The sequence below is a fragment of the Mogibacterium kristiansenii genome, assembly GCF_009695905.1.
Classification (GTDB): Bacteria; Bacillota; Clostridia; order Peptostreptococcales; family Anaerovoracaceae; genus Mogibacterium_A; species Mogibacterium_A kristiansenii.
This window is the reverse complement of record NZ_VUNA01000016.1, coordinates 1-45,199: the sequence shown is the minus strand read 5'-3', so window position 1 is coordinate 45,199 and position 45,199 is coordinate 1. Positions and strand designations below refer to the sequence as shown.

Annotated in this window: 36 protein-coding genes and 2 pseudogenes; 16 read left to right on the top strand and 22 right to left on the bottom strand. The window is 45.4% G+C overall.

Features of this window, described 5'->3' with window-relative positions:
- Positions 1 to 1,452 precede the first annotated feature (1,452 nt).
- Together FYJ65_RS07945 and FYJ65_RS07940 are read right to left on the bottom strand one after the other, a co-directional pair.
- A complete protein-coding gene (locus FYJ65_RS07945) occupies positions 1,453 to 4,008 on the bottom strand; it encodes a DUF3320 domain-containing protein (protein WP_465223472.1) in 2,556 nt (851 codons plus the stop codon).
- Between the two features lie 265 nt (positions 4,009 to 4,273).
- Positions 4,274 to 4,513: a hypothetical protein gene (locus FYJ65_RS07940; RefSeq protein ID WP_331469458.1), complete on the bottom strand. Its 240-nt coding sequence runs from the start codon at positions 4,511 to 4,513 to the stop codon at positions 4,274 to 4,276.
- A 171-nt stretch (positions 4,514 to 4,684) separates the two neighbouring features.
- Between FYJ65_RS07940 and FYJ65_RS07935 the strand changes: the two genes are divergently transcribed.
- Together FYJ65_RS07935 and FYJ65_RS07930 are read left to right on the top strand one after the other, a co-directional pair.
- A complete protein-coding gene (locus FYJ65_RS07935) occupies positions 4,685 to 6,418 on the top strand; it encodes an N-6 DNA methylase (protein WP_154554785.1) in 1,734 nt (577 codons plus the stop codon).
- 175 nt (positions 6,419 to 6,593) lie between these two features.
- Positions 6,594 to 7,847, top strand: coding sequence for an ATP-binding protein (locus FYJ65_RS07930; protein WP_154554784.1), 1,254 nt, complete (start codon positions 6,594 to 6,596; stop codon positions 7,845 to 7,847).
- A gap of 242 nt (positions 7,848 to 8,089) precedes the next feature.
- Here the strand turns inward: FYJ65_RS07930 and FYJ65_RS07925 are convergent, their stop codons facing one another.
- The 9 genes from FYJ65_RS07925 to FYJ65_RS07885 all read right to left on the bottom strand — a co-directional run bounded on the left by FYJ65_RS07925 (position 8,090) and on the right by FYJ65_RS07885 (position 26,371).
- Positions 8,090 to 9,400, bottom strand: a complete 1,311-nt coding sequence (locus FYJ65_RS07925; RefSeq protein ID WP_154554783.1) for a fibronectin type III domain-containing protein — start codon at positions 9,398 to 9,400, stop codon at positions 8,090 to 8,092.
- Positions 9,401 to 9,611: 211 nt separating this feature from the next.
- Positions 9,612 to 13,016 (bottom strand): DEAD/DEAH box helicase family protein, encoded by a 3,405-nt coding sequence (locus FYJ65_RS07920; RefSeq protein WP_154554782.1) that lies wholly within the window; start codon positions 13,014 to 13,016, stop codon positions 9,612 to 9,614.
- Positions 13,016 to 14,998, bottom strand: coding sequence for an Eco57I restriction-modification methylase domain-containing protein (locus tag FYJ65_RS09820; RefSeq protein WP_328603047.1), 1,983 nt, complete (start codon positions 14,996 to 14,998; stop codon positions 13,016 to 13,018). The genes FYJ65_RS07920 and FYJ65_RS09820 overlap by 1 nt, the downstream gene beginning before the upstream one ends.
- Before the next feature lie 48 nt (positions 14,999 to 15,046).
- A complete protein-coding gene (locus FYJ65_RS07910; RefSeq protein ID WP_154554781.1) occupies positions 15,047 to 20,299 on the bottom strand; it encodes a DEAD/DEAH box helicase in 5,253 nt (1,750 codons plus the stop codon).
- Positions 20,299 to 21,297 carry a hypothetical protein gene (locus FYJ65_RS07905; protein WP_154554780.1) on the bottom strand — a complete coding sequence of 333 codons (999 nt, stop codon included), beginning with the start codon at positions 21,295 to 21,297 and terminating at the stop codon, positions 20,299 to 20,301. Before FYJ65_RS07905 ends, FYJ65_RS07910 begins: the two co-directional genes overlap by 1 nt.
- On the bottom strand, positions 21,298 to 23,331 hold the full coding sequence (locus FYJ65_RS07900) for a hypothetical protein (RefSeq protein WP_154554779.1): 2,034 nt from the start codon (positions 23,329 to 23,331) through the stop codon (positions 21,298 to 21,300).
- On the bottom strand, positions 23,331 to 24,854 hold the full coding sequence (locus FYJ65_RS07895; protein WP_154554778.1) for a hypothetical protein: 1,524 nt from the start codon (positions 24,852 to 24,854) through the stop codon (positions 23,331 to 23,333). Before FYJ65_RS07895 ends, FYJ65_RS07900 begins: the two co-directional genes overlap by 1 nt.
- 243 nt (positions 24,855 to 25,097) lie before the next feature.
- Positions 25,098 to 25,826, bottom strand: coding sequence for an amino acid ABC transporter ATP-binding protein (locus FYJ65_RS07890; protein ID WP_331469457.1), 729 nt, complete (start codon positions 25,824 to 25,826; stop codon positions 25,098 to 25,100).
- Entirely contained in the window at positions 25,817 to 26,371 is a 555-nt protein-coding gene (locus FYJ65_RS07885; protein WP_235898240.1) for an amino acid ABC transporter permease, read from the bottom strand. Before FYJ65_RS07885 ends, FYJ65_RS07890 begins: the two co-directional genes overlap by 10 nt.
- A 25-nt stretch (positions 26,372 to 26,396) precedes the next feature.
- Here FYJ65_RS07885 and FYJ65_RS07880 point away from each other — a divergent pair, with 25 nt between their 5' ends.
- Entirely contained in the window at positions 26,397 to 26,675 is a 279-nt protein-coding gene (locus FYJ65_RS07880; RefSeq protein WP_154554776.1) for a hypothetical protein, read from the top strand.
- A gap of 374 nt (positions 26,676 to 27,049) precedes the next feature.
- On the opposite strand, the gene FYJ65_RS07875 is transcribed toward FYJ65_RS07880, so the two are convergent.
- From FYJ65_RS07875 to FYJ65_RS07840, 8 genes are all read right to left on the bottom strand, one after another.
- Positions 27,050 to 27,718 (bottom strand): CpXC domain-containing protein, encoded by a 669-nt coding sequence (locus FYJ65_RS07875; RefSeq protein WP_206157369.1) that lies wholly within the window; start codon positions 27,716 to 27,718, stop codon positions 27,050 to 27,052.
- A gap of 256 nt (positions 27,719 to 27,974) precedes the next feature.
- Positions 27,975 to 28,646, bottom strand: a complete 672-nt coding sequence (locus FYJ65_RS07870) for a hypothetical protein (protein WP_154554774.1) — start codon at positions 28,644 to 28,646, stop codon at positions 27,975 to 27,977.
- A 178-nt stretch (positions 28,647 to 28,824) separates the two neighbouring features.
- The gene (locus tag FYJ65_RS07865) at positions 28,825 to 29,382 is read right to left on the bottom strand and encodes a TetR/AcrR family transcriptional regulator (RefSeq protein WP_154554773.1); all 558 of its coding nucleotides are present in this window, start codon (positions 29,380 to 29,382) and stop codon (positions 28,825 to 28,827) included.
- Positions 29,383 to 29,981: 599 nt separating this feature from the next.
- A complete protein-coding gene (locus tag FYJ65_RS07860) occupies positions 29,982 to 30,521 on the bottom strand; it encodes a flavodoxin family protein (protein WP_154554772.1) in 540 nt (179 codons plus the stop codon).
- Positions 30,522 to 30,620: 99 nt separating this feature from the next.
- Positions 30,621 to 30,917 carry an MFS transporter gene (locus FYJ65_RS07855; protein WP_154554771.1) on the bottom strand — a complete coding sequence of 99 codons (297 nt, stop codon included), beginning with the start codon at positions 30,915 to 30,917 and terminating at the stop codon, positions 30,621 to 30,623.
- Complete coding sequence (locus tag FYJ65_RS07850; RefSeq protein WP_154554770.1) at positions 30,887 to 31,597, bottom strand: MFS transporter; 711 nt, start codon at positions 31,595 to 31,597, stop codon at positions 30,887 to 30,889. The genes FYJ65_RS07855 and FYJ65_RS07850 overlap by 31 nt, the downstream gene beginning before the upstream one ends.
- A 1,172-nt stretch (positions 31,598 to 32,769) precedes the next feature.
- Positions 32,770 to 33,618 carry a Rossmann-like and DUF2520 domain-containing protein gene (locus FYJ65_RS07845; RefSeq protein WP_154554769.1) on the bottom strand — a complete coding sequence of 283 codons (849 nt, stop codon included), beginning with the start codon at positions 33,616 to 33,618 and terminating at the stop codon, positions 32,770 to 32,772.
- 15 nt (positions 33,619 to 33,633) lie between these two features.
- Positions 33,634 to 34,158, bottom strand: coding sequence for a GNAT family N-acetyltransferase (locus FYJ65_RS07840; protein WP_154554768.1), 525 nt, complete (start codon positions 34,156 to 34,158; stop codon positions 33,634 to 33,636).
- Between the two features lie 210 nt (positions 34,159 to 34,368).
- Here FYJ65_RS07840 and FYJ65_RS07835 point away from each other — a divergent pair, with 210 nt between their 5' ends.
- The gene (locus tag FYJ65_RS07835; RefSeq protein WP_154554767.1) at positions 34,369 to 34,824 is read left to right on the top strand and encodes a hypothetical protein; all 456 of its coding nucleotides are present in this window, start codon (positions 34,369 to 34,371) and stop codon (positions 34,822 to 34,824) included.
- A 375-nt stretch (positions 34,825 to 35,199) separates the two neighbouring features.
- Here the strand turns inward: FYJ65_RS07835 and FYJ65_RS07830 are convergent, their stop codons facing one another.
- Both FYJ65_RS07830 and FYJ65_RS07825 read right to left on the bottom strand, forming a co-directional pair.
- The gene (locus FYJ65_RS07830) at positions 35,200 to 35,577 is read right to left on the bottom strand and encodes a DUF2500 domain-containing protein (protein ID WP_331469456.1); all 378 of its coding nucleotides are present in this window, start codon (positions 35,575 to 35,577) and stop codon (positions 35,200 to 35,202) included.
- Positions 35,578 to 36,170: 593 nt separating this feature from the next.
- Entirely contained in the window at positions 36,171 to 36,536 is a 366-nt protein-coding gene (locus FYJ65_RS07825) for a Fic family protein (RefSeq protein ID WP_465223471.1), read from the bottom strand.
- A 191-nt stretch (positions 36,537 to 36,727) separates the two neighbouring features.
- Between FYJ65_RS07825 and FYJ65_RS07820 the strand changes: the two are divergent.
- From FYJ65_RS07820 to FYJ65_RS07800, 5 genes and pseudogenes are all read left to right on the top strand, one after another.
- A pseudogene (locus tag FYJ65_RS07820) lies at positions 36,728 to 37,171 on the top strand (SDR family NAD(P)-dependent oxidoreductase); the annotation flags it as partial.
- A complete protein-coding gene (locus FYJ65_RS07815; protein WP_154554766.1) occupies positions 37,168 to 37,557 on the top strand; it encodes a rhodanese-like domain-containing protein in 390 nt (129 codons plus the stop codon). The pseudogene FYJ65_RS07820 and the gene FYJ65_RS07815, both read left to right, overlap by 4 nt.
- Positions 37,558 to 37,628: 71 nt before the next feature.
- A complete protein-coding gene (trxA, locus tag FYJ65_RS07810) occupies positions 37,629 to 37,934 on the top strand; it encodes a thioredoxin (protein WP_118718022.1) in 306 nt (101 codons plus the stop codon).
- Positions 37,935 to 37,946: 12 nt separating this feature from the next.
- Positions 37,947 to 38,267: a rhodanese-like domain-containing protein gene (locus FYJ65_RS07805; RefSeq protein WP_154554765.1), complete on the top strand. Its 321-nt coding sequence runs from the start codon at positions 37,947 to 37,949 to the stop codon at positions 38,265 to 38,267.
- A gap of 1 nt (position 38,268) precedes the next feature.
- A complete protein-coding gene (locus tag FYJ65_RS07800) occupies positions 38,269 to 39,963 on the top strand; it encodes an FAD-dependent oxidoreductase (RefSeq protein ID WP_154554764.1) in 1,695 nt (564 codons plus the stop codon).
- A gap of 48 nt (positions 39,964 to 40,011) precedes the next feature.
- Here FYJ65_RS07800 and FYJ65_RS07795 read toward each other — a convergent pair whose 3' ends face one another.
- Complete coding sequence (locus tag FYJ65_RS07795; RefSeq protein ID WP_235898238.1) at positions 40,012 to 40,689, bottom strand: Crp/Fnr family transcriptional regulator; 678 nt, start codon at positions 40,687 to 40,689, stop codon at positions 40,012 to 40,014.
- Between the two features lie 135 nt (positions 40,690 to 40,824).
- On the opposite strand from FYJ65_RS07795, the gene FYJ65_RS07790 reads away from it, so the two are divergent.
- The 7 genes and pseudogenes from FYJ65_RS07790 to FYJ65_RS07765 all read left to right on the top strand — a co-directional run bounded on the left by FYJ65_RS07790 (position 40,825) and on the right by FYJ65_RS07765 (position 44,587).
- Complete coding sequence (locus FYJ65_RS07790) at positions 40,825 to 41,595, top strand: NifB/NifX family molybdenum-iron cluster-binding protein (protein ID WP_154554762.1); 771 nt, start codon at positions 40,825 to 40,827, stop codon at positions 41,593 to 41,595.
- Positions 41,596 to 41,685: 90 nt separating this feature from the next.
- Positions 41,686 to 42,315: a rubredoxin-like domain-containing protein gene (locus FYJ65_RS10015; protein ID WP_154554761.1), complete on the top strand. Its 630-nt coding sequence runs from the start codon at positions 41,686 to 41,688 to the stop codon at positions 42,313 to 42,315.
- 2 nt (positions 42,316 to 42,317) lie between these two features.
- Positions 42,318 to 42,887 (top strand): annotated as a pseudogene (locus FYJ65_RS09960) (ATP-binding protein); the annotation flags it as partial.
- Between the two features lie 18 nt (positions 42,888 to 42,905).
- Positions 42,906 to 43,466, top strand: a complete 561-nt coding sequence (rbr, locus tag FYJ65_RS09955) for a rubrerythrin (RefSeq protein ID WP_334296005.1) — start codon at positions 42,906 to 42,908, stop codon at positions 43,464 to 43,466.
- Between the two features lie 14 nt (positions 43,467 to 43,480).
- Positions 43,481 to 43,621: a rubredoxin gene (locus FYJ65_RS07775; protein WP_154554759.1), complete on the top strand. Its 141-nt coding sequence runs from the start codon at positions 43,481 to 43,483 to the stop codon at positions 43,619 to 43,621.
- Positions 43,622 to 43,682: 61 nt separating this feature from the next.
- Entirely contained in the window at positions 43,683 to 44,060 is a 378-nt protein-coding gene (locus tag FYJ65_RS07770; RefSeq protein ID WP_328603046.1) for a desulfoferrodoxin family protein, read from the top strand.
- A gap of 17 nt (positions 44,061 to 44,077) precedes the next feature.
- Positions 44,078 to 44,587, top strand: a complete 510-nt coding sequence (locus FYJ65_RS07765) for a ferritin (protein ID WP_154554758.1) — start codon at positions 44,078 to 44,080, stop codon at positions 44,585 to 44,587.
- Positions 44,588 to 45,199 lie beyond the last annotated feature (612 nt).

The following is a 45,199-nucleotide window of genomic DNA, read 5'->3' as shown; positions in this document are numbered from 1 at the left end:
CAAGCACGGGCTCCATTGCACATAAAGTGTAGCTGGTGCTATGGACATCCATTCCGATTTTTAGTATTCTATTCATAAATGACCTCCTTTTGTATGTGGTAAACCACTGTCTATTGATTTAGTCGTCAATTACAGTATAGTGGCGAATCCACGATATTACAAATGTGAGGTCATTTCATATTATCTTGTACCTCCGTTCCCGGTGCACCAAGTTCCGGAGAGTTTTCGATCGACCGACGGTCCGGACTTGGTGCACGATTACCCGCAAAACCTTGTACCTCCGTTCCCGTTGCACCAAGTCCGGAAGGGTTTTCGGCCCGCCGGCGGTCCGGACTTGGTGCACGATTACCCGCAAAACCTTGTACCTCCGTTCCTTTTGCACCAAATCCCGAAGGATTTTCGACCGGCCGGCGGTCCGGACTTGGTGCACAAAATCCCGCAAAACCTTGTGACTCCGTTCCCGGTGCACCAAGTCCCGAAGGGTTTTCGGCCCGCCAGGGGCACGGGCTTGGTGCACAAAATCCCGCAAAACCTTGTGACTCCGTTCCCGGTGCACCAAGTCCCGGTGAGTTTTCGATCGACCGGCGGCCCGGACTTGGTGCACGATTACCCGCAAAACCTTGTGACTCCGTTCCCAGTGCACCAAGTCCCGGTGAGTTTTCGGCCGGCGGCCCAAATTAGTCCCGGGCCGCCGTCTGATGAAAGAAGAAAAGCGATGCGGAAGGCCCACCGGCCTTCCCGCATCGCTTTTCTTCATCTTAATTCCAAAGCGAAAAGAGCTGAGCAGAGGCCCGGCCTCCGCTCAGCTCTTCACATCATCATTCCAAAAGGAGAAGTAATGCGCGGAGGCCCCCGCGCATTACTTCTCATCATATCAAAAGAAAAGAATTGACGACGAACGCCCCCATCGTTCCCCGTTCGGCATCAATTCTTATCATCTCCTCCCGGGCCGGCCCCTTCTTGCCCGGTACCTTTCCGCCTTGTCGACCGGGCCAAACCCGCACGCTATGCGGCGGGAAAAAGTTGCGAACTGTTTTCTTACGACATTTACTACGACATGAGCATGTCGGCACCATGCAATTAAAACCTGCCTCCGAAAAGCAATCTACACCTAGCGGACCTCCCACCATCCGTTCTTACTAGCTCCATGGCGAACAATTTTTCCCGCTTTTTTTAGCTTCGCCAAAATTCTTTGTGCTTGTCTGGATGTAATTCCAAGTGTGCTTGCCAATACATTTGCGTATTCTGAGTTTCAATTTCTCGCAAAGCATCCCGAATTATTTCAAGCATAAATTCTACAAAAACAGTTGACTCCCCCATATTATTTGCCGTCTGCAACGCATTGTAATATACTTCCTGATACTCATGAACCAAAGTCCTTCACCAGCGGATGGTACTTTGATTTCTTCCGTCATTTGGAAAGGTGGGGTATATTCCTTCATCTCTTACTCCTCAACGCACTACAAACTGCTTCCGCTCATTCTGCTCGATGGCCTTCAGCTCCCGGGCCGCCTTGATGGCGTCCGCCGCGCATTCCTCGATGCGGTGGCTGGAGCGACTGTATCCCAGCAGGCTCACCATGGCTTTGGTGATTTCCTCCTTGGTCATAGGGCCGTTCTCCTGAAGCAGGCAGCACACGGCGTTCTTCAGTTCGTATTTGCAGATGTCCTCCGTGTTCCGCTGTTCCTGGAAACGGAAGGTGTGATAGTCTGCCGGATTCGAACCGTGATTCCACAGGAAGCGAACCCCGGATTGACGAGTGATTTTTACGTCTGCCGTGGCCACCAGCTTATCCAGGTGTTCCGAGATGTTTTTGCCGGCTCTGCCCAGACCGGTGGAATTTATCAGGGTGCGAATCAGGGCAGGTTGGCTGATTGGGCCCTCCACCTGCACGATTTCCGAAATGGCCTCCTTGATCAGCTTTTTGGTCTGACGATCGTAGAAATTATCGATGGTGATCTGCGAGAGGTCTTTCTCGAACACGCGGTACTCTTCCCGAATATAGCGGAGGGGTTCCGCGGAGGCTGCGGCCGCTGCCGTTGTGACGGTGGCAGCTTCAATGGCTTCGGCAACTTCGGCGATTTCCGGAGCTGCCGGCACTTCTTTCGTAGCTGCCGGCTTTTCTTTCGCCGGGCTTTTGCGAGGTGCCTTCGCAGCGGTCTCAGCAGGCGCCTTGCCAGCACCTTCGACGGTTTCCGCCGGCGCCTCGCCAGAGGCTATGGCCGGCGCTTCCACCGAAGGTTCCGCGATGACACCTGCCGGATTTCGGCGCATAGGAATCGGCCGGATACCGATGTTCCGCACCAGCTGCACGTCGATGCAATCGTTATCCGGGATTTTATTTTCGTCCAGTGCCTTCAGGATTTCTTCCGCTTCCTTCTTCGCCTCTTTATAGGAAAGGTTTTTCCCCAGGGTCATGGCGGTGCATTCCAAAGCCACCAGTTCCTTCTCTTTGATGAGCTTCCGCAGCTGCGCCGTATCGGAAAGAACCGGTTCGCTGCATCTGCCTTTGGAAGTCAGCCATACGCCGGCAAAAATATGAGCCGGTGCCGTAATCAGGACCGGGTGGAGCCCGAAGGATTCCAGGCAGGAAGCGAAGAGCACGGTAATGTCCATGCAGGTAGCAAATTTCTGCTGCATCACCGTCTCCCCCAGACGCACCCGCTGCGGTCCGAAGAAGCTGGCCGGCGGATTCGAGTAGATGATGCCGGCTTCTTTTATGGCGTTGTACACGCCCATGGTCATCTCTTCCACCCTTTTGGCATCGCCCTGATAGCCTTCCAGAGATGGGTTCATGCCCTCCTTCTGCATCCAACGCGCCGCTTGCTGCAGGAGCCCGATGATGTCCGGATGGTTCGGCGTCATGTAGGCCGGCAGCAGAACCAGTGCGCCGTTCCACTGGTCGTACGGACAGATCGTCACACGGCCGCAAGCCTCCGAGACTTTTTTGCCGTTCACGGTGAGGGTGTAGGTAGCGGTGCAGGTCTCGATTTCCGTAATCTGCTCTAATTTACGGAGGTTGATGGCCGGGTCGTCCACCTCAAAGACGATGTTCTCCCCCGCCGGCACATCCCCCAGAAAAACATCCACCGGTTCCAGAATATCCGACGTAAAATCCGCCCGGAACTGGATGTTCTTGAGCTTTTTGCCGGTTTCGTTGGCCACGTACACGTCCCCGATCAGCTGCTCCTGACCGTTGGCGTACATGGCGTACAGCAGGTCCGGCCGCCGCATCAGATCCTCGTCGAAGGTTCCGTCCGCCCGGGCATATAAAAACACGTTCACCGGACCGGAGGCGTTCTTTTCCGTCTCGTACATCACCGATTTCATGTATTTCTGCATTTCCTCTTCCGGCGCCGGCTTCACCCGCATGCTGCACTCCGCGGTGCCCACCTCCTGCTCCCCCATGAACAGGGTGAAACGGATTTTGCCGTTCCGGGTGCGTTTGATCTTCGCGTATTCCTCCAGGTTCACCGGCGGGTCGTCGATTTCGAATTTGCCTTCTACGCCCGCAGTAAAAGTACCCTCTTCGTAGTACAGGAGTCCCGGGTCCACAATGGCCGGCTGAAACTCGCAGGCGATTCGAACGTCCGGTAAGGTTTCTTTGCTCCGATTATAGATAAAACCATCTCCGATGATCATCTCATTGCCCTGAATCAAATCTTCCAGGTTGATGACCGGCTGTCCCGCGCATTGGAAATTCACCTTCCGGTCCTTACCCACTTCCAGAATGATGTCCACCGGTTTGGCATCGGTCGTCTCCACCTTCCGCGCCGGTGTTGTTTTTACCGCCGGGGTCTTCTCTGCCGGAACCTCTGCCTGCGGTACCGCTGCCGCCAAATCTGTCCTTCCCGTCAGCTCCGCCGCCCGCTTGAGCACCTCGATCTCAATCATGTCCCGGAGCTGGTTCACGGTGCGCGTGTTCGAGGTCATCATGGAATTAATGCTCAAATCCAGGCCCGCGGCAAACCAGCAGGAATCGCAAACGATTCCATCTGATACCGCCACTTTCCCCGACAGGAAACCCAATTTCTTTCCGCATATAGAACATTCCTTCGCCATGTGTACCTCCTTTGTGTTGTGCTGTTTGTGCTGATTATTATTCTTCTGTATATTTCTCTCAAACGTTGTATCCGGCACTCCGCCTAAACTATCCGGCATTTTTTCATAGTATCCGGCACTTTAACGGCGGTTTCCTATCAACTCAATATGATTTTCTGCCGGTGCTGTCCGTCGAAAGCTTTTCAAATTGGGTAAACACTGTTTCCCCAATTTACTCTCGCTCTTCATATTCCAGTCTTAATTCTTCTGCAAGATACAGATCGCTCATGCAATGCATATCGGAAACGCCCTCACGCATTAATTGGTAAACTTCGGAACGATAAAATAAATCCAATGCTTCGTCCAATGAAATGCCCTGCTGTTTGGCAAAGCACGCAATAACGCGAGCATATTTTTTCTGGAGTAAAATCGGATTTGCCATCATACTTCCACGCACCTTTTCTATACTCATCCGAACACTGAGATTGCTTTAATTATAGTATTTATTGAAAAATCCGTAAAGGCAAAAAACGTCGCTTTGTAGGATTTAGGTTATCAAATACCAAAAAAGTTCTTGACGACCGCACCCGCGTGTGTTATTTTTAGGTTATCAAATACCAAACTTATTTTTAGGAGGTCAATCATGTTGAAAAATATCAAATCGGACATTCAGAACCAAATTACATTCGGCGTGCTCGCGTTGAATCGAATTTTAGAACGGAAAGCGCTGGATGACGCATTGGCACAGGATACGCTTTCGGAAGCGCATGAAACATTAAATACCGCAGTGCGTCCGGAGCATCGGGACATTCTCACATTCATCTTCCGCAATCTGTTTGCCGCTGAAAAAGACACTCAGAGAATTCGAGAAACACTGGACACCATTGATGACATCGATGTGCCTGATTTTGTAAACGCTTACCGGAATCGGGATAATGAAATCTACGGGTCGTACACAAGCGGGGATATCGAGAAACTCGCCACAGCGGTTTTTGCCCCTTCCGAATCCAAGACCGTAATGGATATCGGCTGCGGCCAAGGTGTATTTCTGACCAAAACCGCAATCCACGAAAAAGCCGGCGAGCTTCACGGCATAGAGATCAAACAAGAGGACGCAATCGTGGCCCGGATGAAAATGCTCATTCTGAATCGGGATACGAACCACATTCGCTGTGAAGATGTATTCGATATGGATTTCCGCAATCCGGAACTTCCTCAGTACGATGCCGTTTTCTGCCACATGCCGATAAAGCAGCGGCTCGAATCCAAGCAGCTTCTGTCATGCGGATTGTTTGATGAAAAAACAGCAAAGCGCGTTTCCGTTCACTCTTCCGAATGGGCATACATCCGGGCAATGCGAAAGATGCTGAAGAAAGGCGGCAAAGGAATTGCTTTCATCCGCGCAAGCCTGCTGTATCTGGAATCCGAAAAAGAATTCCGGAAAGAGCTGCTGGAATCGGGAACACTGGAAGGCGTCGTTTTATTGCCGGAAGGCCTGCTCATGAATACCGGCATCCAAATCGCCATGCTGGTGTTGAGCGAGAACAACGATCGCGTCAAGATGGTGAACGCCGCTTCTTATTATGAAAAAATAAAATTCCGGAATGTGCTTACGGATACCGAAAGGGAAAAGATTTTAGACCTGTATTTTAACGGCGGTGCAAATCTTGAGGACGAAAACCGTCCTTCCGACGACTATATTGAAGTTGCACCTCGGACGATTGCGGATAACACCTACTCCTTCGACCCGATGCGGTACGTTCTGGATGAAAAAGTTTGTTTTACCAACGCTCGGAAGCTTTCCGAAGGAACCCGAGACATTTTCAGAGGGGCTCAGATTACGTCCGATAAGCAGAAAGAAATGTCGAATCTCTGCGGCAAGGCACCAAACGGCTATCTCCTGAATCTGGCCAACATCAGCAACGGCTACATGGATGAAGAACTTGTGGAAGTGCATATTGACAGAATTGAAAAGTACAAGAAATACATGCTTCAAGACGGCGATGTAATTATCTCCGCTCGGGGGACCAAAATCAGCACGGCAGTTGCGGAAAATATCGAGAATCGAAATATTATCGCGACGGGGAATCTCATTGTCGTAAGATGCAACGACACTTTAGAGCCTTATTACCTAAAAGCATTCTTCGACAGTGATGACGGCAACTTGTGCCTCCGCGTTGCACAGACCGGCAGTACGATTTTTGCCATTAACCCGAAGCAGCTCTGTGAATTGCAATACGATGCCATCGACCCGGAAAAGCAGAAACGAATTGCCGAAAAAGAAAAAGCGCTCATCGCTGAGTTGCGCGAAAGCATCCACCGGATTGAAACGCTCCGCCAGAACATCTCCGGCATGTACGATGACTTTAGAAAGTAAATTTTGACCGGTTGGCACCTGTCTCCGGATTTTGATAAGTTAGGCTATTTAAGATTTTTGCGGGAAACCGCAAAAATCTTAAATACGGTAGTTGTAAATCGGTTCCGGACGGGATATAATCCTATTGAAGATTTTTGCGGTAAACCGCAAAAATCTTCAATAGGAGGTGCTATACATGGAAATTAAAAGAAATCGTTATCTGAATACGCTCATCAGCAAGAAACATAACGGTCTTATAAAAGTCATAACCGGTATGCGCAGGTGCGGCAAGTCTTATCTTCTCTTTACGTTATTTAAGGAGCATCTGCTGTCAGATGGAATAGATGAAGATCACATCATTGAGATTGCTTTTGATGCTTTCGAAAACAAGAAATATCGCGATCCGGATGTGCTGTATCCATATCTCAAAGAGCAGATTAAAGATGATGCTATGTATTATGTATTGCTTGATGAGGTACAGCTGCTGGGAGAGTTTGAATCGATTCTCAACAGTCTGATTCGTATGAAAAATGTAGACGTATATGTAACCGGAAGTAATGCTCGTTTTCTTTCAAAGGATGTCATTACTGAGTTCCGAGGCCGCGGCGATGAGGTGCATATGTATCCCTTAAGCTTTGCTGAATTCATGTCCGTCTATTCGGGTACAAAGCAGGACGGATGGAATGAGTATATGCTCTATGGCGGTATTCCACTGGTACTTGAGTTTACCACGCCGGATCAGAAAATTGCGTTTTTGAAATCTCTCTTTGAGGAAACCTATATTTCGGATATCGTTGGCAGGCATAATATTCGCAACAAAGCAGAATTAGAAGAGCTTTTAAATATCCTGTCCTCCGCGATCGGTTATCTGACTAATCCGCAGAAACTGTCCGCGACATTTCAAACGGTTAAGAAAAAGAAAATCAGCAATTCCACAATCAAGCGGTACATTGATTATCTTTGTGATTCCTTCCTGATTGACAGCGCAATTCGATATGATGTGAAGGGAAGGAAATACATTGACACACCGGTAAAGTATTATTTTACGGATATGGGACTTCGCAATGCCCGGTTGAATTTCCGTCAGATTGAAGAAACTCACAGCATGGAGAATATTATTTTTAACGAGCTGAAAATGAGGGGCTTCAATGTGGATGTGGGTGTCATCATGCAGTATGAAACCAATGAGAAAGGCACCAACATCCGCAAACAGCTGGAAATTGATTTTGTCTGCAACCAGGGTTCCAAGCGCTATTATATCCAGTCTGCTTATGCGATTCCCGATCAGGCCAAAATGGAGCAGGAACAGAGATCTTTGATGTTGACGGGAGATTTCTTCAAGCGAATGATCATTACCAAAGATACACCTGCACCTTATTACAATGAGTCGGGTGTGTTGATCATGAATGTCTACGACTTCCTGCTGAATGAGAATAGTCTGGCTTTTTAAGAGAAATGGGCACGAACAACAATGTCTCTGTTTCTTATTAGGTGGCTCTTTAACGCCATGAATAACGCCATTTTTACCGGTGGCGTTATTCATGGCGTTGTTTGCATCCCCCGGTTTCATTGCTACGGAATATTCATTAGCGATTACCTCTTTTGGAAATTGCTGTTCAGTGAAACTTAGCGAAACTTAAATTATGCCCGAAGTGGGTGTCAACCGGAGCCGGGCTCCGAATGACTTGTTTGCTATTTTATTTTCACCTTTTTAGCGGATGACCATGTTGAATAGCATTTCTTTCCATTAACCGTTTTGTACGTCCGAATTTGTACATAATACTTCTTTCTTGTTTTTAGTTTCTTCACCTTCAAAGAAGTCTTACTTGCCGAAACATTTTTATATGTAGCGGACTTCATCGAGGATTTCAAACTATATCGAATCTGATACCCTGAATATGCTTTTTTCGTCCACGACACGGTAAATGTTTTTTTACCCGCCTTTAATTTCTTTAAAGTCGTCTTCTGCGGCGTCAGTGCTTTAATCGTTTTTTCATTCTTTTGTGAACCGCACGTTGTGCACTTATCATATTCTCTTCCAGCTTTTCCAATTTGTGCCTTCTGAATTACATGAGTATATTTATGTCCTGTCGCATCAATTTCTACCCGATCCTTTGTGGCCGAACAATTAGCACAGTGAATTGATTTACTGCCTTTTTCCATACAAGTTGGTTCTTTATCGATGCGATACTCTGTCTCCCATTCATGGTCTAGCTTATCTATAACGGTTCCTTCTGATTCCACATCATTACATCGGCTACATATGGAATCTCCAGAGTATCCAGACTCCGTGCACGTTGCAGCTTTTTGATTCATAAGCTGATAATCGTGATGCAATGCCGCAGTTGTATGTCCATACTCTGTAACAGCACCACATACTGAGCAAACTTTTTCTCCAGTGTATCCATTCTCTGTACAAGTCGCGTCTTTGGCATTTTTGATATTCTCCGTATGAGTCTGGCACATAGCGACGAATGTATTGCCGTTCTTTTTCGCATAAGTTTCTGCGGTTGAACCGGAGTAGCCGAAAATTGTAGTTCCAGAATATATAGCATTGTTTCCGAATGTAACGTTTTCGGAATAAATGTATATATTCTTTACAGAATTCCGGTTAAATGCAGATTCTCCAATCGATGTTATCGACGAACAGATAGTTACCGATTCAATATTGGATGTGGTTTTTCCTCCCAGTCCATTTGTAGTCAGCGCATATGTACCAACGCTCGTAACGCCATCTTCAAATGTTACTGTTTTCACGTGTGGTCCGATGTAAAAATCATTTGCAAAGCCACAATAACTAGGGCAGTCCCCGCTACAATAATCTTTCATTGGCCCTGTTCCATGAATGGTCATATTTCCGTCGTCATCCATTTTCCACTTTACGCTATCTCCACATGTTCCGGCGTTACGTCCATAAATATCATTAGATCCTGCAAACGCAAAGGTACTCCAGGACAAAATAGCGAAAACCAGCGTGATTAACACAGTAAGAATTCTTTTCATAATCAATCTCCATTATTCATGCATCTACAGTCGTAGTGGTCAAGCATTTTTGTAACACCACTATCTAATTTCCAAAAGCATATTTCTCATAAGGTGTCCTGTAGCCATTGTAGGAATGAGGACGCACCTGATTGTACCAACAGTATGGAAACTCAGTAATTCCAACAGATTAAGCCGAATATTTTAACTCAATTGAGTGCGTGAGTACTCACTAATTAAAATCGAATAAATTTTCTAGTTCTGATTCCAGGTTTCCCTCTTTTGCAAACTGAAGAGTATCGCACAATTTGATATTATTCTTCTCGATACAGAATTCTTCGTTAAATCCAAGTATGTACCGCAAGCAGATTCGGTATATAATTTCTGTCGGAGCACACCCATAAACCTGTTTCGAAAATATATGATTCAATCTTTCTTCATCATTAGGGAAAAGCTTTTTCATGCGCTCACTCTGGTAAAGTCTGGTGACAATCTCTGTCAAGTACATTCCAGACTTCATATATAAATCCGCAAATGTGGCATTCGGATCATCAAAACAGTTCGGATTCTCTTTTTCCAAAGAATCAACCATATCCTTTACCACTGGCTTTGGCGTGAATATCTGGTTTGTCCGTTGCGGAGGAATGTAATTAAAAATATCATCATCATGCTCTCCGGTAAAATAATCTGCTAACTCCAGACGTTTCTTCATAAACTCCTGGACTGCATCGTTGAACACAACCTCATCAAAAAGATGTCCATCAAAATGTTTCTTTATCGTGTTGCCGTTTTCATCGGTTGTTTCGTAATCACCACCATCGCGAAGCATCCGGAACTGATCAAGAGAAACGCCCTCCCCATTCTGCGGATTAACGGTTACTTCCCAGAATACATCTGTCGGTACAAGGGAATCAAAGTTCTCCAGCGTAGTATTCTCATCCCCGTATGCCATCAGGAACGCCGGAATCGTACGAGAAAAACCTCGCAGATGATCTCGGATACTACCCTCAATGGAATCCTTCTCATTATTGAGCCTTTCGGTTTCTACAGTTTCAACAATGGTCTCGGCTGCCTTTTTGACGGTATCTTCACTGTTCAACTTCTTGTGAATGTTATCCACCATCTCCTTGTAACTCTGGAGCCTCCGCTGTGTATACTCATCGTCCAACTGTGTAATTTCTGCCATTGATGCACCAGATTTCTGTGCTTCCGCAATTTTATCATCTTGTTCTTTTTTAAGCTGATGATCACGAATCGTGTAGTCTCCATACTCACGATTTACCACAGTATCCGTAGTTTCCTTAATCTGTCGCTCCAATTGATTCTGAGTAGATTTTTTTAACTCTTTTCCATACTGCTGTCGAGCGGTTTCCATAAGGGTGTCTGCGATTGGCTTTGAAAACTTCTCTCTCAGCGTTCCCAGTTCATCTTTCTTTGTGTCATGAATTGCCGCATGTTCTTCTGTAATGTCAGAAACGGTCTGTGCCAATTGTTCAATTACGTCGCCATACACTTTTTCTCCAAACAAATCGCTTGCTACTCCTACGACTTGTTCTCTTGGAATTTCGATCTCTCCATCATCGTTTAGATTAAGTTCTTTCGAAGTGTTTTCATTCACGCCAACCGGATCCAATTTTTTCGGTTCTTCTATCGCCTGCATGTTATTGATTATGTCAATAATTTCCTTTGGCGCACCAAAAATACCAGAAATATTGGCAAACAAGAAGTTTGACATGAATCCACGTTCCACAACTGCTTTCGCATGAATATGACGCGGAATAGTTAAGACGGATTCTGCATCCAACTCAACCATCGCTCCTTGATCGTCTTCTCCATAGACCGGGAAGAAATTCAACAATTCCCGAACATGCTGCTTACGCTGATCAAAGTTTCCTTTATCATCCGGTGTTGCAGGAATTAAATCATTGGCAAACTGCTCGAAGATTGTTAATGTCCGTGCCGGATCGAAGTCAAATACATATGAATTCTTCTTCCGATAAGAATTTCCTTGCGCATCGTGGAATAAACATGGGTTCTGTGCACGGAAAGCGGCCTGCATATACAGTGCCGGACTTGCCATATTAGAGAGCATCAAAACGGCAGTCCACTCCGGAATCGTCACGCCGGTTGTCAACTGTCCAACCGAAAGCGTAATGGTCTTATCATAGTTCTTTATTGCTCTTGTGACCTTATCAAAGGATTTCTCGGCTTCGTCGTCATCATCTAGTTTTCCATCACCTGCTGCCAAAATGATTTCATAATCCTTGAAAACTGGATGAAGCTCCAATTTCTTTGCAAGTGCTTTCGCACTTGCTACACGATTCAAGAGCCAAAAAGTATGTTTTAGTTCATCTCGTAATTCTTCTGTGGAAAAAGGAAACTTCTCCTGTGTAGTTAAAGCATCTAAGAATTTATCCACATCCTTATCATGAACGAACTTGCCGGATTCATTTGTCAGGAAGAATTCGTTTAAGTCAAATGCATACTCTTCAACATCGTCATCTGAAAGTACAATTCCTTTACTCACCTTATCGCTGGCAATATCTGACATCTGATAGGTGAATAATGATAGGCGCGGAAGCTTTGCATATGGATTCTCCAGTTCGCTGGAAGCATCCCAATCACGCTTCTTCTTCTGTTCGTCAGCATACGTCCAGTTATAAATCGCCTGATTACTAAACTTGTCATTTGCGAGCGCCTTAAAAGGCGTACCGGAAAGATGCAGCGTATACTTACGAGAAATACGACTGAATGCGGTATCCGTCTTATATGTATCGACTCCTTCGTGGGCTTCATCAATAATAAGGATATCCCATTCCACACCTTTTTCTCTACTTAGCTCAGATAGCTTATCATATTTTCCGCCGAAATATATTGATCCCTTCAAATCCTGCAAGCTGACAAATTCAATGCATCCCTTCACGGTTTCAAGATCAGTTTCCTGCAACTTTTCAAGATACTCCTGTCGGCTCAGAACATATTTTCTATCCTTAATACCTTCTACACTGCTGACAAAGAAATATCCGGACTCTGGTCCAAAAAAGGTCTCATAATCCTGATACCACGAATTCGCAATTGCCGGACGGTTCGTGACAATTAGTACATTCGTCACATCTAGCCGTGCACACAGATCATATGCGGAAAGCGTCTTTCCGAAACGCGGTTTGCAATTCCAAAGGAATTCGCCTTTTTCATGTGCCTTAAAATAATCATATGCACTCTGAACGGCATCGTTCTGCTCACCCCGAAGTTCGTATGGAATTACAGTTGCTTCATCACTACTCGAAACGATTCCGTGATTCTGTGTGAAATCAATAAAATCAAATCGAGCAGCTTCGGGTTCAATTTGGAACCATTCCGTTCCCTGTTCACGTGAGACTCCAAGTTTCTTTAAATAGGCATGAAAGTCCTTGTCTGTAAATGTACCAAATGGCTCCGTCATGTAAGCCGCTCGGAGATGCCAACATATTTTGTGCTCTATTCCCACCGTATGCGTCTGCTCTTTAATACGAGTTTCAACATCTCTCTCGGTAAAACCAATCTTCGTCCATCCATCATGTTTCGGTACATCTGGAGTCGTATACGCATAGCACTGAGGTACCACCTTCGTAGTAGTATTTATCTTAATTCCTGCCATTATTCCATCTCCTTTACATGCGTTTCGATAAAGTCGATTTCATCCTCGGAAAGGCCATATTTCTGATACAGCTGTAAATCAATCTCATGCACGGTCTTCGACCAGTCAATGTCGGAATTGGACGTAAAATCCTGGAGGGGTACATATTTCCACACCGCTGGAGTTAAATGCTGTGTTATCTTTAAAGCACTAAGAAGTGCTCTTGCAAATTTTCCACTAACATACTTTAGGATAGCATTCACTTCACATTCAGTATCAAATGCACCGATACTAATAAATGTTTCTGTCGCTGCAACCTCTGGTTCGCTTATCACAGGCGATGCAAGTTTCTCTCCAAATTGTCCGTTGCCATTCCCACTTGGTAGGTACAATTTGTATTTATGTAAATTTACTGTTTCATTCACATAATTCTTGCGAATATACTTATAGGCTCTCTGATTGTTTTCTCTTCCTAGTACACGTATATACTCTTCTCCATCAGATGGTTTTTTATCAAAAAAAATTTGTGGAAGCTTATCAAAAATATTAGTAGACATATCATATGCATGTCCCTTACTCAGCTGAGAAATGGCTTCCGGATAGTCTTCATGCATCTTGCCTGTCAATCTGAAGGCTGTTCTCGTAACAACAATAGAATTCATTCCTTCAAAGCTTGAATTCTTTGTAACCTTATCAAGTACACTGTTCAATTCATTGTATTTTGTAAATACTTTAATCGCCCCAAATTCTTTTTTGGCATCACGATACGTAATTGCCACGCCTCCCTTGATGTCGGTATTGGGAAATACTTTTGTAGCATCTTCCTCATATCTCAATACCTTAAAATGCGTATCGGCTAGCATTTTTTTATTCCAAGCCTTTGGCGTAGAACCCGCATTGAAAAGAAATCTCGCCGGATGAATCAATTCAACACGTTCTGCCACATCACCTGCTGCATCCATGAAAATATTGTAAACCGGTGAAGCATAGGTTTTATTTCCATCCGATGAGAATTCCTCCTGATACGGTGGATTTCCAATTACAAAATTGAATAGTTTATTGCTCATAATTAAATCTCCTTTAATTTCTTGGAACTCGAGAGAAAACTTGCTTCGCCAATTAAAAACTCTGCAAGGTACATCTTTCTTTTTTCCCTCACACTCTGTATCGAGAGTTGTATCAAGCATCGTTAGCTGGTGATACTTTTCATACGGTTTTCCAAGGGGAACCGTATCTTGTCGACCATCCATCTGCCAAATATTCCACGCAATTTTATTCACTATTAAATGAATTAGCTTAATGTCTGGTTCGTATCCCCATCGATCCGTATAGTATTCAATAAATGTCAGCAATAGGTTTACACGAGCGATTAATAAATTGTCACCCTGATACTCATATCCATATGAGGCCTCAAAAGCCCGGATTACCCATTTAACCCATTCGTTATAGTCAAGAGCATTTTCATTCACAATTCTTAATTTGCGATCTAGTTGTCCGATTCGTTTCTTCAACGGATAAATCAGCTCTCCTGTTGATACATCATAACGGGATACAAGATATGGCGCTTCACCACAGGTAATCTCAAGTCTTCTGGAATCCACATATTGTTTCCATGTTTTTCTTTTCGGGAATTCAATCGGCTCTTCGATAACTGTCCATGTACAATTATCGTTTTCTATATTAAAAACATTTTTTCTTCCGAACCATTCTTCATCACAATAATTATTCATCGTGTTGCAGAGCCACGCTGGAGTAAACACCTCTGCCTTTTTTCGAGTTCGCTTCGCCTGTGTTTCTTGGGTTTTCTGAATTCGTGGTTTAATAAGCTCCGCATGTTGCAGCAAAAGTGTCTGGTCCATTTGTTCTTTATCCGTAAATCCATGACCCAACGATTCATATGTATCCGTTGCCCAAATGATATTCTTTTTCGTCGCCTTATCAGCAAGCAACAAGTCCAGGAACGATGAAACCGGTCCTCTTCCAATATCTATTAACTTTTCCACTAAAGAGTGTTACTCCTTTCTTGCTCTTTCATTTAGATTATCATCATACTAACTTCTTCTGAAGTATGAAAGGATTTCACTTAGTGCCATTGGCTTCTCGTATTTAAGCATATAGTCACTAAGATATATTGTGTCCTTTGTGATCGGCTTCTTTAACATCGCAGGATATACAACAAGGTTTCTACTTTCCGATTCTTTAAGCAAAGTCACTTTTTCTCCTTGTTTTCTAGTAATGATGCCTTCTTCGTTTAAAATATCAACCAATGGCATCAATAAATCCCATTGTATTTTGGTTGTAAAATGATCCGGTGTTTTTCCATTCATTCCCCATTCCAGAAGGTCCTTTGCTGCAAATCGATCTAAATCCGAATGAATGTGCTGATTGCGATAATGCTTTAAGCAATCGTAGCAAGCAGAACTGCAATTGCAATTCTCCAGGAGATTTCTGCTTGCCTTTAATAACTCTGGTGTAATTTCAGAGATGCGTTTCGAATATCCGGCACCGCTGGACAAACTATCATACATGTATATGTCCATAAATAGTCCATTTCTATTTGTCCGGATTCGGTATCCTGTTTGCAACTCCGTAAATTCAATATCCAATTCTCTTCCAGCGGCTAATCGAATGCTTTCCGCAAGTGTTTTTCCCGCTCGATGCAGCCAAATATTGCTAACGTCTGTATCAATTTGTTCTGCATCCAACCAAAATTCCAGTACAAGCATATCGGTCTTAAAATCATAACCAAGATTTACCGGTTCTGCATTTGCGTGGCTGCACGACGTCGTATTGTATGGTGTCCAAACCTTCTTTAAAGAAGATTCTTCCTTTCCCGGTACAATTGCTCCACAATCAGGGCATAACGTAAATCCTTCATTTTCTGGTCCTCGATTAATCAGAATAATATTCTGATCTCTTCGCATTGCTTGACGAATATTCTTACAATGATAAACCGGCCTAATATCTTGGTCATTTGGCAATGTAGAATACAGCGGTGTTTGGACTTTCGAATACGCTTCATCTACCTGTGTATCCGAGCACGCCTTTCCATTCTTCGGTGCGAATCCCCATGGCCTTACCATCGGTAAATCATTTCTTATATCCTTATTTCCACAAAATGGGCACGCCTCAATATTCGCTTCTTTGATTCCAAACCAACCGCATCCTTCACATGAAAGAATCAATTTCTTATAATTCGGATCTTTCATAAATTTTTGTATTGGCTTTGCGGAATCCTTTTTTTCCAATCCAGGATAATAGAGACCTCCTATTTGGTATGTTTTCTTATCTACTACAACAGCTCTTCCTGGAGCGTACTCTCCAATTGCAACGTCCAAACCTCTTTCAACCTGATATTCAACTTTAGGCACTGTTCCCTTATAATTGCTAATATAGAGACTTACCACATTCTTCGGAAATGAATACGTCGGAATAATACCTTCTTCGTATAGAGCATCTAGCAGTGATTTCCAATCACTTTTGTTTTCCCCTTCGTACAACTCTCGATGCCTTGCTACTTTCTCTTCCAGATCATACATTGCATCAATCAAATTATTATAGATTTTCGAAATATCTATATTTTTTTCATACAGTAACGCTTCGTCATTGATGTCGTACGCCAGAACATAATTCCTTAATTTGGAGATTCCGTTTCCTTCCATGAACTTCAAGGTCGGCATTTCATCCAGTCCCAGTTTATATTCATCCCGCAAACAGTCTTGCAAAATAATCATATTCAGATGTCGCTGAAGCAATTTAGGACTTTCAACATCAATCCACGGGCGACGAGGATCCCCGCGAAACATATCGGTTGGATCTTTAAAATACAAAGCGTCATACGCGCCATTTTCACAAAAAGTTACGATTGTTGAGAGTGACGATCCACGTCGTCCTGCACGACCTGCACGTTGTTGGTAATTCTCACGCATCGGAGGAATATTTCTAAGTCCCACCGCAACAAGGGATCCTATATCAATTCCCACTTCCATTGTGGTCGTACTGCTTAAAATATCTACCGGAGTTTCTCCCGGCTTCACCATATCTTGAAATCTCAATTCGTATTCTTCCGTTTTGGACCAAACATCGTCTTGTTGATCTTTATGCGAAAGCTGCGCGGTGTGTTCTTCTGTTGCTATAGTTCTTATGGTTTCTCCATCTAATGCGTCAAAGACTGGCTTTCTCCAGAAGTCCAAAGCCTCATATCCATTTTGATTCATCACTTCTATTTTTTCGGAACCGCAGCAAGGACACTTTTTCTGCAACAATCTTGGAGTAACGGCAGAACAAACTGGACATCGAAACCATTCATGCTTCTTTTCAAATACTGGTTTTACTTTATCTAATCCAATAAAATAATGGTAATCTCCATCTTTCATTTGTTCCAGTAAATTCTCTTGAAAAGCATCCTTGAAGGCGTCATGTTCCTTTCCATTTTCATTCCAGCCACACGCTTCAATTATTGTTTTTGAAAAGTCCCAATCTGCAGATAAACCAAATCTTTCTTTATAGTTTCGACGAACTCTATTTCGAACCGTATTCGGTATAATCTGACCGATTGCTTGATGTGCATCACAAATATCCATAAACCATGCATTGAAGACATCGTCTATCTTATCATCTAACGCAGCCTCTAGTTCATCCTCCTCTGGTAAATCTATTCTTTCTGCAATATAATCAAAGATATCGTTTTTTATATTCGACATCGGCTCTACCCAGCTGAGCGCATCATCAATCAATGTATTATAGTTTCCACAATAAAGTCGCAGAATAGTCTCCATCATATTCCTATCCGATTTTTTTGATATTGTGAATTCGCTTTTTTTATCGCTCGCCCCTGATTCTTTATTGCGTCTTCTTCTCCTTGTATTACCGCTCTTTAATTTAAATTTTTCGCACTCCGCACGGAAGACATCGTCAAAGATTTGTGTCTTGTGATGTATCGCTTCTTCTAGAAAGTATCCGTAGATATCATCCAACGATTTTTCGCCAGAATCGCTCATTTTACTCACAGCACACATGAATAAACGACGTGCTGCATTCATATCGGATTCATTGGACATGTCTCGCGCCAAAACAGCTGCCCGTTGTCTGCTATCTGAAAAAAGCAATACCTTTCTTCCTTCGTTCGGGTATTTCTGAATATCTTTTTTACTCTCTATCGGAGGTTCCGCATCAAACTGAGCCTTTATCAAGTTATTAAATGATTGATTTCCTCTCGTGGAGAAACTGATTAAACGAGAATTTGAAAGCATCCTAGCACAATGCGGGCACTTGGCGAAAGATCGTATTTCCGGTATTTTGTCTGACGCATAGGCGCAATAATATAGTTTTCGATACGAAGGATCGTTTTTATGGGAATCATCTGCAAAATCAATAAACCCATTCTGCATATTCATATAGCACGGTTTAATTCTATTTGGGGAACTCGTATGTGGCGCGGTAAAACCTTCTTCAGGAATATAGAGATGAATTTCTCTTATTTTCGTATCCGGCTTTTGCCCTGGATAATGCCACAAATAGGTTCTATTCGTTTTTGTTTTAAGTTCCGTTTCATCTATATATCCCTTGTAGAAAAGAGCTCCACATCTTCTATCTTCATATAATTCATAAACCATGCTTCCACAGCTTGGACAAGTCTGTTTTTGATTATTTATAAATACATCACCTACTGTAATCCCATGATCTGTATGATGATTTTTGCACTTTGAATTCACGCAAGCAAATACGCCCTTCAAACCTCTAAATAGAAGGTGCATTTTTGCAGGAAAAAGCACTTCTCCTTTCTTTGAGGTTGCCAGTTGAGCAATCGAAATCAATAGACTAACCGCCTTTGCAGCATTTTCTCCATCAAGATCTGGATATATTTCTTCCCCTAAGGATGATAATGCTATTGCATCTCCTCTGCACTTCTTAATTAATTTCGCAAATGGTTCATAATCCAATAAATGATGGTACATCCAAATCTTTGCATCTTCTATTGAATTAAAAACAATATTCTCATCACAAGCTTTCTGCCAAAAGTAATTCAATTTCTCAAGTTCAGAGTTCTCTATACCTGTGATTAAGTCTTGTGTCGGTTCTATGTATTTTAATCTTTTCGGTTGTTCAACCTCTATCGTCTTCCTTTCACCTGTGATATATTCAAAGTTTTCTTTCCCAGTTAAGTTAAAGGAAAAATTACGTACCGCTTCCCAGTCTTCGTCAGTTGAACTTGGCATACTTGCGGTTGTAAGTATGAACTGCACTTTTTCTTTTCCGATTTGCAATTTATGAAGTAACCGTTTTATCAATAGGGCAACTTCCCCTCCGGAAGAACCTCTATACATGTGTGCTTCATCAATAATAAACAGGAGTCTGTTTTCTTTTCTTTCTGCCAGCCATCGACGAGTCTCATCCCATATGCGTTGTTCTGTATTTCGAAGCAGCATATATTCTAGCATAGAATAATTTGTAATCAGTATATCTGGACAACATTTCTGCATCTCAAAGCGAGTAAGCATCTCCGCATCCTCCGGATCCGTAATATGCTTTCCTTCTTTTAAAGCAGCTACATACTCGTTTAAGTTCTTTTTTGCCGGTATTCTACCTTGTTTTTGAAGTGTTAAGAAATACTGTAATTCTTCTCCATCACTTTCCGGTTTTATCATTCGTTCGTAGGTGGCAGCAAGATTTTTGTCTTTCGACGAATCAGTTTTTGCCCCCGAATATGGCGTTCTTCCCGTATACATTCCAAATTGTGGACGTCTTACTTTACTACCTGCACACTCTCGAAAGATTTCTGCAAATTTTCCTTCCGGATCTCCAATCAGTCGCCGAAGCCGACTCAACTGATCGGAAACCAATGCGTTCATCGGGTACATAATCATTACCCGTACACCACGTTGATTCCAAGTACTTGAATTCTTTGCTTCTTTCATCAATTTTGAAATCATCGGCCACATAAAACATTCTGTTTTTCCGGAACCGGTACCCGTCGAAACAAATATATCTCTTCCATCAACTGCATTCTTAAATGCTTTAACCTGATGCGCATACGGCGTTGGATAAACTCCCATTTCATTTTCTGCTAGAGTCTGAAAAAACTGCTTGTCAAATTCATCCTGCGTCAAATCTTCAATACTTCCAACTTGCGTATATGCAGGCAACGATTCAATATATGGTTCTCTGTACAGAACCCCTTCTTTAGATAGCTCGTCCTTCAACGCATCAAAGAGCAACGGCGACTTTCCAAAGTATTGTGTTTTAATATAGTTTTCTAATTCTTGTCGAATTTTCTTATGAACTGAATATGCACCTTGATTCATTAGAAGTCCTCTCTCACATTGTACCCTGTATCAACAAGGATTTTCTTAAACGTTCCAGACAATGATTTCGGTATTATCCTAGAAAACGGTCTATTTTCTCCATCATACCGTTCCGGCCAACTATATGCCAGCATCAAATTCTCTACATCCGGATGCAACCTATACTCAATTTCAATTTTTGCAATTTCTTCTCCATGCTTGATTATAACGGGAGGCATTTGCTTATAATATTGAAGCAAACCCGTAGATAATAAGGTATAATTTCTGTCTTCTGATACCCATGTAGGTAATTCCGCAACTTCCATTCCCTCAGATGTTTTTCTTACCAAATAATAGGTTTGAAGAAATGTTTCACATTTTTTTGTCCGCGCTAATGAATACTGAAATTGAAAATTGGGTTGGCCCGTCCAGTATCCTTTTTCAAATGGTTCCTCCATTTTCAGATACTCAACCTTTTCTTTTTCAAAATCGCATTCTCTCCAAGAAACGGATTCTATTAACTTCTGCAAAACAAACTGCGGTTTCTCAAAGCTATTTGAAAAGCTCTCATCATTCTCATCCGCATTAGTCGCTTTTGTATATGCTCCAAGACCGCTCATGTAACAAGACTCCGTTGCATATATACCTCGGCAGAGTTTTACTTTTCCCATTTTAATATGTTTCGTTTTCGCAATTCTGTAGTATTCTGCTCTATGATAAAAGAATCCCGCGTTTTCCATGGTAGATAATATGGAATCACAAAGCCTGTCTGTATGTTCTCCGTAATTCGACGTACTGTTTATTCCAGGAACCATTGATTCATAGGCTTTAAGCAATTCGTACGTCGTGCTTTTTAAACGTCTAACAGAAATCTCCCCTTTATCATTTTCATTCCACAACGTTGCTAAAGCCATGCGACCCACAGCACTATACACAACACGTCGGTACCATTCCACGTCTTTTTCAGACTTATCTTTTTTTATGTTTAATTCTTTTGCAATAATATCAAGATTTATCATTTATTCCACACCCATAAAATACACCAGATTGTTTTTATCTTCGTCTGACAATAGGTTTTCTGTAGAAGCTATTTCTTTTAACTTTTCAGACGTCCCAGTCAAAACTGCATATGGAATTAACAAGGTCATGTACCGCATCAATGTATTTTTTCTTCGATCCGCCATAATAACTTTCGCCGAAGCATATATTCTCTGATACTTTTTCTGTAACGTCCGAGCCATCCCTAAATCATTTAGCTCTAAGATTTTTCTTTCACTTTCGGCATAACGGATTTCTTCTTGTCCACTATTATATAATCCTGCTATATAATCTTCCGTTGGCAGCTCTTCTACAAATTCACTTGTGGAAATCGGGAATACATAACTCACTAATCCTTTTGGTGCCAAGAATAATTCTTCAAAATACGGTGTGAGGAAGAACAATGTTTTTTCTCGGCATGAACAAATATCCGGTACACTGTGCAACCAATTGAAATTTGTAAAACCATCAATGCATATGACCGGATCGGGTGCGTCAAAAATGCATTTTTTCACATCCTTACTATATTCCTCATTACATTCGAGGCATCCACAAGAAGAGCTAAACAACGTATGTGAAAAAGCTTCTGCTATTGCCTCCCCATTCGGCCCAGCCAAAACCATCGGAATATGATTTTCAAAAGTGGACAACAACATTGAACTTAATATTGGCGCATAGTCTTCATTTACTCCTGCAAACTCATGGAGGTTATGAGTCAGCAAATCATGTGCATCTTCAATCCTACTGAAAGTTTCCTCCGTTTCTTTAAATTCGCCTCTACAATAGTTAATTTCATTATTTTTATTTTCGTCTCTTCCAGAAGTTCCAAGCAATTCATTCACATAAACAGTATCTGCCAATAAGCCCCCAACACTATGTTTCGCATTTTGAATTTTCTTTTGAATTTCTTCATCAAACTCTTCTTCAAGCCGACGGTGATCCTCTTTCCATTTTTCTAAGTCAACGTTAGCTTGTCTCAATTCAATCTGTTTTTGTTCTAATTCACTCTTGATTTTCTCCAGAGTCTTTTCAAGAGTACTTATATTCTCTTCTGCGCTTTTAACTATCTTTGCATTTTCTTCTTTCCAGCACGCCTCTGCCACTTTTTCACATTCCATCCGAAGATTTTCGTCCCTTGTTAGAAGAAGTTGTAACGCCTCGGTTTCAAGATCTTTTGAACTAAAGTATTTTTCGATTTCGTTCATGAACTTATTAATGTAACTCGAAGCGTCATCTTCTGATATTCCACATTCTCGTGCAATTTGAACTTCAATGCTTTCATTTATGCTTTCAATAAAAGCTTTCAATTCATTGTGTTCAGCATGTGTTCCTCCTACCATTCGGCTATATGTTTTCCAGGTCGCATTCTTTAAGAAGTACTGTTTAATAACTTCGAATGGACTTTTTATTAGTAAAGTGCCGCCTAGATTAACACTTAGGAATCTATAAATTTTTTCATTTTCAAAAGGTAATACATCTGCTCGGTCAATCACCACAGTCCGTAAATAAGCTGTATCTGGATTTAATATATAATCTCCTGTTTCAATCTCAATCATTTTTTCTGGAGGAATGTACACCCCCTGATAACATCTCGAATTACTTTTGTATATAAGTATTATTCCATTTCCGTTTCTCTCGTTTGCTGAAATTCGATATTCATTTTTCAATGCGGAAATTAGCTGTTCATTATTTTGCACTGTAATAGAATCTACGAAAATTGGTCTTATTTCCTGAATGAAAGTAGATCGAACGTAATCCGACTCTGGTTTATTCTTGTTCGTCTTGGCAGACCATCTCCAACACCCAATGTATCCGATGCTATTGGGGCCATCATTCTTATAAAGCCACGTCCTATTTCCGAATTTTTTAGGAGCATCTTCATTAATAATCGGAACGGAAAGACGATCATCTTCGATATCAAAGAGACGTTCCAAATATATATCGCCTTCCATCCCGATGCTGCTTCCAGTAACTCTGCATATTGAACACTTCTCTACTCTTATATTATTGTCCATCACTTTCTCCTAAATTTCATTGTCTCTTTACGCAATAATGATACTGCTTCCGACGGAAGGGTGCCTCTAGAAGCGGCATTCCTTATAAAGGCTCTCACTCGTTCATCTGCAATACTCGAACAATAAGTTGCGAATTCCGTACTATCCACTTTGACATCTCGTCCTTTGGCCTCTCGGATTCTATGTAGAAAATCTGACCAATTCACTTCATTATTTCTGTTCTGTTTCTTCGGTTCAAAATAAATCTGTCGAACAACGTCGCATCCTACAGTGACAGTAATAGAAGTATCAAAGTCAATATCTTCAATAGATTCCATACGATCCGCATAAATTTTCTTTTTAAAATAACGCTCTTTTCCCTGAATAATAGCAATTCCGTCATACTCCGCTTTTATAAATATCTTTTTCTCCGGAGGTAATTTTTGTTGCTTATATCCCTCTAAAGGATTCTTATTAATATCCGTTATCTCCACTTTCGCATCTTCAACTTCGTATTTTTTCTCATCACGTTGAAGCCTGCAATAATCCAATACCCCAGTTCGACCAATCAGTACAAATTGCCGATTATACCGAATAGGTATTCTATATAATGACCAATTATCTTTCTCTTCTCCTATCGGTGAAACCAATCTATCATCTACCGTTACTCTTGCATTTCCCGATAGATACATCCAGACCGCATGACTTGTATGTCTAACAACTCCGTCCTGGTTAGCACTTGGCGGCCATATATTTAAAGTCTTGAGAGGTGTATTCGTAAGTCGTGCTCGTATACTTAAAAAGAATTTTGCATTTTCTTCATCCAAATTCGTAGCGCTCACCATATACAAATTTCCATTATCAAGTTTCGAAACCCTTTTTAAAGAAGGCGAAACTCGAGGCAGCAAAAATTCTTTTGTGAAATAGTAATACAACTTTCCAACTTCTACATCCGTATCAAAAGGCAACATTTTTCCCGTTTTTACATCAAAGAGTCTTCCTTCCCTACCATTTGTAATCGTTGTTTTAGGCCAAAATTCCCAGATATCTTCTGTATCTTGTCCTAATTTAAGTTCATAACGACTGGCCAACCGTTTGCCTACATCTACATACGTTGTTCCCCGAAAAGCCAATCGTTCAAATGAATATATTCGTTTTTCTTCATATTCATTTGCTATTATCACTTCATTTGTCTGTTGTTTCTCCAAAATGTTTTCCGGAATTTCCGGCAGCCCTATTTGAAAAGAATAATCATCCTGATACTGGATTATTCTAATTGGCAATTCTAAGTCTTTCTTCTGAATCGGCTCTGGATTATAGTACCCAATTGAACGGTCCTCGCATTCCTTATTCGTTTCTCCTCGGCTATGTTTAAAATAACGCTTTCGTGTGTCTCCCTTTGTAAACGATACGAATTGCCCGCATAATTCACACATAAATAAACCGGAGTCAGAAGAAATCCTGTAAGGAAACATTTTATCAGCTTCTTCTTCAGTTATGCGTTTCCATTTTCCATCTTTCCAAACACAAACATGATTAAGCATTTTTTACCTCATAGCTTCATACGGACGTTACATTGTTTTTTGATTATATCATACAACGCATCTTTATTTTGCCTGTACTATCGAATAATTCTTTCTTCCATTCTACCCTATCCCGGTCCCACCGGAAACCTTTATCGGTCGCGGACCGTTGCAACGCGAAATATTTTTACCGTTAATACAAAACAAGCAGGAATTGCTTCCGCAGTCCCTGCTTGTTTTGCATAAATTCCGTAATTATTCCGACTATAGGTCATCGAATTCGACCATCTGCAAGAAGTCTTTGAGATTCTCATTTGTTGGGTTTTCGAATACTTCCCCGCAGGTGCCATCTACTTCGATTATGCCGTCGTTCAAGAATACGACTCTTGTGGCAAAGTTTTTGATGGCGTTGATCTGATGGGTTACAATCAGCATCGTTTGGCCCTCTGCCGCCAGCTCTTTGATGGTCTGGAAGACTTCGTGGGCAAGGGATGGGTCCAGGGACGATGTGGGTTCGTCAAACACGATGATTTCCGGTTCCATGGCAAGGGATCTTGCGATCGCAAGCCGCTGCTTCTGTCCTCCGGAAAGGGTTGCCGGATATTGGTTTGCCGCATTTTCCAGTTTGACTTTTCGAAGCAGCTTCTCAGCAATTTCATCTGCCGCAGATGCCTCCATCTTCTTGACAATTGTCAGTGGCTTCGTGATGTTCTCCCGGGCCGTGTAGTGCGGGAACAGGTTGAAATTCTGGAAGACCATTCCGATTTTTCCAACGCCCTTCCCGTCATCCAAGTATTCCTCCCCGTTCAGCAAAATCTGTCCGGTGTCCGGTTTCTCCAGGCCGGCGATGCATCGCACCAGGGTACTTTTACCGGATCCGCTGGAACCGATGATGGCCACGATGTCGCCTCTGTTCACCGATAGATTCACGCCGTTGAGCACGTGGTTGCTTCCAAAACTTTTCTTCAGATCTTTAATATCTATCATTGCCATTTTGTCGCCTTCCTTTCTAACTTTCTAGCAACAAAAGTCATGGAGTAGGTCATCACAAAATACAGCACACCCAGTGAAATATATATTTCAAATGGATGATAGGTCTTTGCATAGATTTGATTTCCAAGCTTTGTAAGCTCTATTACCGGAAGCACGGAGGCCATGGAGGTCTCCTTGATCATCGTCGAGAATCCGTTCATAAAAGCCGGAATCGCCACGCGAATCGCCTGCGGCAGTACAATGTACCGGTTCACCTGAAATGAGTTAAAGCCCAGGAGTTTTGCCGCTTCATATTGTCCTTTGTCGACGGACAGAATGGAGCCTCGTACGTTCTCGGACATGTATGCGCCGCTGTTCAACCCCATCGTAACGATACTTGCGAATACCGGATCTATTTTTACCCCGATGGTCGGCATCCCGTAGTACACGAAGAAAAGCTGAACGATTAACGGTGTGCACCGAAAGAATTCCACGTAGAACCCCAGGATAAAAGAAATTATCTTTGGGAGCTTATGGCTTCGCAGTGCACCCACCACTAAGGACAGACCGACCGCAATGACAAAACCGAGGATGCCGATTTTCAGTGTAATCCCAAGTGCCGCCGGAAATCGGCCCTTTCATTTGCTCGGCGGCAAACAATTGATGCAGGAACATTATTTTTCAGCGTTCCTGCATCAGTTTCCCGATTTTTACCGCCGGCCCGGATTAAAACCGGGCCGGATTCAGATGAAAAGAGATGCACGGAAGGCCCCCGCCGGCCTCCGTGCATCTCTTTACAATATTGTATTTTCCAAAAGAAAAGAATTGACGACGAATGCGCGCTATCTCCCCTTTCGTCGTCAATTCTAATCATCTCCTCGTGCCTCTTGCTCTAATCTGCATTCTTCATCGCAAAAATTGACGACAGACCCTCGCTTTCCGGATGTCTGTCGTCAATCTAGTATTTTCTTTGCGATATTTTCTCTAATTTAAATTTGGTTCAGGTCAAAAAATCACTCTTTCTCCTCCGGATTTCCTGTTTCCAAGACCTCATTCCGCCTTTTTAGTCGGCATTGGGCTCTAATCTACCCGACGGCCGCGGGGGAATTGACGACGAAACCTCGGGGCAGAGCGTTTCGGCGTCAATTTCTTCTGCTTTTCCGGAAAGGGCGCAAATTAGAGGCCTTTCCGGAATACTTGTGAGAGGAGTCTGTGAGAGAGGTCTGTGAGATGAGTCATAGTAACTATTCCATTCCCAGTGCCTTTGAAGCCCAGGCACGATCGATCCGGAACTCGCTGCGGCTCCGAAGGTCCGGCAGCTTGTCCCGCACCCCCTCTGCCATATCCTCGTACATTCCTTTCGGAATCGGGACAGTGCCCAGGGCGCCTTTGGAATTCACAACGACAAACAGGAATTCTCCGTCTTCTTCCAAGTAGTAGAGGTTGGCATCCCTTAGGTCCGGGTTCTTGTCTGCAACCGCATCGCTGATGATGTGCTTCACCAGTTCGACAATTCGGTCGTCCTTGCCGGCATCGAAGATTCTTATTTTTTCCATCAATTCTCGCTGAGAACCCACGATGCGGTACAGGTACGAATCCATATCCTTCTTCAGTACCTTCGTGAGCTCGCTTTCCGCACTCCCAAAATCGCCTCGAAACTGTTCTTCCACCATTTGGATATCTTCTTCCTGCACCACGTAATAGATCATGATTTGATCCTCCATCTGATGGTAAAGCATCGGATAATCGATGTTGTATGACTTTCCGCAGTGGGGACAGATGTATTGAAACAGCGATCCGCTTAGGAGCTGTTCTTTCTTCTCCGGATTCAACACGGTATTCACACTCTTCCACATTTCAAACTCACCGGTAGTTCCGCAGACCGGACATTGGATTTCTTCTTTTTCGCACATGGACATAGGGCACCATCCTTTCTGTATCTGTATATCCCGGCATCGATGATTTGCTTAATGATATTGTACCGTACTGCAGCAGTGTTCGAAATCGGAAAATCAAAAACAGCACCGCAACGAGAAGACTATTTCCCATTGCGGTGCTTTCTTTGAAATGAATAGACTTGATTTGCTCTTTTGCCAACACGCCACGCTTGTACCGTGCGGAAACCTCTTTGGGATTGCAAATTGTTTTTATGAAATTGTTTTTGTGAGATTAATTCGGCATCTCGCTTTTCATTGCGCGGAAGCCGATGACCACGGCCCACAAGTAAGCGCAGGTTTTTGGAATCATCAGGGCGCCTATTACCGGGATTGTTTCGGCGAAGAGAACTACCGGGAGGTAGCAGCCGAAGCTCAGCACGATGGTGAACCACATCCAGCGGAAGGCGCGGTCGTTCTGCGTTTTGGCGCTGCGGAAGTAGAGCACGATGATTGGCAAGCCCAGCAGGGCAAACGGGATGTTCCGATAAATTCCCCAGGACAGCGGCGGATTGGCGACGGTCCACCGGTTCTGCGGCATCATGCACAGGGCGATTCGAATGCCGGCCAACAGGTATACCGAGACAGTCAGATTTTTGTGGCCGGTGATGTTGTAGCGTTCGCGCCATACGTAGTAGATCAGCACGTAGAAAATCGTCATGGTGACGGATGTCACCCATTTGCCGATGCCCAGTGGAACTACGTAGTCCCCGAAACCGGTGGTGCACAGGGCGATGATGCGTGGCACCAGATGGAAGGAATCGCCGGCACCCAGGATTACAGCCATCCATCCGAAAAGTGTATACTGGCGGGACTTGCCCCCGCTTCTGCGGATCATTTTAATTCCAATGGTGATAACGGATACGAGATAGGCCACGTCAAAGATTGGCTCCATAATTGTTTGCATTACATGCACCCTCCTTTTTTTATTATTTTGCTGCACGTACGGCAGCCCCATCTAGTTGAACAATGTTCATTTTATCTTCTAAAGGAATCTCCCACGCACGTGGGAGATTGAATGGTCGGTACGGGCAGCGTTTGGGTCGCGGCCGGTGCGAACGCCGCGCTCTATGAGCCTTCGGCCGCTAATATATCGTGCGCCGCAACACTTCCAGCACCGGTGCCGGATCGTAATCCTCACGGAGCAGTGCCGCCAGCATCAGGGAGAACAGAACGTCGCCGAAAACCTCCGGCGTGAACGCCTCATTGAACGCATCCTTCCGGACCCGCGAATCGTGCTTCAGAACTCGGACCAGACCGGCTTGAATGTGCTTCTGCGTTTCATTCATGCGCCGGATATTCTCTTTTTTCCCCTGCTCCGCAAGTCCCAGAGAATGCAGCGCCACAAAACCGGGATATTCCCGGCTCCCGGCTTCCATCCGCCGGTACATCCAAGTGACACAGGATTCCGCATCCTCGTACACTGCCGGATTATCCGAATTATGGAAGATTTCATTCCAAATGCTTTCCACCGTGGCCGCCAGCAGCTTGGTCTTGGACCCAAAATAATTATAAATGGATCCCACGGACACGCCGCAAGCCCCGGCCACGGACCGGATGCTGATGGCCTGACTGCCTTCTTTTTTTACCAGCTCCCGGCTCACACTCAGAATTTCTTCTCGGGATGTTACTTTCTGATTCATGCACTCACCTCAAATTGAACATTGTTCATTATAGTCGCGGATGGGTCGCCTGTCAAGTTTTTCCGGGGGGCGTGCATCACTTTTCGGCCTTCGTGTTTCGGGCTGGAATCCGGAATCTGATGTTTTTGCTTCGATTTTCAGCCTCCATGCATCAACCGGAAATTCGTGGTTGATGCATGCGGTGCGTTTGTAGTGGCTCATGCATCACTTTTTAAAAATTGACGATAAAAGCAGAATATTTCGTCCGCCAACGTCAATCTGTCACAGGGTCACGAGGACAATTAGAGTTTCCGGCGGATCTTTTCAGATGGAATTGACGATAATGCTGCGAAAACATAGGCATTATCGTCAATTCCTTCTAAAGCCACGGTGGCTTCCACCTTAATGTCGAGCGGGAAATCCGGGTCATTGACGATGGAACTGCAAAACAGAGCCCTCCATCGTCAACTTTTCGAAAAAAGTATTACTTTATTAGACTTTTACGGGCAGATGGGCGTTAGAACTGAACTGCAAAAGTGGAGAACCAAAAAGAGCTGTTCGGCGGACGGGGTCCCCTCTCGGTGCCCCCGCCGCCGAAGCAGCTCTTCACAACTTCTTTCCTATACCTGCGCGCCCAGCGCCCGGGCCTCCGCCAGCTTGGCATTCCCGGAAATCTCGCCGCCCCCGGTCACCCCTCCGCAGTACACGGACCCCTTCAGGGTTGTTTTAGGGAAACAATCCAGCCAGCCGGTCAGTCCGGTCTCCGCCTTTTCGAAAACATCCTCCCCTTCGTCCGCCGCCGTGGCCAGGAAATACACGTCCCGGAACCGGTAATCCATTGGATACATTGGATTCATGCGGTCGATGAGGGTTTTCATCTGTCCGGACATCTCGAAATAGTAGATTGGCGTAGCCCAGACCACCACGTCTGCGTGAAGCACGGCGTCCATGATCGGAGCCACATCGTCTTGGATGATACATTTTCCGGTCTGATGGCAGGACAGGCAGCCTCTGCAAAAGCGGATGTCCTTATCCTTCAAGGTGATGAACGCCACTTCGTTGCCGGCGGCCTCCGCCCCTTCGGCGAAGGATTTTGCCAAAAGCTCCGAATTGCTGTTCGGCCGGATACTGGTGGAAATTACGGTTACTTTTTTTGCCATACGTCGCTCCTTTCATTTGCCCGTCTTTTGCTTGCCAAGCGTTTGCTATCGAGTTTCTTATGAGACAGTATACCCCCGCGAAAAGGAAATGTATATATCCTATTTTGCCGGTTTTCGGTCCACCACCAACACACACCACAGGGTGAACAGCAAAGAAAGCAAAATGGCCACGTGGTAGGATGTGACGCTCGCAATCACGCTGCCCAGGATTTTTTCGCAAACGGTCACAATGGCCGGTGTGGTGAACTGGGCGATGTACAGTGCCACGGAAAGGGCCGGAATGACGGTGGTCGCCGCATTTCTTCCGGCTTTTGCCGATGCCGTCGAGATAAAATACGGCACGCCGATTCCGTTGGCGGCTCCAATCAGGAAGGACCCCAGCAGCGTTCCCGGCATCGCATCCAGAACCGGAGCAGCAGATATCCCACCAAAAACATCAGCGGCGCCACAACTTTGGTGTTTCTGCCCAATCCTGTTTTCAGCTTCGGATAGGCCAGTCCGCCCAAGAAGCCGAATACATCGCCTAAAGCCATGATTACGGGAATTGCCGCTTTCGACACGGTTCCCAGGCGGGAAGATTCCATGGCAAAGTTGGCCGGATAATTAAAGAAAATCACCATCAGGAAAAACATCCCCACAATGAAAGGATAATAATTGCGAAAGACCCCTGTGGATTTTTTCTGTTGTCCGGCTTCAATGATTCTTTCGTTCGGCATCCACAGCGCTACCGGTACAATGCTGATTACGCCCACCAGCGCTCTGCACACCAGTACCAAATAGATATTGCTGAACAGGCCGGCACCGCAGCCGAATACGATGTACATTCCCAGACCGATTAGCGTCAGGGTTTTCGCTTTACAAATCCGGCACAACTTCTCGAAAAACAAATTCGTCACGGCAATGAACACCGCCGGCATGCTGATAATCAGCTGCACCATCATTTTCGATTCGCCGCTGAAATACTCCTGTATCACGCCCAGCGCCGGTGCCACAGCGGCACCGGCCATTACCGTCAGCAGCGACAGCGTCAGTATCGCCACCATTAACTTCCATCTTCTATGTTCCTGCAGAAACATTTTGACCTCCTTACAAAAACAGACTTCACTTTTCCGAATTTCCCGGCCGGCGTACGCGAACCGCGCCGGCGTCCGGGCCGCCGGTTTCCAAATTTCAGGCCCGGGGTTCGCGCAAGGAAACCGATTTCATTGGCTTTCACGCCACCCGAGCGCGAACCGCGCCGGCGACCGGGCCGCCGGTTTCCAAATTTCAGGCCCGGGGTTCGCGCAAGGAAACCGAGTTCATTGGCTTTCCCGCCACCCGAGCGCGAACTCCGCCGGCGTCCGGGCCGCCTTTTTCCAAATTTCAGGCCCGGGGTTCGCGCAAGGAAACCGAGTTCATTGGCTTTCCCGCCGACCGAGCGCGAACTCCGCCGGCGTCCGGGCCGCCGGTTTCCAAATTTCAGGCCCGGGGTTCGCGCAAGGAAACCGATTTCATTGGCTTTCCCGCCACCCGAGCGCGAACTCCGCCGGCGACCGGGCCGCTTTTTCCCAAATTTCAGGCCCGGGGTTCGCGCAAGGAAACCGATTTCATTGGCTTTCACGCCACCCGAGCGCGAACCGCGCCGGCGTCCGGGCCGCCGGTTTCCAAATTTCAGGCCCGGGGTTCGCGCAAGGAAACCGATTTCATTGGCTTTCACGCCACCCGAGCGCGAACCCCGCCGGCGACCGGGCCGCCGGTTTCCAAATTTCAGGCCCGGGGTTCGCGCAAAGAAACCGATTTCATTGGCTTTCCCGCCGACCGAGCGCGAACCGCGCCGGCGTCCGGGCCGCCTTTTTCCAAATTTCAGGCCCGGGGTTCGCGCAAGGAAACCGAGTTCATTGGCTTTCCCGCCGACCGAGCGCGAACTCCGACGGCGTCCGGGCCGCCGGTTTCCAAATTTCAGGCCCGGGGTTCGCGCAAGGAAACCGAGTTCATTGGCTTTCACGCCACCCGAGCGCGAACTCCGCCGGCGTCCGGGCCGCCTTTTAAAAAGTGAACATCCAAAAAAAGAAAAAGCGCAAGTCCGTGTTTGGACTTACGCTTTTCGCTACTCAACTCCGTTATTATATCACTGAAAATTTTGAAAAGTCAAAGACTTTTTCCGCGCCGGTGACCGGGCCGACTTTTCTCAAATTTCAGGCCTGGGGTTTGCGTACGGAAACCGAGTTCATTGGCTTTCCAGGCCGGCGTACGCAAACCGCGCCGGCGCCTATTCCAGAATCCGCCGGAGCCCGGCGTACTCCCGGTCCGGGTTCTTGCATTCCGCGATGGAAACCAGCACCTCCGAAGCGGCCCGGTACATCTCCCCTTCCGGTCCGTCTCCCAGCACCGAAAGGTGCTTCCGCACCGTTTCCGCATCGCCTCGTTCTACCGGCCCCGTTAGCGCCTGCACCGGGCCGTCTTCCAGCAGGTGCTTTACATTGCTGAGGATCAGTGGCGTCAGTGCCTCCCGAGCACCCGCCTCCGTGAAACCACAGTCCTGCAAGAGGTTCAAGCTGGTGTTCACCAGAGCGCACACCAGGTTGCTGGAGATGGCACAGGCCGCGTGATAGGTTGCCTTGGCATCGCCGGAAATCTCCTGCACCCTCGGGCCCAGGGATTCCAGTGTTTTTACCCAGAAATCCAGGGGGCCCGTGCCCTCGATACAGAAGAAGGCCGACCCCAGCTCTTTGTAGGACGCCCACTTGTCGCTCACCGGGAACAGGGGATGGATGGAATACCCCGTCGCCCCCAAAGCCTCAATGTCCGGAAAAGCCTCCTCGGCGGACAAAGCCCCGCTGCAGTGACAGATTTTTTTGCCCCGAAGGTCCACCCCGCGGAGGGACTCGTAGACCTCCCGAATCTTATTATCCGGCACGGTGAGGAAAATCACATCGCTGGCGTCCGCCACCGCCTCGGCGCTGTCGAAACACGCGCTTTCGGTGAAATCCGCGGCCGCCTGCGCCGCCTCCCGATGCCGATTGTAGTAGCCGGTCACCGTGAGTCCTCCCTCGCGGAAAAATTTCCCCAGGGAGACCCCCACCTTTCCGGCCCCGATAAAACCAATCTTCGTCTGCATTTTGCCCGTCCTTCCTTATCCCAGATATTTCTCCAGGAGCACCATGCTCACGTTGGACAGGCCCTGCAGCTCCGTGTCCACGATGCCCACTTCCGCGTATCCCAGCTTCCGGTACATCGCCCGAGCCACCGAATTCCATTCCAGCGTATCCATTCGGCAGGCTTTGCAGCCCGTCTTCCGGGCATACTCCTCATAAAAACAAACGAACGCCTTGCCGTATCCTTTTTTCGAGGCGGCCGGGGAGACCACCAGGGTGTGGAGAACGCACACCCGGTCCGGCGGCAATTCGTGCACCCACCGGCCTTGGGCATAGGCCTCCGCCTGGTCTTGATTGATGATTCCTGCGCCCACAACCCGGCCTCTATCTTCCAGAACGAACAGTTCCCCTCGTTCCAAAGCCCCCTCTGCGGTGGCCCGCGTCGGATAGATTCCGCGAATCCAGCCGGTCATCAATCCGCCCTTCTCCTCTTCCGTATGAATGTCGTTGTAAATCTCTTCCACCGCGGAAACGTCCGCCGCACTTGCTTTTCGGAATATCATAATTCGCTCCTACCATTAAAGATAAGAGCATTATATCACAGATGAAGGGCGGAAATCCCCCGAATCAGCCCGGCCGGCGTACGCAAACTGCGCCGGCGTCCGGCCTCAGCACAGAGAAGTGCATTTGAAAAAACGACTTATTTTTTTAAATACGGTTCCGTTTTCCGAATTACTATTTAAAAAAAGTGTTGTTTTTTTTAATAGCCAAGATTGGATAAGGAAATTGCCAAGCTTTCTGCCCTCCTCCCAAAGATTGCTTTGCAACAGTATATCAACAAATGTCTAATTGATGAAATCGTCATAACCAATAACATCGAAGGTGTATACAGCACGCGGAAGGAAATCGGTGAAATTCTGGATGATCTGGAAGGAAAAAGCAAAAACAGATTCTTTGGTCTTGTAAATAAGTATGCGGCATTGCAATCCAAAGAGAATTTATCGATTAATACCAGCCAAGACATTCGAAACCTATACGATGAAATGTTTCTTTCTGAAATGCGGGAGGAAGATCCTAAGGATGTACCGGATGGACAAATATTTCGAAAAAGTCACGTCGATGTGGTCAGCGCAACGCAACGTGTAATTCATCACGGCGCATACTCTAGAGCCGATTATGGGTTATCGTCTTTCATACACAATAAAAGAAAATATCAATCGTTACTATAAGAGCTTCCGTATCGTCAACGACAAAAAAACAAAGGGGATATTACGCCCTTTATTTTCACATATCTTGATTTCATAAAGGAATCCTCAATTACCTTAAAGGAAAAATTAGAAGAAAAAGCGAATGCCTTAAAATACTATTCGAAATCCTTAGAATCTTTACCTTATGGCAATGACGATAAATACAGGACCTTATATTTTTATCTGCTGCAGGCAGCACTGTTTTCTGAGATTGGGATTTCTACAAACGACCTGCTTCGGTACCTGCAAATTAGTCGCCCGACGCTGCAGAAGAGATTGCGATTTCTGGATGAATCCGGTCTGCTGATTACAATGCGGAGGGAAACAAACAAATTCTATCAATTAAATCTAGACAAACTACCGTTCAAAGGACAGGTACCGGGTTCCCCGGAACGTTAGCTTTCCCTCGTCCCCTTCCGCCAGCATTCCGTATTCGGAACCGTACACTTGGAATTCCATTCTGTCGCCGCTTTCGAACTGAAAGGTCACATAATATGTCGTGTGGGTGTCGGTATGGAATCCATGGGCGCCCGTCGTATCCCCGGCATTTACATGATTATGGCGGATCACATTCGTCCTTTCGGCCACAATAACGGCAGGGGCTGTTATCCGCGAGCAATGATTATTCTTGTTCCATGTAACGATTCCTCTTGCCACGGCTAAGCCAAACACCCCAAATGCAAGGGTAATCAGAACTGGAAACAGAATATCAAAGTAATCGAACATATCAATCATTGTTGGATTCTCCTTGCTTTACATTAATCTTTTTTTATTTCGCTTCATTGTAACATAAAACAATGTTTTCTCAAGAGAAACTTGCGGCTGCATACAAAAAGTGAAAATCCTAAAAATTTGACGATAAAAGCAAACTATCCCGACCGCCAACGTCAATACGCCACATGGGGACGGGAGCAATTAGAGTTCCCGGCGGTGTTTTTCGGATAGGATTGACGATAATGCTGTGAAACAGGGGGCAATATCGTCAATCCCGATGGAAGTCGCATGGGCTTCCACCGTACTATCGAGTGGAAAAATCGAGTCCTTGACGATGGAAGTGAAAATACAAGCCTTCCATCGTTAACTTTTCGAAAAAAATATTACTTTATTGGAATTTCGTGAAAGACAAGCCGTTAGAATTTGTATCTACATTACTGCAAAGGTACGAACCCACTGATTTTGGACGTGGGTTCTCCTCCCACATTTTGTAATATGGTGAAGATGTTATGACTGCAGCTCTGTAAACCCTTTAGTTTCAAGGGTTTCAGAACACATCATGTAAATTCCTCTAATTTTTTTCAGCCTGTTTCGTGCTCAAATAAAGCATTAAACTACAGTTCTTCCACTCTATAGATATTGTATCCTTCATAGTAATAACTGTGATCAATTCCCTTCATGTACATTTCTCTGTCATTGATCTTATCAGTCAATGCATTTCTTAATATATGCTTTATTTCAATATCCTTAATCGGACTGCATTCCATTGCCATAAGGTAGTCATCTTTCTCAACCCTGCTCCAGCCAACAACCTGTTTGATTTCCTTCTTCAGTATGAGATTAAGCCAGATACGTGTGCTTCTGTCATTACCTTCTCTGAATGGATGTGCTATGTTCATCTCAACATATTTCTCAACTATTTCATCAAAGGTCTGCTGCGGCATTTCTTCAATATGCCGAATTGATGATTCCGAAATCATCAAGATGGCTGAAAGTGCAGATCCTGTAAAATAAAAACCACAGTCTACACTTCAAATCGGAGCGTGACTGTGACTTTTTATTTATGTACGGGCATGATTTTTCTATCATTCCTTCTTGGAAAAATGTGATTTTATCATGGAGAGCGCCTCCGAAACAGGTTATACTATAAACACAAGGTTCTGCTGACAAAGCGGTTGCGCAGCTGAAAGAAAAGTACCCTGATGCAACAGTTGCGGGAATCAGTCCTAACCTGTCCAATTTGGAATCTGTCCGCAATGCATTCCGAGAGGCTGCCTCAAAATACGGTCGCATTGATATTCTGGTGAGCAATGCCGGTGTATCCGAAAGCACTCCCTTTACCGAGTATACGGAGGAAACCTTTGATAAGGTTGTGGATCTGAATGTAAAAGGCGTGTTCAATGCTACAAGAGCCGCCAGTGAGTGCATGATTGCAAAAGGTCAAGGTGTTATTCTCTCCGCCTCCTCAATGGTCAGCATTTACGGCCAGCCCAGTGGCTTTGCTTATCCCGCATCCAAATTTGCTGTCAATGGCCTGACGGTTTCCTTGTCAGAGAATAAACAGGTCAGCTGGAAACGGCTGCCCGATCTTCAAAATATGGAGATATACACATGAAAAGAATCATTCCCATTTTAATGACTTTACTGCTTCTCTCTGGTTGTGCAACGCAATCCGCTGAAAAAACCTATCGACAGATTACTATGGAGGAAGCTATTACGATGATGGAGGAGGAAACCGGATACATCATTCTCGATGTTCGTACTGCTCAGGAGTATAGAGAAAAGCATATTCCCGGTGCTATCAATATTGCCAACGAATCCATTGGCACAGAGGATATCTCTGAACTGCCGGATAAAGATCAGCTGATTCTGGTATACTGCCGCAGCGGTAATCGGAGTAAGCAAGCATCTGAAAAGCTGGTGAAACTGGGCTACACCAATATCATTGAAATCGGCGGAATTAATAGTTGGCCCGGTGAAACAGTCACCGGCGATAAGTGATAAAATCACAGAACAAGGAACGACTACTGGATATAATAAAGCCATAAAAAAGAAAACAGGAGGACTTAAATATGTCTGCTATCAGTGTTAATAAAAACAATTTCAATCAAGAGGTTTTGAACTCGGACAAGCCCGTCCTGATGGATTTCTGGGCTCCCTGGTGTGGTCCTTGCCGCATGGTAGTTCCTCTGGTAGAGGAGATTGCCAAGGAGCGCTCCGATATCAAGGTTGTTAAAATTAATGTGGATGAGGAACAGGAGCTGGCTATGCAGTTCGGTGTGATGAGCATACCTACTCTGGTGGTTATGAAGAACGGAAAGATTGTCAATCAAGTCACCGGTGCCAGACCTAAGGCTCAGATTCTCGCAATGCTGTAAGGAGGTGCAAAGATGAGGTTGGTCGATTTCCTGAAAGGCCCTGACATCAATCAGGGTGTCAAAGAATATAGCACTACGGATGGCGCAGTCCTGCTGGATGTTCGCACCCCCGACGAATACCGGCAGGGGCATATCCCCGGCAGTAAAAATGTTCCTTTGCAGTCCATTAGCAAAGTGGCTGGCATGATTGACAATAACTCTACTCCCATTTTTGTTCATTGTCTCAGCGGTGCAAGAAGCCGTCAGGCAGCTGCTATTTTGAAGCAGATGGGTTATATCAACGTGAAAAACATAGGCGGAATTTCCGCTTATGCAGGAAAGGTGGAACGATAATATGAAAGTTGTCATTGTAGGCGGTGTGGCAGGTGGTGCTACCGCTGCCGCCCGTATTCGCAGACTGAATGAGCAGGCAGAAATCGTAGTTTTTGAGCGCTCGGGGTATATCTCCTATGCCAACTGTGGTCTGCCATACTATATCGGTGATGTGATTACCGATCGGTCGGATCTGACCCTCCAGACCCCGGAAAGCTTCTTCTCCCGGTTCCATGTAAACATGAAGGTGCGTCATGAAGTCACGGCTATCCATCCCGAAAAAAAAGAAGTTACCGTGAAAAATCTAGAAACTGGTGAGGAGTTCGAGGAGAGCTATGACAAGCTGATTCTCTCTCCCGGAGCCAAGCCTACCCAGCCCCGGCTTCCCGGTGTAGGTCTTGATAAGCTGTTTACCCTGCGCACTGTTGAAGATACCTTCTGCATCAAGGATTACATCAATGCAAACCATCCCAAATCCGCTGTACTGGCAGGTGGTGGCTTCATTGGATTGGAGCTGGCAGAAAACCTGCGAGAGCTGGGGATGGATGTCACCATTGTCCAGCGTCCAAAACAGCTTATGAATCCCTTTGATGCCGATATGGCTTCTTTTATCCATAATGAAATGCGCAAGCACGGCGTAAAACTGGAACTTGGTCATACCGTAGAAGGGTTTGAGGAAAGGGACGGCGGCGTGGATGTGCTGCTAAAAGACGAACAGCCTCTCCATGCGGATATGGTAATCCTGGCCATTGGTGTTTCTCCCGAAACCACCCTAGCAAAGGATGCCGGGTTGGAACTGGGCATTAAAGGAAGTATTGTGGTCAATGACCGAATGGAAACCTCCATTTCCGACATCTATGCCGTGGGCGATGCGGTGCAGGTGAAGCACTTCGTCACCGGGCAGGATGATCTGATCTCTTTGGCTGGCCCTGCCAATAAACAGGGACGAATCGCTGCGGACAACATCTGTGGCGGAGACAGCCATTATGCCGGCTCCCAAGGCAGCAGTGTCATCAAGATCTTCGGCATGACTGCCGCTACTACCGGCGTAAATGAGACCAACGCCAGAAAAACAGGGCTGGATGTTGATACAGTTATTCTGTCGCCCATGAGCCATGCAGGTTACTACCCCGGCGGGAAAGTCATGACAATGAAGGTGGTCTTTGAAAAGGCGACTTATCGCCTGCTGGGTGCGCAGATCATAGGCTATGAAGGTGTGGATAAGCGCATTGATGTGCTGGCCACCGCTATCCGGGCAGGAATGAAAGCCACGGAACTGAAGGATCTGGATCTGGCCTACGCACCGCCTTATTCCTCTGCGAAAGACCCGGTAAATATGGCTGGCTTTATGGTCGAGAATATCGCAAACGGTGTTCTGAAACAATGGCATCTGGAAGATGCAGATCGCCTTCCTCGTGACGGAAGCGTAACTCTGTTGGACACCCGCACTGTGGAAGAATTCGCACACGGACACATTGACGGCTTCTATAACATCCCGGTGGACGAGCTGCGGGAGCGGCTGGGTGAGCTGGACAAGCGTAAGCCTGTCTACGTCATCTGTCAGAGCGGTCTGCGCAGCTACATTGCCTGTCGTATCCTGGCCGGAAACGGCTTTGACTGCTATAACTTCTCCGGTGGCTTCCGGTTCTATGATGCTGTGACCAATGATCGCTGTCTCATTGAATCGGCTACGGCCTGCGGAATGGATCGAGCATAAAATCAGGACATCTGCTTGCAACTAATAGCAAGCAGATGTCCTTTTTGCTTAATCATTTTGCAATTGTTCCAGTCTGATTTTGTCTGTAACCTCCACTGTTCCACGAGTCAGCCTGACCATACCCTCGTTCTGGAAATAGCGAAGCATTCGGGTAACTACCTCCCGGGCGGTGCCCATGTGGCTCGCAATGGTTTCATGGGTAATCTTGAGGATGTTTGTTCCCTCTAAGTTGCATTCCTCCAGCAGAAATTCTGCCAGCCTTTTATCAAAGCTTTTCCACATGATCTGCTCCATGAGCCACATAACCTCAGAAAAACGGGTAGCCATAATTTCGTTGGTAAAATTAGCTACCACAGCAGACTCTTTCATAATGCGCTGATAAGTGTCAGCAGAAATAACCCACATCGTGGTATCCTTCTGCGCCTCAATGGTGATCTCAAACTGAATGCTGTTCATCATACAGGAGGCGGAAAACAGGCAAATATCCCGATCAAACAAACGATAGAGGCTAATCTCTCGTCCTTCATCGGAAAGAATATAGGCACGAAGCTGTCCGCTTATTACCAGCAGAAGACCGGTACACTCCACAGTTCCGTTGTAAATCACAGTTCCGTTGTGAATCACAGTCCCTTTGTCCACTTTTCGTAAAACTGCATTTCGCTCCAAAATCTGTTGCTGGGTCGGTGTCAATTTGTTCCAAATTGGAAAATAGGATGAAAAATCCATGGGTACACCTCCTTGAATACACATAGTATAAAATGATTTATGGCATATGTCAATAATTCCTTTGACACATAGAAAAAGGAGATGTACAATGGTCGTATAAGTGGCATATGCCGCAAATAATATGGAGGTGAATCTATGCCAAGACCGAAAAAACGCAGAAAAGTTTGTTGTTTGCCGGATAATGATGGTTTTGTTCCGGTTCGTGGCGGCGAGGAACTGACTCCCATTGTCCTGAATGTGGATGAGTATGAATCCATCCGCCTGATTGACCGTGAAGGTTTTTCTCAGGAGCAATGCGAAGAATATATGCGTATTGCCAGAACAACGGTTCAGCAGATTTATGCAGCTGCCCGCAAAAAACTGGCCGATGCGCTGGTTGAGGGACTTCCTCTGCGAATCGAGGGAGGGGATTTCACACTCTGCAGCGGAAACAGCGCAGCCTACGGGTGCAAAAATTGCTATCAGAAAAAAAAACATCCGATGCAAGAAAAACCGAAAGGAGATACTATTATGAGAATTGCAGTCACTTATGAAAACGGAGAAATCTTTCAGCACTTCGGTCACACCGAACAGTTTAAAATCTACGATGTGGAAGATGGAAAAATCATTTCGTCTGAGGTTGTGGATGCTGGCGGCAGCGGGCATGATGCACTGGCAGGCGTCCTGAGTGCACTGAAGGTGGATGCCCTAATCTGCGGCGGTATTGGCGGCGGTGCCCAGATGGCACTGAGCGATGTGGGTATCCGGCTTTATGGTGGTGTTTCCGGCAACGCTGATGCAGCAGCAGTAGCACTGGCAACAGGCGAGCTGGACTTCAACCCCAATGTCAAGTGTGATCATCACGACCACCATGGGGAAGGTCACTCTTGCGGTTCCCACGGCTGCGGCCATCACTCCTGCGACTGAAATAGGTGATTAAGTCACGGAATATGTGTCGTGATTTGATAAAATATAGATATTATATGATATAATATAGATAAAGGAGGAGATAGAACCATGAAACAATATGTTTGCGGCATTTGTGGATATATTCACGATGAAGCCGTCGGTGGCAAGTGGGAAGACCTACCTGCCGATTGGAAGTGTCCTGTCTGTAAAGCAGGCAAAGACGCTTTCAAACCCAAAGAAGAAAAAACAGCGTCACAGAAGGTCCTTGAAAAGCCCCATGTGGACAAGGAACTCTCTCCCATGGAAATGAGCATCATCTGCTCCAATCTGGCCCGTGGCTGCGAAAAGCAGTATCTGCCCCAGCAGGCAGATGATTTCAGAAAACTGGCAGAGTTCTTCAGAAGCAAGGCTGCGCCTGTCGAGGAGGCCAGCACAGCCAAGCTGCTGGAACTTATTGACAAAGATTTGTCTGTAGGGTATCCCTATGGCAATGCTATAGCCGGTGAAAAGCCTGATCGGGGTGGTCTTCGCTGTCAGGTGTGGAGTGAAAAGGTTACCCGAATGCTCCAATCTCTGCTGACTCGATATGAATCTGAGGGAGACAAGATGTTGGAAAACACCGGTGTCTGGGTTTGTACGGTCTGTGGTTTTGTCTATATTGGTGACAAAGCTCCGGATCTATGTCCGGTGTGTAAGGTTCCCAATTGGAAATTTGAAAAAATGGAAGGGAGGGCATAACTATGGCTGAAAAATATGCAGTAAGAAATCTTCGCTTATGTACCAAGGATTGCCTTTGCCTCTATGTCTGCCCAACCGGAGCGACTGATACAGAGAACAGCATCATTGATCCTGAAAAGTGTATCGGCTGCGGTGCCTGTGCCGAAACCTGTCCATCCGCTGCAATCTCTATGGTTCCAAAAGAACTGCCGCCGCAGCAGCCGAAAGAAGAAAAAGTTGTCGAAGCACTTCGTGGCTTAGTTCAAAGCAAAGCCAATGCAGAGAACATTGCTTCGCAGCTTCCTGATGTCTTGAGCGTCGCTGTGGAAAAATCCTCTCGCCTGATGGCTGAGGATCTGTGTAGAGAAGCCGGCTTTATGCTGCCTCAGAGCAGCAACACCAGATTGTTTCTGGAAAGTATTAAAACGTATCCCGGCATTCCTGTGGATGCTGTGGAATCCCTGTTAAAAAACATTCAATTCAATGAAAAAACGGAGGAAAAGAAAATGGAAAAATGGAAATGCACAGTCTGCGGTTACATTCACGAAGGCCCTATGACACCTGATTTCAAGTGCCCTGTCTGCAAGCAACCCGCCGACAAGTTTGTGAAGATTGAGGATGCTGCGGCTCCTGCAAAGAATCCCTATGCAGGCACCAAAACCGAGAAAAATCTATGGGAAGCCTTTGCTGGTGAATCTCAGGCACGCAACAAATATACTTACTTTGCTTCAGTAGCCAAGAAAGCCGGTTACGAGCAGATTGCTGCTCTGTTCCTGCATACTGCACAGAACGAGATGGAGCACGCCAAGTTGTGGTTTAAAGCTCTGGGCGAGCTGGGCGATACTGCCGAGAACCTGCTCCATGCTGCTGAAGGTGAGAACGCCGAGTGGACGGATATGTATGACCGCATGGCTCGTGAAGCTGATGAGGAGGGATTCCATGACCTGGCTGAACAGTTCCGTGGCGTAGCTGCCATTGAGAAGCTGCACGAGGAGCGCTACCGCAAGCTTTTGAACAACGTGGAGACTATGCAGGTGTTTGAGAAGAGCGGCGTTACCATCTGGGAGTGCCGTAACTGCGGACATATCGTAGTAGGAACCAAGGCACCTGAGATCTGCCCTGTCTGCAAGCATCCTCAGGCATTCTTCGAAGTACGTGCGGAGAATTACTAATATTCAATTTATTTATGAAATATGTATGTGATATATGCGGTTGGGTTTATAATGAAGCTGTCGGTGATCCTGACAATGGAATTGCACCCGGCACAAAATGGGAAGACCTTCCCGAGGATTTTGAGTGCCCCCTGTGCAGCGTAGGAAAAGGTTAGGTCTCTTCTGAATAACCCGTAAATTCTGTAGCAAAAACAAATCATGTAAAGGAGAGTAACTGTGAACGCAAAATTTCATATCTGCCGTCGTTGCGGCAATTTGGTTGGTATGATTCACGACGCAGGTGTTCCCATGATGTGTTGTGGTCAGAAAATGGAGACTCTTGAGCCTAACACCGTAGAAGCCAGCGGCGAAAAGCATCTGCCTGCTGTTACTGTTGAAGATGGTGCAATCCATGTCAATGTGGGTTCTGTAGATCATCCTATGCTTCCGGAGCATTTCATCGAGTGGGTCTATGTCAAGACCGAAAACGGTGGTCAGCGTAAGGTTTTGAAGCCCGGTGACGAACCCCATGTCACCTTCTTCCTGGGAGACGATAAAGCAGTAGCTGTCTATGCTTATTGCAACCTCCACGGCCTGTGGAAAACTGAAATTTAACAAGGAGATTATTACAAATGAACGAAAAAGTACATACGCTTATCAATCAACAGATAAATAAGGAATTCTATTCCGCATACCTTTATCTCAATTTTTCAAACTATTTCGAGGAAGCCGGGCTTGACGGCTTTGCCAACTGGTATAAAATTCAGGCTCAGGAAGAGCGTGACCACGCCATGCTTTTCTATCAGTACCTGCAAAACGAAAACCATAAGGTAACGCTTGAAGCCATTGACAAGCCTGATCTGAATGCGGCTTGCCATATGGATGTTTTGAAGGCAGGTCTTGAGCACGAAAAATATGTGACCTCGCTGATTAATGATATCTATAGTGAGGCTTACGAAGCAAGGGATTTCCGTACCATGCAGTTCCTCGATTGGTTTGTGAAAGAACAAGGTGAAGAAGAAACCAATGCAAATGATTTGATTTCCAAAATGGAACTCTTTGGCTCCGATCCCAAGAGCTTGTATATGCTCAATCAGGAATTGGCAGCACGAATTTACTCTGCTCCTTCTTTGGTTCTTTAATCACTATAGCCTATATATGATGGAAGTATAAAAGGCAGTATGCCGCCTGTCAGTTTTCTGGCAGGCGGTTTTTTTACAGGAGGATACCTATAAGTCAAGACAATGCCAGCTTTACCTTTTTACATCGCATAGAGGAAGTAGAACTGAACATTGAGGATGGACGCTGGCAATCTGCTTTGGCATTGGTGCTGACTTTTCCTGATATTTGCGGCGACATTGCTTTCCCAGAAATTATAAAGCGCTATCGGAATGGGCGTGCTGTTCTAGACAGAAACCAGAGACCAACTCGTGATGTAGGAAATCAATATATACGTTGGTTTGATACATACGCAGCACCTTTCTTTAAAGTCTCTGCGCAGGATATCTCGCCCTATATCTGCGGAGAACGATGCTGGCAGCTTCGCTGTGAATACCTACACCAGAACAAGATAATATGAAATGACCTCACATTTGTAATATCGTGGATTCGCCACTATACTGTAATTGACGACTAAATCAATAGACAGTGGTTTACCACATACAAAAGGAGGTCATTTATGAATAGAATACTAAAAATCGGAATGGATGTCCATAGCACCAGCTACACTTTATGTGCAATGGAGCCCGTGCTTG

What these genes read in the sequence shown, in the direction of transcription:
- FYJ65_RS07910 (WP_154554781.1), bottom strand. Translation starts at nt 20,299, where the DNA reads ATGAATCAAGGTGCATATTCAGTTCATAAGAAAATTCGACAAGAATTA.
- FYJ65_RS07795 (WP_235898238.1), bottom strand. Translation starts at nt 40,689, where the DNA reads ATGGATTTTTCATCCTATTTTCCAATTTGGAACAAATTGACACCGACC.
- FYJ65_RS07845 (WP_154554769.1), bottom strand. Translation starts at nt 33,618, where the DNA reads ATGCAGACGAAGATTGGTTTTATCGGGGCCGGAAAGGTGGGGGTCTCC.
- FYJ65_RS07800 (WP_154554764.1), top strand. Translation starts at nt 38,269, where the DNA reads ATGAAAGTTGTCATTGTAGGCGGTGTGGCAGGTGGTGCTACCGCTGCC.
- FYJ65_RS07920 (WP_154554782.1), bottom strand. Translation starts at nt 13,016, where the DNA reads ATGGCAGGAATTAAGATAAATACTACTACGAAGGTGGTACCTCAGTGC.
- FYJ65_RS07890 (WP_331469457.1), bottom strand. Translation starts at nt 25,826, where the DNA reads ATGGCAATGATAGATATTAAAGATCTGAAGAAAAGTTTTGGAAGCAAC.
- FYJ65_RS07870 (WP_154554774.1), bottom strand. Translation starts at nt 28,646, where the DNA reads ATGCAAACAATTATGGAGCCAATCTTTGACGTGGCCTATCTCGTATCC.
- FYJ65_RS07935 (WP_154554785.1), top strand. Translation starts at nt 4,685, where the DNA reads ATGTTGAAAAATATCAAATCGGACATTCAGAACCAAATTACATTCGGC.
- FYJ65_RS07815 (WP_154554766.1), top strand. Translation starts at nt 37,168, where the DNA reads ATGAAAAGAATCATTCCCATTTTAATGACTTTACTGCTTCTCTCTGGT.
- FYJ65_RS07925 (WP_154554783.1), bottom strand. Translation starts at nt 9,400, where the DNA reads ATGAAAAGAATTCTTACTGTGTTAATCACGCTGGTTTTCGCTATTTTG.
- FYJ65_RS07905 (WP_154554780.1), bottom strand. Translation starts at nt 21,297, where the DNA reads ATGATAAATCTTGATATTATTGCAAAAGAATTAAACATAAAAAAAGAT.
- FYJ65_RS07825 (WP_465223471.1), bottom strand. Translation starts at nt 36,536, where the DNA reads ATGATTTCGGAATCATCAATTCGGCATATTGAAGAAATGCCGCAGCAG.
- FYJ65_RS07830 (WP_331469456.1), bottom strand. Translation starts at nt 35,577, where the DNA reads ATGATTGATATGTTCGATTACTTTGATATTCTGTTTCCAGTTCTGATT.
- trxA (WP_118718022.1), top strand. Translation starts at nt 37,629, where the DNA reads ATGTCTGCTATCAGTGTTAATAAAAACAATTTCAATCAAGAGGTTTTG.
- FYJ65_RS07840 (WP_154554768.1), bottom strand. Translation starts at nt 34,158, where the DNA reads ATGATATTCCGAAAAGCAAGTGCGGCGGACGTTTCCGCGGTGGAAGAG.
- FYJ65_RS07875 (WP_206157369.1), bottom strand. Translation starts at nt 27,718, where the DNA reads ATGTGCGAAAAAGAAGAAATCCAATGTCCGGTCTGCGGAACTACCGGT.
- FYJ65_RS07900 (WP_154554779.1), bottom strand. Translation starts at nt 23,331, where the DNA reads ATGGACAATAATATAAGAGTAGAGAAGTGTTCAATATGCAGAGTTACT.
- FYJ65_RS07940 (WP_331469458.1), bottom strand. Translation starts at nt 4,513, where the DNA reads ATGAGTATAGAAAAGGTGCGTGGAAGTATGATGGCAAATCCGATTTTA.
- FYJ65_RS07775 (WP_154554759.1), top strand. Translation starts at nt 43,481, where the DNA reads ATGAAATATGTATGTGATATATGCGGTTGGGTTTATAATGAAGCTGTC.
- FYJ65_RS10015 (WP_154554761.1), top strand. Translation starts at nt 41,686, where the DNA reads ATGAAACAATATGTTTGCGGCATTTGTGGATATATTCACGATGAAGCC.
- FYJ65_RS07790 (WP_154554762.1), top strand. Translation starts at nt 40,825, where the DNA reads ATGCCAAGACCGAAAAAACGCAGAAAAGTTTGTTGTTTGCCGGATAAT.
- FYJ65_RS07865 (WP_154554773.1), bottom strand. Translation starts at nt 29,382, where the DNA reads ATGAATCAGAAAGTAACATCCCGAGAAGAAATTCTGAGTGTGAGCCGG.
- FYJ65_RS07765 (WP_154554758.1), top strand. Translation starts at nt 44,078, where the DNA reads ATGAACGAAAAAGTACATACGCTTATCAATCAACAGATAAATAAGGAA.
- FYJ65_RS07850 (WP_154554770.1), bottom strand. Translation starts at nt 31,597, where the DNA reads ATGTTTCTGCAGGAACATAGAAGATGGAAGTTAATGGTGGCGATACTG.
- FYJ65_RS07880 (WP_154554776.1), top strand. Translation starts at nt 26,397, where the DNA reads ATGCCGATTTTCAGTGTAATCCCAAGTGCCGCCGGAAATCGGCCCTTT.
- FYJ65_RS07860 (WP_154554772.1), bottom strand. Translation starts at nt 30,521, where the DNA reads ATGGCAAAAAAAGTAACCGTAATTTCCACCAGTATCCGGCCGAACAGC.
- FYJ65_RS07855 (WP_154554771.1), bottom strand. Translation starts at nt 30,917, where the DNA reads ATGCCGGGAACGCTGCTGGGGTCCTTCCTGATTGGAGCCGCCAACGGA.
- FYJ65_RS07930 (WP_154554784.1), top strand. Translation starts at nt 6,594, where the DNA reads ATGGAAATTAAAAGAAATCGTTATCTGAATACGCTCATCAGCAAGAAA.
- FYJ65_RS07895 (WP_154554778.1), bottom strand. Translation starts at nt 24,854, where the DNA reads ATGCTTAATCATGTTTGTGTTTGGAAAGATGGAAAATGGAAACGCATA.
- FYJ65_RS07805 (WP_154554765.1), top strand. Translation starts at nt 37,947, where the DNA reads ATGAGGTTGGTCGATTTCCTGAAAGGCCCTGACATCAATCAGGGTGTC.